The organism is Sphingopyxis sp. (assembly GCF_965279755.1).
Classification (GTDB): Bacteria; Pseudomonadota; Alphaproteobacteria; order Sphingomonadales; family Sphingomonadaceae; genus Sphingopyxis.
Map to the genome: position 1 here is coordinate 394,239 of NZ_OZ257261.1, position 57,025 is coordinate 451,263.

The window sequence follows — 57,025 nt, forward strand, 5'->3', positions numbered from 1 at the left end:
CGACCCCTTCACCCACAGAACCTGCACTGTTTCGCCCGTGAGTGGATCGCGCGCATCGAGCTTGGCCGAGGTGTTGCCCCCGCCGAAATTGGTCACGGTCAGGTCCGAGCCAAGACGATTCGAGCGATAGAGGAGCAGATCTTCGGGAGACTTCCCTCGCGCTTCTTCATCCGACCAGCGATTCGCCGGAATAGCGAAAAGCAGCGCAGCCGCGCGGGATTCGGGTGTGGCATCCAGAAGATCGGGCATGAAGGAAACTCGTTGTTTCAGCTATGCGAGGGTATGTATCGAAATCGCTGGCGCTCTGCAATCAGTTTCGATAAAGTTCAATCAAATTCGGTCGCAAAGAAGCAAAAGGGAGAGGGATGAAGGGCCGCGCAACCATAGTCCTCGATGTCGGAAAAACCTTGGCAAAGCTGAGTCTCTGGTCCGCTGCCGGTGCAATGATCGAACGGCGTGCGCGCGCTAATGCGCGCGTCGCGACCGGCACCTATGCCGCGCTCGATGCAGCGGGGATCGAAGCCTGGGTCGCAGAGGTACTGCGCGATTTTGCCAGGCTTGCCGATGTCGGCGCGATCATCCCCGTCGGGCATGGCGCCGCAGCGGCGGTCATCCGGAACGATCGCCTCGCGTGCCCGCCGCTCGACTATGAAGAGGCGATGCCGGCGGACATGCGCGCAAGCTACGACGCCGAGCGCGATGCTTTTGCGGATACGGGCTCGCCTTGCCTTCCGGACGGGCTGAACCTCGGCGCGCAGATCTTCCGTCTCGAAGCGCTCGATCCCGATCTGGCGCGCGGAACGCAGATCCTGCCCTGGGCACAATATTGGAGCTGGCTGCTCAGCGGCGTTGCAGCGTCGGAGGTGACCAGTCTCGGATGCCACACCGACCTCTGGAACCCGCTGACCGCGAAGGCCTCAGCCCTCGCGGAACGCCGTGGATGGGCCGCCCGGCTCGCACCGCTGCGCGGCGCCGGCGAAATACTCGGCACGCTGACACCCGCATGGATAGCCCGCACCGGCCTGCCCGCCGACACCGAAGTCCATTGCGGCCTTCACGATTCAAACGCTGCCCTGCTCGCGGCGCGCGGCTTTGCCGAAATCGCCGACAGCGAATCGACCGTCCTGTCGACGGGCACCTGGTTCGTTGCGATGCGTTCGCCGAAGGATGCGGCGTCGATGGACACGGACCGGCTGGATGAATCGCGCGACTGCCTGATTAACGTCGATGCATTCGGCAAGCCGATCCCGTCGGCGCGTTTCATGGGCGGACGCGAGATCGAAACGCTGATCGGGCTCGACACGCGGCAGATCGACCTTGCCACCGACCAGCCCGCGCTGCTCGCGGCGTTGCCCGATGTGTTGGCGAATGGCGCGATGGTGCTGCCGACCTTCGCACCGGGTTTCGGCCCCTTCCCGCACGGACACGGGCGATGGATCGCAAGGCCCGACGATCATGCCGCACGCCGCGCCGCGGTGTCGCTTTATGCCGCGCTGGTCACCGATGCATCGCTCGGCCTGATCGGTACGCGCGAACGGCTGCTGATCGAAGGCCGCTTTGCCGAAGGTCAGGTCTTCGTGCGCGCGCTCGCGGCGCTGCGACCCGACCTGCGTATCTATATCGGCAAGGCGCATAACGACGTGTCTTATGGCGCGCTTCGCCTGCTCGACGCAGATCTGCCGCCGTCCGAACCGCTCGAACTCGTCACTTCGCTCGACGTCGATCTCATACCCTATCGCGACCGGTGGCGGCGCGAAGCCGAACGCGTGGAAGAAGCCGCGTGAAGCCTGCATCGATCAGCGATTATCGCGAGACCGCACGCCGACGCCTGCCGCATTTCCTCTTCGAATATTTCGACGGCGGCTCCTATACCGAGCGCACGCTGCGCGCGAATATCGAGGATTTGCAGGACATCGCGCTGCGCCAACGCGTGCTGAACGATGTTTCGGCAATCGACCTGTCGACCAGCCTGTTCGGCCAGCATCTCGCTATGCCGGTCGCGCTGGGTCCGATCGGGCTTGCCGGGATGGCAGCGCGGCGTGGCGAAGTGCAGGCAGCGCGTGCGGCGGCGGCGAAGGGCGTACCGTTCACCCTGTCGACCGTATCGGTCTGTTCGCTCGCGGAGGTCGCGCGCGGCTCTCCGACACCCTTCTGGTTCCAGCTCTATATGGTGCGCGACCGGGGTTTCATGCAGTCGCTGCTCGAAGAGGCGAGCGCCACGCACTGTCCGGTGCTGATATTCACCGTCGACATGCCGGTGCCAGGTGCGCGCTATCGCGACGTCCGCTCGGGGCTTTCGGGCGCGGCAACCTTGCGCGGACGGGCGCGGCGCGTCGGCCAGGCCATGATCCGCCCTGGCTGGGCATGGGACGTCGGCATCCACGGCCGCCCGCACCAGCTTGGCAATGTCGCGCCGCTGCTCGGCCCGAAATCGGGGCTCGAGGATTTTCTCGGCTGGATGAAGGATAATTTCGATCCGCGCACGATTTGGGCCGACCTTGATTTCGTGCGCGCACACTGGAGGGGCCCCATCGTCATAAAGGGCATATTGGACGCCGACGACGCGCGCCACGCCGCCGAAGCGGGAGTCGACGGGATCATCGTGTCGAATCATGGCGGGCGCCAGCTCGACGGGGTGCCGTCGGTCGCGCGCGCGTTGCCCGCGATTGCCGATGCCGTCGGCGACCGGCTGACCGTGCTGGCCGATGGCGGGGTGCGATCGGGGCTCGACGTGGTGCGCATGCTCGCGCTCGGCGCGCAGGGCGTGATGCTCGGCCGTGCATGGGCGTTCGCGCTCGCGGCGGCTGGCGAAGCGGGCGTGCGCCATGTGCTCGACCTGATCGAAGCCGAAATGCGGGTCGCGATGGCGCTTACCGGGGTGACCGGGGTGGACACAATCGGGCCGGAGACACTGGCCGCCTGACGAGGACAAGGGGAGAAAGAGGATGGATGCGAACCCGCTGCTTGGCGTGTTCTTTCACTGGCTGGGCGGGCTGTCGTCGGCGAGCTTCTATGTGCCGTACAAGCGCATCCGCGCATGGTCGTGGGAGATTTTCTGGATCACCGGCGGCATTTTCTCCTGGGCAATCGCCCCATGGCTGTTCGCATCGATCCAGACGCATGACCTGATCGGCGTGCTGGGACGGACGCCCGCCAATATCTGGTTCTGGTGCTGGTTCTGGGGCGCAATGTGGGGACTTGGCGGACTGACCTTCGGGCTCACCATGCGCTATCTCGGCCTGTCGCTCGGCATGGCGGTCGCACTCGGGCTGACGACGGTCATCGGCACGATGGGGCCGCCGATATTTCGCGGAACTCTGGGCGAGCTGCTCGCGACGACGAGCGGGCAGACGGTGTTCCTGGGCATCGCTATCACGCTGGTCGGAATAGTCATCGTCGCGCAGGCAGGCCGCCGCAAGGAACGCGAGATGGACAGCGCGAGCGCAACCGAATTCAATCTCCGAACGGGCCTTGCGATCGCGGTCTTCTCCGGCATCATGTCCGGCTGCTTCGCATGGGGCCTCGACGCCGGGGCGCCGATCCGCGAGCTCACACTTGCAGCCGGAACAGATCCGCTGTGGCAGGGCCTGCCCGTACTATGCGTCGTGCTGCTCGGCGGGCTGACCACCAACCTCATCTGGTGCGGCGTCCTGATCGCGCGCAACCGCAGCATCCGTCAGCTCGTCGGCGAAGCCGCTCCCGGCGCGACCGAAAGGCCGCCCCTCGCACTCAACTACGGCCTCGCCGCGCTCGGCGGCACGCTCTGGTATTTCCAGTTTTTCTTCTACACGATGGGCGAGAGCCAGATGGGGCGCTTCGGCTTCTCGAGCTGGACGCTGCACATGGCAAGCATCATCCTCTTCTCAACCCTGTGGGGCTTTGCGCTGAAAGAATGGGCGCCCGCTGGCCAGCGCACCCGCGCCCTCGTCTGGCTGGGGATCGCGGTGCTGATGCTGTCCACCATCGTCATAGGATATGGAAACAGTCTGGTGTGACACGCGGCGACAAGGGCCGATGCCTTGTAATCCGAGGTCGCAAGGCAACATATTCCCGTCACGCAATCCCAGCATTTTAAGGACGCGAGCGATCTGATCAAAATGAAATGGAGGCGCGCCTCGTCCTGCTCCTTAAAGGCGGCTGAGGGCGTCTCATCACCATTTCGCGGCAGATATCTTCACCGAAGAGCCACCGCGCGGCAATCGCCGGGGCTTTCCGAAGTCCACCGACGAACCGAGTATCGCGCTGAGACGCTCAAGACGTCCGGCGACCAGTTCAACCTCGCTGCCGGTTGCCAGTCGCGGGCTTCCGCGCACGCGCCGGCCTTGATACTCGACCCCGCGCGCGTCGAGCTGGACGGGGATGATTTGTGCCGCCGTGACACGGCCGCCTACGATGTCGAGTTCGGCGATCGCGGACTGCCACGCTTCGGGACCATAGGCATCATCCGCTTTTTCGGACTGGAAGATGAAGGACGAAAGCCCGTGGAACAACGGCGCGCCCCGATAATATTCAATACCCTGCAGCTCGGGAACGCCATGGGCAACGAAGGTCGCGGCCCCCGCGTCGACCGCACGCCGCGCAAGATCGCGCTGCCAGCCCGGCGTATCCGATTTGCGGGGTTCCCAATAATGGCTGTGCAGATAAGCGATGACCGTTGCGCCGCTGCCCGCCGCTATGCGGATCGCCGCAAGATAGCGTTCGACATCGACCGCAACGAGGGCGCCATCGGGCCCGCGTCGCAGCTCGTTGACGCCCGGCCGGTTGCCGGTGGCAGCGGCCCCGTCGCGGATCGCTCCCGCCGCCGCCGAGACCAGCGCCACCCGCTCACGCCCCTGCAGAAATCCGGGCGCACTCGCGGCGGCAAGGTCGCGGCCCGTCCCGGCATAGGCGAGCTTGCGCGTCTCGAGCGCGTCGATCGTCGACAATATGCCGCCGCTGTCGAGGTCCCAGGCATGATTGTTCGAGGTCGCAACGATATTGATGCCGATGGCCTGCAGGCAGTCGATGACCGCCGCATCGCCGAAGTGCAGAACCTCGCTGTCGGCCGGCCGCGTCGATTTTCCGGCGAGCGGACCGGCGATGACCGTTTCAAGATCGGTAAAGACAGCATCGCGACCCTTCAACAGCCGCCGAAACTCGTCGAGACCATGCCACCCGAACGCGCGAAGATCGGTCTTGATCAGCGACTGGCCGAGAAGGCTGACGCGTAGGGGGCGGTTCCCGGCGCCGGTCAGAACGGGCAGAAAGGCGATCGAAATGCCGGCGCCGATCAGGTGTCGACGGGTCGGTGCGGGCAAGCAGGCTGACATCATAATCCCCCTTCCTCTTACCCCTTCCATACAGAGTGTGCGTAAAGGAGGGCAACGTCATGCACTTTCGTTATGACCATATCCGCGACTGTCATAATATTTTTAGCGAGCGCGCTTCGTCCTACCTCAGTGAGCGAATCGCAATTGGGGGGACAATATGACCATCGCATCCGCTCGCTTCATCCGGCGCCGACAGGCCGCCAAATTCGTCGCAGCAGCCGGCATCAGCCTTGCCGCGCTCGCCTGGCCTTCGCTGGCGCAGGCCCAGGACGCGGAAGACGAAGTGGCCTCGGACGCCGGGTCCGGCGGCGACATCATCGTCACGGGCTCGCGCATCGGCCGCAAGGATGCGGACTCGGTCGGGCCGATCCTGACGGTCACCTCCGAGGATATTGCCAAGTCGGGCACCTCCTCGATCGGCGACCTGCTCCAGAAGCTGCCTTCGGCTGGCGTCAGCCTCAATTCGAACGGTACGCAGGGCACTTCCTATGGCGCCAGTTCAATCAACCTGCGTTATCTGGGCGGCGCGGAAGGCAGCGGTAACCGCGTCCTCGTGCTCGTCGATGGTCATCGCTGGGTCGACGGGGTCGGACAGCGCGGCTTCCGCGATTTCGTCGATCTCAACACGCTGCCGCAGGGCATGATCGACGGCATCGAAATCCTGAAGGACGGCGCGTCCGCAATCTACGGTGCCGACGCGATCGCGGGCGTCGTCAACATCAAGACGGTCCAGCCCTTCGACGGGCTGCGCGGGTCGGTCCGCGCTGGGATCACCAGCCACGGCGACGGCGCGGAGCTGGGCGGCAAGCTGACCATCGGCAAGACCTGGGACCGTGCCTCCGTCATCCTGTCAGGCAGCTATTTCAAGTCGCGCCCCATCCGCACCGACGCGCGCGATCTGACGACGCTGACGCTCGTTCCGCAAACCGCAGTGGGGAACAACCCCAACGGGCTGTTCATCCTGCCGGGCCTCGCGAACAACGCCTATTTCGGCACCGGCGCGGGTTTCGCCAGTTCGGCGAACCCGATCGTTCTCAACAATGGCGCGACGATCGGCGCGGGCAATTCCGCCGACAATGCGTTCCATGTCGGCGCGCTGCCGGGCGATTTCTACAACACGCAGGCACAGGGCATCTATTCGGCCGGGCCGTCGGAACGCTACGGCATATACGGCCGGTTCGATTATGAACTGACCGACGATGTCACGATCAAGCTGGAGGGCGTCTATAACCGGCGCAAGTCGAACCAGCTCTTCTCGCCCGTCCTGCTCGATGTCGGCGGCACCGCGGGCACGGTGCGAGGCTTTGCCATCCCGAACAATCAGGCATTCAACCCCTTCGGCACCGCCAACGGCGTTCCGACCGCGAACGCGCTGGCCTTTGGCGCGAACAGCGCGTGGCGCATCCGCAAGGTGATGAGCGACGTCGGCAATCGCAACAATATCCAGGACGTCGAAACGATCCGCTTCTCGGTCGGGGTCGACGGCAGCTTCATGATCGGCGGCGGCGAATGGCGCTGGGACGTCTTCGGTTCCTATTCGAAGAACAGCATCCATACGGTCGCCGAGAACGGCATCAATTACGACAATCTGTTCCTCGGCCTCGGGTCACCCGCGACCTGCGCCGCGACCGCTGGCTGCGTTCCGATCAATCTGTTCGCGCCGATGACCGCGACGCAAGCGGCGTACATCCGCTTCACGACGCGCGAATATAACCGCACCGAACTCTACAATGCGGCGTTCAACGTGACGGGCAATCTGTTCGACTTGCCCGCGGGCCCGGTCGCGCTCGCGATCGGCTATGAATATCGCCAGAATCGCGGTTTCGATGCGCCCGATCCGATCGTCAACGCGGCCCCGACCTATCTGAATCCGGCGCTCTATACCAAGACAACGGGTCAGACGCGTACGCCGACGGTCGGCAGTTACGACCTTCACGAAGCCTATGCCGAGCTTAACGTCCCGATCTTCCGTGACCAGCCATTCGCCAAGAGCCTCGAGCTCAGCCTAGCCGGCCGTTACTCCGACTATTCGACCGTCGGCAACAAGGTGACGCTGAAGGCAGGTCTCGGCTATCGCCCGATCGACGACATCCTCTTCCGCGGCACCTATTCGCAGGGCTTTCGTGCGCCGTCGATCAACGAACTGTACCAGGGGGCACGCCAGACGAGCTTTCAGGGCGTCGATCCCTGCAACGGCGGCGCGTCGGCCAACCCGGGGCTGCCCGGCTGCGTCGGTGTGCCGACCGGCTATAATCAGGCCAATTTCAACCTCAACGGCCTGATCCCAGGCGTTATCAGCGGCAACATCGGCCTGAAGCCCGAGACCGCCGACACCTATAGCGCCGGGATCGCCATCTCGCCGAGCGGGGTTCGCGGACTGTCGCTGACGGTCGATTATTACAAGATCAAGATCAAGAACGCGATCGCCTCGCAGACGCCGACCCAGATCATGCAACTGTGCGCCGTGCGCGGCGGCGTCTTCTGCGACCTCGTCAGCCGCGACGCGGGAACGGGTGCGATCCTCGAACTGTTGCAGGGTGCGCAGAACCTCAATTCGATCACCACCGACGGGGTCGATGCGACGCTGCGCTACGACTTCAACACCGACATCGGCCGCATCTCGGCCGTCGTCGATGCGTCCTATCTCCACTCGTTCAGGACCACCGCGCCCAATCCGGCGGGCGGCGCGCCGATCGTCGATGAGCGGGCGGGCAAAGGCGACACGCCGCGTGCGACCTATCCGCACTGGAAGGGTCAGGCCTCGCTCGGCTGGACCGGCGATGCGGTCGATGTAATGTTGCGCGGCCGCTATATCGGCCCGACCACCGATGTCGTGAATGCCGTCAAGGATGCGCGCACCAAATCGATCATCTACACCGATCTGGAGGTCGGTTTCAGCATCGACGACGATGCCGCACGGTTCAGCCTGGGGGTGAACAACCTGTTCGACAAGGCACCGCCGGCTTCCTACGCCAACGCTCCGATCAACTATGACATCTATACCTATGACGCGCGTGGCCGCTTCCTCTACGCCAGCTTCTCGGTGAAGATGTAGTCGGGCCGGCCGCGCCGGCGACGGCGCGGCCACAGCGATGCGGAACGGTTCGACGATGTCAGGCAAAACGAAAAAATGGCTCGACCGGGTCGAGCGTCTGGGCAACGCCCTGCCCGACCCGGTGTTCATCTTCCTCGGCCTGATCGCGCTGCTGGCGGGGGTGTCGGTCGTGGCTGCGACGGTCAGCTGGAGCGCGGTCAATCCGGTGAGCGGTGAAACGCTGACCGCAAAGAGCCTGCTGTCGGCGGAGAATGTCGGCAAGCTGCTGACCGCCATGCCCGATACGATGGCCAATTTTCCGCCGCTGGGGCTGATTCTGGTGGTGATGCTCGGCGCCGCTGTCGCCGAACGGTCGGGATTGTTCACCGCGCTGATGACGCGCGCGATGCGCGGGGTGTCGAACCGCTTCCTGACTCCCGCGATCTTCCTGATCGGCCTGTTGTCGCATCAGGCGGCCGACGCTGCCTATGTCGTGCTGATCCCGCTGTCGGCGATCATCTTCGCCGCCGCCGGGCGCCACCCGATGGCTGGAATTGCTATTGCCTATGCCGGCATTTCGGGGGCGTTCGCCGCCAATCTGCTGCCCGGCCAGTTCGACGTGCTGATGCTCGGCATCACCAAATCGGCGACACAATTGCTGGTCCCCGACCATATGCTCAATCCGCTCGGCAACTGGTATTTCACCGCCGCGCTCGGGCTGATCCTGATCCCGATCACCTGGTTCGTGAACGACCGCATCGTCGAACCGCGGCTTGGCGCATGGACCGGCACGTCGCCGGAGGGTGAGGTCGACGATCATGCCGACGAGGCCAGCCAGCGCAAGGGGCTGCGCCGCGCCGCTATCACTGCGCTCGCGATAGTTCTCGTCTTTGCCGCGTTTACGCTCTGGCCGGGCTACACGCCGCTTGTCGATGCGAAGGCGGTCGGTCCTGCACGGCTCGAACCCTTCTATGCCTCGCTCGTCGCGGGCTTCATGCTGCTGTTTCTGGTCTGCGGCTGGGCCTATGGCGCCGCGGTCGGTACGGTTTCGTCGCACCGCGATGTCGTCAAAATGATGACCGAAGGGCTCGCCACGATGACGCCCTTTCTCGTCATTTCCTTCTTCGCCGCGCATTTCATCGCGATGTTCGCCTGGTCGAACCTTGGCCCCGTGATGGCGATCAACGGCGCCGACTGGCTGCGTGAGCAGCATCTCGCCACGCCAGTGATGCTGATCCTGCTGCTGCTCATGTCGTCGGTCTTCGACCTCGTCATCGGCTCGGCGTCGGCGAAGTGGAGTGCGATGGCGCCGATCGTCGTGCCGATGCTGATGCTGCTGGGCGTGTCGCCCGAAATGACGACCGCAGCGTACCGGATGGGCGATTCGATCTTCAACATCGTGACGCCGGTTGCGTCGAACTTTGTCTTGGTTCTCGTCCTCGCGCAGCGCTGGCGCCACGATTTCGGCGTGGGCTCGCTGATTGCGCTGATGCTGCCCTTCTCTATTGCGATCGGCCTGACGGGGCTCTGCCTCGTCGGCCTGTGGACCGGATTCGAACTGCCCGTCGGGCCGAGCGCGCCTGCGGCCTACACCATGCCCGCGCGATGACTCCGACGATGGCTGTCACTCTCATCCCGAACGTCATGGTTCCGATGCGCGACGGCGTGCATCTGGCTACCGACATCTATCTTCCTGTAGAAGGGCAGACGTTGCCGGTGCTGCTCGAACGCACGCCCTATGACAAGCGCGGCACCAACCACGCCGACTTCTCCGTTGCCGACGAGATTCCGCGCTCGAAACCCGAGATCGCGCGCATCTTTGCGGCGCATGGCTACGCCTTCGTCCTGCAGGATTGCCGCGGCCGCTACGCCTCCGAAGGCACGTTCCGCAAATATCTGTCGGAGGCCGAGGACGGCGCCGATACGATGGCATGGATCATGGCGCAGCCGTGGTGCAACGGCCGGATCGGCACGCTCGGCCTGTCCTATGGCGCGCATGTGCAGGCCGCGCTCGCGACGCTCGATCCGCCGGGGCTTGCGGCGATGTTCCTCGATTCCGGCGGCTTTTCGAGCGCCTATCACAGCGGCATCCGGCAAGGCGGCGCCTATGAACTGAAGCAGCTGACCTGGGCGCAGAAGCACGCGCTGCTGGCGCCCGAGACGATGGCCGACCCGGCGCGGCGCGCGGCGCTGGAGGAGGCGGATATCCGCGACTGGATCGGGGTCGAAAAATGGCGGCCCGGCCATTCACCGATCAGCGCGGCGCCCGAATATGAGGATTTCATCCTCGAGCAATGGCGCGAAGATCGCTTCGGTGATTTCTGGAAACAGCGGGGCATCTATGCCCGCGGCTGGTACGACGAATTCGCCGACGTACCGATGGTGCACATGTCGAGCTGGTACGACCCCTATGCGCTGACCGCGATCGAAAATTTCGTCGGCCTGTCGGATCGCAAGCACGGCCCCGTAAAGCTGATTCTGGGGCCGTGGACGCATGGCAAGCGATCACTCACCTTTTCGGGGGACGCCGACTTCGGGCCGCAGTCGACCCTCGACCATCTGTTCGGTGACTATATCGCGCTGCGTAAGGCCTGGTTCGACCGTCACCTGAAGGATGATGTCGCCGACCCGCTGCCCGATCCGGTTTATTACTTCACCACGGGCGGCGGCACCGGGCGGCGCTTGGCGAGCGGACGGCTCGACCATGGCGGACGCTGGCGCAGCGCCGCCGCGTGGCCCCTGCCCGCGATGCACATGACGCCCTTCCATCTCCATCCGGACGGAGCTTTGCTCGACGAGCGGCCTGCCGATGCTGCAACGTCGCGCTTCGTGCATGATCCGCATCATCCCGTCCCGACGATCGGCGGCGCGATCGCATCGGGCGCGCCGGTGATGGAGGCAGGCGGGTTCGACCAGCGCGAAGGCCCCGACTTCTTCGGCTCGCGAGAGCCATGGCGGCCGGTTGCCGAGCGGCCCGACGTGCTGGCCTTCGAAACCGCGCCGCTCGATGCCGATGTCGAGCTGACGGGCCAGGTCGTCGCCGAACTTTTCGTCAGCTCGACCGCCGTCGATACCGACGTCATGATCAAAATCGTTGATGTTTATCCGGCGAGCAAAGACTATCCGGAGGGTTATGCGCTCAACATCGCGCACGGCCTTCTGAGGATGCGCTTCCGCAACTCCTTCGAGGCGCCCGAGATCATGGAGCCCGGAAAGGTTTATCGTGTGCAGATTGCCTCCTTCCCGATGAGCAACCGCTTCGCAGCCGGGCACCGCATCCGCATCGAGATTGCGGGGAGCAATTTCCCCCACTTCGATATCAACCCCAATACCGACTGGCGGGTTGAGGGACTGGATCCCTTCGTCGCGGAGAACAGCATTCATCTGGGCGCCGGTCAGGCGTCGCGTATCCTGCTGCCGATCGTGGCGGCCGGGACGGACTGACGATGCGCAAACCGCTCGCACCGGCCGGCGTCGAGCCCGACAAGGATGTCAGTTTTCGCGCGCTGCGGGTCTTTGCCGAAATCATGCGGACCGGGTCGGCCACCGCCGCGGGCAAGCAATTGTCGCTGTCGCAGCCTGCCGTCAGTCGCCTGATCGCGCAACTGGAGGCGCAGGTCGGCTTCGACCTCTTCTATCGCGATCGCGGGAAGCTGGTGCCCACGGCCGACGGCACCAAGCTGATCCAGGAGGTCGAACTGAGCCTTGCCAGCCTCGACCGGTTCAACAGCCTAGTGCGCGACATCGCGGGTTATTCAGCGGGCACGGTACGGATCGTCGCGCCGCCGAGCTTTGCCGAGGGTATCCTGCCCGATATCGTCTCGCGCTTTCGCGAACGCTTCCCGGGGGTCGAGTTCAGCATCGATTCGCGCAGTGTCGAAACCGCCCGGTCGATGATCGCGATGCGCTATGTCGATTGCGGCTTCGTGAAGCTGCCCGCCGACGAGAGCGACCTCTCGATCGAACAGATCGTGTCGAGCGGCTCGGTCTGCGTCATGCACCGCGATCACCCGCTGGTCGCGCGCGACACGATCACCCCCGCCGACATCGGCCAGCATCCGCTGATCCTGCTGGGTGCCGGACGCCACTGGCGCACCCAGGTCGACAACGCCTTTGCGGCCTTCGGCCTGCGCCCTGTGGTCGCGATCGAAACGCACACCCATGGCTCGGCCTGCGCACTCGCCGCGCGCGGAAACGGGATGGCCATATTGAACGAGCTTCTCGTCAAACCCTATCTGCACGCCCCTCTCGTGACGCGGCCGTTCGCCCCGCCAATCGCACATGAATATGCATTCGCCGTGTCAAACGTCTCGCGCCCCTCGCGTCTGACGCTGGAGTTCCGAAACGAGGTACTCGACTATTTCGGAGCCTGACGGAAGTATAACTACTGCGCCTCGAACAGGTCCGGATACTGGCGCGGTTGGCATCGCAGATATTGCGGCGGCGCCTTTACGCGCGCACCCAGATGCGCGGCGGCGTGCCACGGCCAGCGCGGGTCGAACAGGATCGCGCGTGCCAGCGCCACCAGATCGGCGTCGCCGGATGAGACGATAGCCTCGGCCTGATCATAATCAGTGATCAGACCGACCGCGACGACGGGCATCGTCACCGCCTGTTTTACCGCCCGGGCGAGCGGCACCTGATAGCCGGGTCCCACGGGAATATCCTGCCGCGGATCGAGCCCGCCGCTCGAAACATGGATCGCACCGCAACCGCGCGCATCGAGCTCCTGAGAGAAAGCGACCGTTTCCTCGATCGTCCAGCCGCCCTCGACCCAGTCAGTTCCCGACACGCGGACAGTGACCGTCCGGTCGGCCGGAAAGGCGCGCCGCACCGCCTCGAATACCTCGAGCGGGAAGCGCATGCGATTTTCGAGACTGCCGCCATAGTCGTCGGTGCGCCGGTTCGACAGCGGCGAGAGAAACTGGTGCAGCAGATAGCCGTGCGCCGCATGAATCTGGACCGCGTCGATACCGAGGCGCGCGGCGCGCACCGCGGCAGCCGCGAAGGCTTCGCGGATATGCGCAAGGCCCTCGGCATCCAGCTCCTCCGGCGCGACCTGTCCGTCGGCGAAAGCGACAGGCGACGGGCCGGATGTCTGCCAGCCGTTCGGATCTCCGGGCGACAATTGCGCCCCGCCCTTCCAAGGCACTTCGGTCGAGGCCTTGCGCCCCGCGTGGCCAAGCTGGATCGCGATCGGCATGTCCGACCAGCGGCGGACGCTTGCCAGCGTTCGCGCCATTGCCGCTTCGGTTGCGTCGTCCCACAGACCGACGTCGGCATGGCTGATCCGTCCTTCGGGCAGCACCGCTGTCGCCTCGATCGTCAGCAGTGCCGCACCCGACAGCGCCAGATTGCCGAGGTGAATAAGGTGCCAGTCGGTCATGCAGCCATCGACCGCAGAATATTGGCACATCGGCGCGATGATGATGCGGTTGTCGAGCGACAAGCCGCCGACGGACATCGGCTGGAACAAGGCAGATTCGGTCACATTGGCTCCAAATGACGGTCTGTGGTCAGACGCCCATCATACCGGCGGTGGTCGCGCCGTCGATGACATAGTCGGCGCCCGAGATAAAACCCGCCTCGTCGGATGCAAGGAAGGCGACGAGCGCGCTGACTTCATCGAGCTGCGCCATGCGCCGCATCGGCGCCATACCCTCGAACGCCGCGCGCGCCGCCACCGGGTCGGGCGACCGGTCGATGACGCCGCGGATCATGTCGGTCTCGACAACGCCGGGCAGGATCGCATTGACGCGGATCTGATAGCCCTTGCCCGCGCAATGGATCGCCGCCGATTTGACAAGCGCGACGACCGCGGCCTTGGTCACCGAGTAGGCGGCGTAATTGCCCATCGCACGATGCGCGTTCATCGACGAATTGACGATGATAGAGCCTTTCGGTCCTTGCGGATTCTTCGCCATCGCGCGGATGGCATGCTGAACGGTCAGCATAACGCCGGTCTGGTTCACGCCGACGATATGGTTCCACGCGTCGATGCCGATATCCTCGACGCTGGCATCGCGCGCTTCGGTGCCCGCATTGGCAAAAGCGATATCGAGCCGCCCATATTCGGCATCGATCTCGGCCATCAGCGCATCCCACGCCGAGGCATCCTCGACACGGTGCGCGCGAAAGACGGCGCTGGTGTCTCTTTCGACAATCGCCGCGGCTTCGGCATTGGAGCCGGTGAAGACCACTTTCGCGCCCTCGCGCGTCAGCCGCGCCACCGCCGCGGCGCCGATCCCGCTCGTGCCGCCGGTGACCAAAGCGACCTTGCCGGCCAACCTCTGCTCCATCGCGCCTCTCCTCTCATCTGCCCTCTTGCCAGTTTCGCGAACCTCGGGAACCTATCAATACAGCAAGGTGACGACGGCGCACCGCGTCCGCATGATGGCGCTACATCAGGAGGAGAGGACCGGCGATGAGCGACAGCGAACATCCGCCCCGCATCAATTGCGTGCTGATCTGCGGCGGCGTCTGGCATGACATGGATTTCGCGCGGCTCGAATTGCTGAAACTCCTCGCCGAGGACCAGCGCGTCCGTACGCGCGTGTTCGAGAATTACGACAATATCGACGCAATCACGGCGGCCGACATCCTGATCACCTACACCTGCGACGTCACGCCGTCGCTTCCAGCTCAGGAGGCGCTCCGCGACTGGCTGAAGCGCGGCGGACGCTGGTACGCGCTCCACGGGACCAACTCGATCCTGCGCCTGCTCGATAGCGGCGTGTGGGACGCCCCCCGCTGGGCTCCTCTGATGATGGACCTGCTCGGGTCGCAATTCATCAGCCACCCGGCGATCGAGCCCTACACGGTGCGCGTCGTCGATCCTGACCATCAGCTCACCAAGGGCGTCGAGCCGTTCGAGACGACCGACGAGCTGTATCATGTGGAGACGTACGGCGACCTGCACGTCCTGCTCGACACCGAATGCACCGGTCCGGGCACCGGCTTCGTCGAGGCCGACGATGCCCCGGGGACATATCCGGTCTTCTACATCAAACAGCATGGCGCGGGCGCGGTGCTTTATCTGACGCTCGGCCATTGCCGCGGGCATTACGACCTCCAGCCGATGATGGACTGGTGGCCGACGGTCGACCGCTGCGCGTGGGACCTGCCGGTGTTCTATGACCTGCTGCGCCGCGGCATTGGGTGGCTGAAGGAGCGCGAAGGCGCTTAGGCCACGGCGCGAAGCTTTCTCCGGTCCTCAAGGATCAGCCCCGCCGCCCGGAGTGCGAGCGCCATCGCGGGCGCATTGGTGTTGCCCGTCACCGGCGACGGCATCACCGAACAGTCGACGACGCGCAGGCCGCCGATACCATTTACCCGCAACCGGGCATCGGTGACCGCACGATTGTCGCTGCCCATCCGGCAGGTGCCGACGCCGTGGAGCCCGCAGGTCGCGAGCCGGCGGAAGGCGGCGAGGATTTCGGCGTCGCTCTGCACCGCCGCGCCGGGCAGCAGTTCGCGCTCGACCAACCCGACGAGCGCCGGCTGCGCCATATAGCGGCGCATCGCGTGGACTGCGGCGATCGCGGTGCACTCGTCCTCGCGAGTCGATAGCCAGTTGGGTTTGATGTCGGTGGGGGCATCGCTGCCCGGTCCTGTGATCAGGATACTCCCTTCGCTCGTCAGGCGGAGGAGCTGCCCATAAATGGTCATTCCGGGCTTGCGATCGATGCTGTTCAGCGGGACCGGATGCTTCTCGTCGCCGAGCGCGAAGGTATAGCCGCCGAGATAAAGCTGCAGATCGGGGCGCAGGTCGCGGCTCGTGAGGTTCAGGAAGGCGCCGACCTCGAACGGTCCGGTCGCCATAATCCCGCCGCGCGTCAGCATATATTGCGCCATCGCGCGCATCAGGCCGACCCCGAAAAAGCTCCGGTTGCTGCCGACATCGCGCGACAGGCGATGCGGCATCGAGAAACCGAGATGCTCGCGTAGCCGCCCACCGACATCGGGCGCATCGACGACCGGCTCAACCCCGGCAGCGCGAAGCACATCGGCAGGACCGATCCCCGACCGCTGAAGAAGCAAAGGACTCTCGAGCGTCCCGCCAGACACGATGACCTCGCCGGCGCAATCGAACCGCTGCGGCTGGCCCGCAACCCTGGCTTCGACGCCGGTAACGCGGCCCTTCTCGACGATCAGCCGCTCGGCCATCGCGTGCGTCAAAATGTGCAGGTTCGATCGCTTCTTCGCGCGCGTCAGGAACGTCGTCGCAGCGCTCTCGCGCTGTCCGCGGCGGACATTATGCGAATAGAAACCGACACGGTCCAACGTCGCGGCGTTGAGGTCGTCAACGGGCCTAAGCCCCATCTCCACGCCCGCCTGCACCATCGTTTCGGCGAGCGGATAGCTGTGGATCTTCGGGGCCACCCCGACCGGCCCGCCCACGCCGCGCATAGCGCTGGCGCCGAGACCATGATCTTCGAGCGCGCGGAAGGCGTCGGTCATCGCCTCGCCGTTCCAACCGGTGCAACCGAGCTTTTCCCACTCGTCATAATCGGCGGGCTCGCCGCGACTCCAGATCATGCCGTTGACCGCCGAAGATCCGCCAAGGCCCTTGCCGCGAATCCACACTTCGGCCGGTGCCGCGCCATCGCCGCGCGGCTGCGATACGCCATAGGCCCAGATATGATCGGGGTTGGTGACCAGCTTCGCGACACCTTTGGGGATCGCGACCCAGCGACTGTCGTTGCGGCCTCCCGCTTCGAGCAATAGGACGCGGATGCTGGGATCGAGACTCAATTGCTCGGCGAGCACGCAGCCCGCCGATCCCGCGCCGACGATGATATAGTCCCAGGCTTCGCTCATGCCGCCTCTCCTGTCCCGGCACGATTTGGAACCGCGGACGCGTTTCCCGCACCTAGCGCAATAAATAGTCCCATAGCCTCAGTCGCGGCATGATAGTGCCGCAACAAAAGAGGGAGGACAGGATGGCAGGGCAAGGCCGCATTGCGGGCAAGATCGCGTTCGTCACCGGCGGCGCATCGGGGCTGGGGCTCGACATCGTCCGCCGCTTCGTTTCTGAGGGTGCGAGCGTCGTCATCGCCGACATCGACCTTGCGACAGGTGAGGCTCTTGCCGCCGAACTCGGCCAGCGCTTCGTGAAGCTCGACGTATCGAATGAAGCCGAATGGCTCGTCGCGCTCGATACCTGCGACCGGATAGACATCCTCGTGAACAACGCCGGCATCACCACCATGGGTTCGATCGAGGATCTGACACTCGCGGCATTCCGGCACGAGTTTGCTGTCGATGTCGATGGAGTATTCCTCGGCTGCAAGCATGTTATCCCAAAGATGAAGGATCATGGCGGGTCGGTGATCAACATGTCGTCAATGTGCGGCGTACGAGCACAGGCCGACCTCGCAGGCTATAATGCGGCCAAGGCGGCTGTTACCCACCTCACCAAGTCGGTCGCGCTCCATTATGCCGCCAAAGGCTATGATATGCGCTGCAACTCGGTGCATCCTGGTGCGATCCACACCGCGATGATCGATAAGGTGATGGCGCAGGTTGAAGATCCCGAAGCGCTGTACGCCGGCTTCGTCGCCACGCACCCCGTTGGCAGGCTCGGCAAGCCCGAGGAGGTTTCGTCGATCGTGCTCTATCTCGCGTCCGACGAATCATCCTTCGCAACCGGCGCGGAATTCCGCGTCGATGGCGGCAGCTCGCTGTGACCGCCGCGCGCATCGAGGGCCGCGTCGCGCTTGTCACCGGTGCGGGATCGGGGATCGGCCTTGCAACTGCCCGGCGCCTCGCAGCCGACGGCGCGCGGGTGCTCACGACCGACCGCGCGGGCGAGGTCGACATCGTTGCAGACGTTACCGAATCCGGGATCAACGCGAAGCTGGTTGCCGAAGCCCAGGCGCGGTTCGGCCAGCTCGATATCGTCGTCGCCTGCGCGGGCGTCACGGGCATGCAGATGCTCGACGGAGCCGATGATGCGTTTTTCGATCAGATGATGGCCGTCAACGTTACAGCGGTGTTCCGCCTGATGCGCGACGCGCTGCCATTGCTCAAATGCTCGCCGCACGGCCGCATCATCCTGATCGGATCGGTGATGTCGAGCTTTGGCGAGGCCGGGATGACCGCCTATAGCGCGTCGAAACATGCGGTGCTCGGCATGACGAAATCGGTCGCGGCCGAGGTCGGTGCGTCCGGAATTACGGTCAATTGCATCCAGCCCGGCGCGATCGACACGCCGATGACCGCGCCCGCTTTCTCCGCAATGCCCGAGTTCAGGCAGAAGTGGATCGACAAGGCCGCGTTGGGGCGCCTCGGCCAGCCCGAAGACATCGCCTACGTCGCCGCCTTTTTGGCGTCCGACGACGCGCGTTTCATGTCAGGACACGGCCTTTTCGTCGACGGCGGAGCGACACAACGCCAGTAAAACCAAGGCATTTGATACCGCTACGGCACGCCTGATATTTTTGATGATTGTTGAATCGGGGCATTCAGCGGACCTTGCCCTCAACGTGACCGGCGAGCCTATGCGCCGGCATGAGAGGGAGGAATGACGATGACCACGCATGCCCGAATGCTGCCTGCCGTCTATGCCACTGTGTCGCTCGCAGCACTTGCCATCGCTACCCCGGCCTTCGCGCAGGAGGCGCCAGCCGAGGAAAGCAGCGGCAGCGCGATCCGCGAAATCGTCGTTACGGCGCAGAAGCGCGAAGAAAGCGCACAGTCCGTCCCGGTTGCGATTACCGCGTTGGATGAAAAGGCGCTGGATACCGGCATGGTGCAGGATATTCGCGATGTCGCGGGACGCGTTCCCAGCCTGGTGATCGACAGCGTGTCGGCCGGTCCGAGCGCAGCTGCGATTTCCATTCGCGGCATTTCATTCGAGGACATCGAGAAAAGTTTCGACCCGACCGTCGGCGTCGTCGTCGATGGAGTGTTTATCGGCACGAACACCGGTCAGCTGCTCGACAGTTTCGACCTCGAAAGCCTTCAGGTTCTGCGCGGTCCGCAGGGGACATTGTTCGGCCGTAACACGATCGGCGGCGTGATCGAGGTGAAGCGCACCAAGCCCACCGACGACTTCGGGGCCAAAGGGCGGTTTTCCTACGCGCGGTTCGATACGAAAAGCGCGCGTCTTGTCGTAAACAGCGGCAAGCTGGGCGATTTCATCGCGCTGAAGGCGTTCGGCTATTATGACAAGACCGACGGTTTTGTCCCGAACCTCAGCACGGGCGGACGCGACGGCAAATATGAAACGCTGAGCGGCGGCATCACGGCGCTGATCGAGCCCAGCAGCGATTTTTCGGCCGAAATCACATATGAGCACAGCCGCGAGCGCGGCGAGACGGTTTCGATCCCCGAATCGTCGAGCCTGGACCTGATCTGCCTGGCCGCAGGCGTTCCCGGATTTTCGCCGGTTGCCGAATGCAATCGCTTCTCGCTTCCCGATCGCGGCATGGGGGGAACCTATCAATTGGCGCCGCATGACGTCAGCAACGATACCGACGCGATCACCGGCAATGTCACCTGGTCGCTGGGCGATAATCTGACGCTCTATTCGGTCACCGGCTATCGCACCAACGACGAGAATGTGGCGCAGGACTTCGACGGTAGCTCGGCCGACTTCTTCGCCACCCGGCGCATCCAGCAGTTCGAACAGTTCAGCCAGGAACTGCGTGTCCTCGCGGAACTCGGCAGTGCGGTCAACCTGCTGGTCGGCGGATATTATTACACCAGCAATTACCAGCTGGACCAATATACCCGGCTGGGACCCGTGCCCTCGCAATCCGCGACGGGAGCGACGCTTCGCGCCTACACCGACAACAAGGCGACGTCCTATGCCGGTTTCGCCGACGCGCAATTCACGCTGAGCGACAGGTTCAAGCTATCGGTCGGCGGCCGGTACACGCGCGACAAGAAGGAAGCCTTCAACAATTACGGGCAGGTCGTCGGGCTCGTCGAACTGAGCCTGCCGACCTTCGACGGGAAGTCGTGCGTCGCCGCGAGAGGGGTATTCGGGCCGGGACCGCTTGCCGGACTTCCCATATTCAGCGCGGCGAATAATTGTACGGGGGAAAAGTCGTTCGGAAAGTTCACCTGGCGCGCCAACGCGACCTATGAAATCGGCGACAACAAAATGATCTATGGATCCTATTCGACCGGCTTCCGCTCGGGCGGTTTCAACGGACGCGCGGCATCGCCGACGTCGCTTGGCCCCTATTTCCCCGAGACCGTCGATGCCTTCGAGGTCGGGCTGAAGGCCGACTGGCTCAACCGGACGTTGCGGACCAATATTGCCCTGTTCCACACCAAATATAACAACAAGCAGGAAGAGGTCGTCCAACCCTCGCCGCCGGGATCGGCCCAGCCGCAAGAAACCGTCGTTGGAAACGCCGCTTCGGCAAAGATCTCCGGCGCCGAACTCGAGCTGATCATGCAGCCGTCCGACTCGCTGAACTTCACGGCGTCGGCAAGCTATATCGATGCCAGATATGGCACGTTCCTGAAGGATCTGAACGGCGACAATGTCGGCGACGACGTGTCGACGTTGACCCTGCGCCGCGCGCCGAAGTTCCAGATTTCGACAGGCGTCAACTATTCGAAGGAAATCGGCTCGGGGCGCCTCGACGCCAATCTGTTGCTCCGCTTCCAGAGCAAGACCGCAACCTGCATCGTGGCCAACCGGCCGATCGTGCTCGGCGCGGTGACCAATGATTTCCGCTGCTTCACCAAGGACCGCGAAAATCTGTCGGGGCAAGTCTCCTACACCTTCATGACGGGCAGCGGAGAAATCAGTGTCGCCGTCTTCGGCCGGAATTTGACCAACGTCCGCGACATCGGCAGCACCTTGCCGGTTGCAGGTCTTTTCACCTTCTCGGGCGCCATCGAGCCGCGCACTTACGGCGTCGAAGTCGGCTTCAAGTTCTAACGACGAAACGGACCCGCCCCGGGCACGGCGGGGTCGTAAAAGGGGGGCCACGAACAAGGGGCGGCGCGTTGCACCGCCCCTTGTTTGATGGACAGACCAGAGGAACCAGAATGACGCAGGCCTTTTTCGACCATCCCTATCTGTCGGGCCACCATCAGCCGGTGCGGTTCGAGGCGACCGCGCCCGACCTGATCGTCGAGGGCGAGATTCCTTCCGATCTTGTCGGCGTCTTCTATCGCAACGGGCCCGAGCCGCTCTATCCGACGCGCGAGGGCGAGTATCACTGGTTCGACGGCGACGGCATGGTCTATGCCTTTCACATCGCCGACGGTCGCGCCTCGATGCTCAACCGCTGGGTGCGGACCGAGAAGTTCGAGATGGAGAAAGCCGCAGGCCGGCGGCTTTTCGGCATGTTCGGCAATCCGATGACCGCCGACCCGTCGGTGCAGGGCAAGCGGTACAATACCGCGAATACCAACATTATCGTCCATGGCGGCAAGTTGCTCGCACTGATGGAGGGCGCGCCGGCGGTCGAACTCGACCCGCGCACGCTCGAAACGCTGGGCGAGGAACATTATGGCGGGACGATCACCACGACCTTTTCCGCCCATCCCAAGATCGACCATTATACCGGCGAGCTGATCAACATCGGCATGGCGATCAACGGCCCGATGGGGGCCCCGCAGATGCGGTATGACGTGATCGCCGCCGACGGCAGCGTGCGCAAGGCGGAGGTCATCGACATGCCGCACAACGCCCTGATGCACACATTCTTCCTGACCGAAAACTGGGTCGTCTTCCCGGTGATTCCGATCGACGCCGATCTCGGCCGGTTCATGAAGGGTGGACCGATGACCGCCTGGGTCAACGGCCGTCCCACCAAATTCGGCGTGATGCCGCGCGAAGGATCCGCGAGCGACCTTCGCTGGTTCGATTACGAACCGCGCCACATGTTCCACGAGCTCAATGTCTGGGAGCAGGACGGCAAGATCGTCGCCGACGTCGCCGCAGCGAACGGCACCGCGCTTTTCCCCGACGAGACCGGGGTCAAAAAGACGCATGGCGACACGCAGCAAAGCCTGCGCCGCTGGACGATCGATCCGGGCACCAACGGCAACGGTACGTGGATCAAGGAAGAGACGCTGAACGACCGCGACATCCAGTTTCCGCGCCCCGACGACCGCTTCATGACGCGCGCCTCGCGCCACAGTTTCGCGAACATCAACCTCAACAGCCGCGACGGGCGCGCGGAAGGCATGGACGGCGTGCTGCGTTTCGACACGGTCAACGGCAAGGAAGATTATTATCACTTCGGCAACGGCGCCTCGTGCGGCGAGCTGATCTTCGCGCCAAGGATGGGTGCGACAGGCGAAGGCGACGGCTATGCGATGACGCTGGTCCATCGCGCCGGGGCCGCGACGAGCGAACTCGCGATCTTCGACGCGCTCGACATCGCCGCGGGGCCGGTCGCGCTGATCCATGTCCCCTTCCGCGTTCCGTCGGGATTCCATTGCAATTTCTATGCGGCGGACTCCATGCTCTATCGGCATGCGCTGGGCGAAGCATAGGGAGAGGATAACCCGTGAAGGTCGCAGCATTTGAACGCGTCGCCGATGTCGCGCGGCGGAACGGGCGCGAACGGCCCGACAAGATCCTCTTCCATTTCGAGGGCCGGGCGACGACTTACGCCGCCTTCGATACGAGCAGCAATCGCGCCGCCAACGCGCTGATTTCTATCGGTCTGAAGCCCGACGATCGCGTCGCCTATCTCGGAAAGAACAGCGACCTCTATTTCGAGCTGGTGATGGCGACTGCCAAGGCAGGCGGCGTAATGACCCCGGTGAACTGGCGCCTCGCGGTGCCCGAGATAGCCTGGATCATCGACAATTGCGGCGCGCGCATCCTGTGCGTCGGTCCTGAATTTACCGATCTTGTGGCGGCGAACCGCGCCGCCTTTCCGGGTGTCGAGCATGTCATCGCCGTCGAGGGCGATTACTCGGCCTGGCGCGATAGCTTTCCAGCCACCGATCCCGACGTCCCGCGCGGAGAGCGCGACGCGGTGATCCAGATGTACACCTCGGGCACCACCGGCAAGCCCAAGGGCGCGGTGCTGACCAACGGATCGGTGCTGCGCTCGAAGCTCGACCGCGATCCGGCGCTGCAGGCCGACTGGGAGCGCTGGGAAGAAAATGACGTCGGCCTCGTCGCGATGCCCTGCTTCCACATCGGCGGCACCGGTTACGGCATCACCGTGATGACCAACGGCGCGACCGGCGTGATCACGCGCGAGTTCGATCCTGGCGGGGTGCTCGACCTGATCCAGGCCTATGGCATCTCCAAAATCTTCATGGTGCCTGCGGCGATGCAGATCATCGTCAACCAACCCCGCGCGCGCGAAGTCGATTTCTCGCGGCTCCGTCATATCGCCTATGGCGCCTCACCGATCCCGCTCGACCTGCTGCGCCAGTGTATCGACGTCTTTCAGTGCGGCTTCGTCCAGATGTACGGCATGACCGAGACCTCGGGCACGATCGCCGCGCTGCCGCCCGAGGATCATGATCCGACGGGCAACGAGCGCATGCGCTCAGTCGGCAAGCCTTTGCGCGGGGTCGAGATGCGGGTGATCGATGAGGGCGGCAACCCCCTTCCTCCGCGCGAAATCGGTGAGATCGCGATCCGCACGCAGGCGAATATGCGCGAATATTGGGGGCGGCCCGAAGCGACGGCGGAGACGATCGACGCTGACGGCTGGCTGCGCACCGGCGACGCTGGCTACACCGACGAGGACGGCTATTTCTATCTCCACGACCGGGTGAAGGACATGATCATCTCGGGCGGCGAGAATGTCTATCCGGCCGAGGTCGAGAATGCGATCTATGGCCACCCCGCCGTTGCGGACGTCGCGGTGGTCGGTATTCCCGACGACAAATGGGGCGAGGCGGTGAAGGCCTGCGTCGTGCTGCGCGAGGGCCAGAGCGCCGATGCCGCCGAGATCATCGGATGGGCGCGCGAGCGGATCGCGGGGTATAAATGCCCCAAGTCGGTCGACTTCATCCCCGCGCTGCCGCGCAATCCGTCGGGCAAGATTTTACGTCGAGAATTGCGCGCGCCTTATTGGGAAGGCCGCGAGCGGCAGATCAGCTAGCCTGCAGCTTGGCCATTGCCGCGCCGACGGCGGCGGCGATGTCATGCTCCTGCGGATTGCCGCGCAGCGCGAGCCCTCCATTGGGCTGCAAATTCTCGCCGGTGACGAAGGCCTCATCGCTCGCCAGCCACAGGCACGCGTTCGCGACATCCTGCGAGGTGTTGAGCCGTCCCAGCGGATAGCGCGGCAGGAAGGCGTCGACGAGCCCCGGCGTTGCGAACGCGCCTTCGGTCATCGGCGATTCCGTGAAGGCCGGCGACACGATGTTCGCCCTGATACCCGCCGCACCGAAATCATTGGCGACGCAGCGGATCAGCGCCTCCGACCCGGTCTTGGTGCCGATGTACGCGGCATGATTGCTAATCGGCGAGCGCGTAGTCGCCGACGAGATCTGGATGATCGACCCACCGCTCGGCTCATTCGTCAGCATCGCGCCGACGAACGCCTGCAGGAAATGATGCACGCCGGTGAATTGCAGCGCGACAATGCTCGCAAGCTCCTCCTCGGTCACATCGAGCAGGGGCTTGAGCAATCCCCAGCCGCTCGCGTTCAGCGCGACATCGACTCCGCCCATTTTTGCCTTCGCCGCGTCGGCGAGCGCGAAGACCGACGCCTTGTCGGTGATGTCGCAGAGCGCAGCATGGCCACTGATTTCGGCCGCGAGCGCATCGAGCGGTTCCTGTTTGCGCCCCGCGACCATAACTGTCGCGCCCTCTCGCGCGAACAGCCGCGCGGTCACCTGCGCCATATTTCCCGTCGATGCCGCGCCGATGATGACGGCGCGCTTGCCGGCCAGCCTGCCCATGATCCTCTCCTTACAGCTTCAACAGTTGCTTGCCGCGGTTCTGCCCGCTGAACAGGCGCTTCAGCGTTTCGGGCGCATTTTCGAACCCGTGCTGCACATCCTCACGATAATTGAGCCGGCCATCGAGCACGAAGCTCTCGAGCCGCTTGCGGATTTCGGGAAACTCGCTCGCCCAGTCGAGGACGATGAAGCCCGCCATCGAGCCGCGGCGGAAGATAAGGTTGAAATAATTCTGCGGCCCGGCGGGCAGCGTCCCCATCTCATACCTACTGATCCCGCCGCACACCGCCACGCGCGCGCCGGTCGCGATCTCGCCGAGCATGTCGTTGAGGATCTTGCCGCCGACATTGTCGAAGATGACGTTGACGCCGCCGGGGCAATGTTCCTTGATCTGTCCGCGGATATTGTCCGCCTTGTAATCGATCGCGGCGTCGTAACCGGCTTCCTCGACGAGCCAGCGGCACTTGTCCTCGCCCCCTGCGATGCCGATGGCGCGGCATCCGGCGATCTTCGCAAGCTGGCCGACGACCGATCCGGTCGCCCCTGCCGCGCCCGACACCAGCACGGTATCGCCCGCAACCGGCCGCCCGACCTTGAACAGCCCGCAATAGGCCGTCACACCGGTTGTCCCGAGCACAGACAGCATCGCCGTCGGCGGCAATTTTGTGTCGATCTTCACCAACCCTTCGCCGTTCGACACATGCCATTCGGTCCAGCCGGTCGATCCCATCACCAGATCGCCCGCCGCAAAGCCGGGGTGATTGCTCTCGACCACTTCGCTGATCCCGCTGCCGCGCATCACGTCGCCGATCGCCATCGGCGCGACATAGTCGGCGATATTCTCCATCCAGCCCTTCTGCGCCGGATCGAAGCCGAGATAGAGCGTCTTCAGCAGCAGCTCGCCGTCGCCCGGCGCGCCGACCTCGGTCTCGACGAGCCGGAAATCGCCATCCTCGATCCCGCGCCCGCGCGGATGTCCGTTCAGCAGCCATTGACGCGATGTCGGCATCGATACTCTCCCCTGTTTATGCCGCGAAACTGCGCCTGCACCCCGTCGCCAGCCACCGCCAAAAGTGCCAGTCGATTGGCAGCCCCACCAGCCTAGGGTGTCGTCAGGGAGAGAGATGATGCCCGACGTCCGCCGCAGTTTCTGCCGCTTCTGCCATGCCAATTGCGCGATGCTCGTCACCGTCGACGAAGGCCGCGTCACCAAGGTCCAGGGCGACCCCGACGACCCGGTGTTCGGCGGTTATACCTGCATCAAGGGCCGCCAGCTCGCCGAGGCGCACAACGGCCCGCAAAGGCTCACAGTGTCGCAGAAACGCGGCGCCGAGGGTTTCGCCGACATCGCCACCGAAACCGCGCTCGACGAGATCGCCGACAAGCTCGCTCTAATCATCGCCGAACATGGCCCGCACGCCGTCGCCGTCTATGGCGGCACTTACGCTTTCCAGAACAGCGCCGGGGTCGGCAGCGCGATGTCGTTCGCGCAGGGGCTAGGCACGCGCAACATCTACACCTCGGTGACGCTCGATCAGCCCGCGAAAGTCTATACGACCATGCGCTACGGCAACTGGATGGGCGGGATGCACACCTTCGCCGAGGCCGATGTCGCCTTCTTCATCGGTAATAATCCGATCGTCTCGCACTATGGCCCCCCGGGCGGGCTGCCGCCCTTCTCACCCTCACGCCGCCTGCGCGACGCGCTCGAAGCCGGGCTCAAGCTGATCGTCGCCGACCCGCGCGAAAGCGATGTCGCGAAGCAGGCGCATATCCACCTGCCCGTGCGGCCCGGCGAAGATCCCGCGCTGCTCGCGGGCATCATCAACGTCATCCTGTCCGAAGGCCTCTACGACAAGGCGTTCGTCCAGCGTTATGTCGACGGCGTCGACGAGCTGCAGCGCGCGGTCGCGGGCTTCACCCCCGACGTCGCAGCGGCGCGCGCGGGCGTCGAGGAAAGCCAGCTCGTCGCCGCGGCGCGCATGTTCGCGAACGGCACCAAGGGCGTCGTCTCGACCGGCACCGGGCCCGAGATGGCGGGCAATGGCACGCTCACCCAATATCTCGTCTCGTCGCTCAACATCATCTGCGGGCGTTTCTGCCGCGAGGGCGAGCTGAGCTCGATCCCGCGCGTCTTCACCCCCGTCACCCCGCGCCGCGCGCAGGTCGCGCCGCCGATGGCGCTCTATGGCGAAGGCTTCCCTGCCTCGCGCATTCGCGGCCTGACGCATCTCGGCATGGAAATGCCGTGCAACGTCCTGGCCGACGAGATGCTGACGCCCGGTGAAGGCCAGGTGCGCGCGCTGATCGTGATCGGCGGCAATCCGGTGGTCGCCTTCCCCGATCAGGACAAGATGACGCGCGCGATCGACGGCCTCGATCTGCTCGTCTGCGTCGACGTCAACGCCGAGTCTGCAACCGCGAAGCGCGCCGACTATATCCTGGCGCCCAAGATGTGCCTCGAGCGCGAGGACATCAGCAATCTTAGCGAATGGTGGTACGAAACCCCCTACGCCCGCTACACCGAGGCGATGGTCGAAGCGCCCGAAGGGCTGCTCGAGGAGTGGGAGATGCTCTGGGAAATCGCGCACCGTCTCGGCACCGGCCTGCCGCTCGCGGGCGGCGCCTGTCCGATGGACAAGCGGCCCACCAAGGAGGCCTTCCTCGACCTGATGGTCGCGGGCTGCTCGGTCGCACCGAGTGTCGTGCGCGCTGATACCGTCGATGGCAAGGCGGTGATCTATTCCGACCTTCACCCGGTCGTCGAAGCGGGCGATCCCGATGCGGCCGGGCGTTTCGATCTGACCGCAGGCTCCATGCCCGACCAACTGATCGCCTATGGCGCCGCCGACCAGCCCACGCCCGACTTTCCCTGGCGCATGGTGTCGCGGCGGAGCCGGCACCGCTTCAATTCGACCGGGCAAAATCTGCCCGCGCTGCGCGCCAAGCGCACAACCAACCCCGCCTTCCTGCACCCCGACGATCTTGCGCTTATTCCCTGCGCCGACGGCGATACCGTCCGCATTCGTTCGGCGGTCGGTGAAGTGGTGGCGGTCGCGCGCGCCGCAGAGAATATGCGCCCCGGAGTTGTGTCGATGGCGCATGCTTTCGGCGGCCCCGACATCGGCCCTGACGGCGTTCACGAACATGGCGCCTCGACCAACCGCCTCGTCAGCGAGAGCGTCGCCTATGACCCCATCACCGGTCAGTCGCTTCAAAGTGCGATTCCGGTCTCCATCGTCCCCGCATAAGGAACCCATATGCCTGACAACCGCCGCTTCCTACTGACCCGCCGCCCCAATGGCGCGCCCGTGCAGGAGGACTTCTCCCTCGTCACCGAACCGACGCCCGAGCTCGCCGACGGGCAATTCCTGATCCGCAACCATTATGCCTCGCTCGACCCCGCGATCCGCGGCTGGATGGACGATGCGCCGAGCTATATGCCGCCGATTCCGCTTGGGCATCCGGTGCGCGCCTCCACCGTCGGCGTCGTCGAAGCGAGCAAGGCCGACGGCTTCGCGCCCGGCCAATGGGTGATGGGCCTCAACGGCATTGAGGATTATTCGATCGGCACCGTTGGGGGCTTCACCCAGCCGATCGACGCCACGCTTGTCCCGTCGGTGACCAACTATCTCTCGGTTCTCGGCGCGGTCGGGATGACCGCCTATTTCGGCTATATCGATGTGTGCGAGCCCAAGCCCGGCGACGTCGTTCTCGTCACCGGCGCCGCGGGCGCGGTCGGTTCGCTCGTCGGCCAGATCGCCAAGATCAAGGGCGCGAGCAGGGTTATCGGCATCGCCGGCGGGGCGGAGAAATGCGCGAAGCTGACGGGCCGCTACGGCTTCGACGCCGCGATCGACTATCGCGGCAAGGACCTCGCGGCGCTGACCGATACGATCCGCGCCGAAGCGCCCGACGGCGTCGACATCATCTTCGAAAATGTCGGCGGCGACATCCTCGACGCGGGCCTCAACAATCTGCGCCACGGCGCGCGCATCGGCCTTTGCGGGCTGATCAGCGAGTATAACAGCGTCGAGAAGATCGGCGCGCGCAACATCTGGCAGCTGATCGTCCACCGCGCCTCGATCCGCGGGTTACTCGTCGCCGATTATATCCCGCGCTTCGCCGAGGGCGGGCTGGCGATGGCGGCATGGCTGCAGCAGGGCAAGCTGATCGCCGACGAGCATGTCGACGAAGGCATCGAAAACAGCTTCGACGCCTTCATGCGCCTCTTCGCCGGGAGCAATCAGGGCAAGATGATCCTCAAGATCGCATGACGGGGACGCGCCGCCTTCTCGTCCTGTCGGGCGGCCATCCCTATGAAGCCACCCCCTTCGCCGACCTGCTCGCGAGCTTCGACGGCTGGGCGGTGTCGCACCTGATCCATCCCGAGGCCGAAGCGGCGGTCGCGGAGGGGGCAGCGAACGACGCCGACGCGATCCTCTTCTACGATATGCCCGGCTACAGCTTCGGCGATGGCAAGGCAGCGACGCGGCCGCCCTCCTTCACCTACCGCCGCGCGATCACCGATTATTTCGCGCGCGGTGGCGGCGCGGTCGCGATGCATCATGCGATCGCGGGCTGGGCCGAATGGCCCGAATGGGCGGACATGCTGGGCGGCCGCTTCCTCTACGATCCCGGCATAGCGAGCGGCGAGTATCATCTCGACTCGGGCTATCGTCACGATGTGCGCTACGACGCGGTCGTCCTCGACCCCGACCACCCGGTCACTGCGGACCTCCCCGCGCGCTTTCCGCTCCGCGACGAACTCTATCTCGCGCCGGTCTGGGGCGCCGCCAAACCGCTGCTCCGCGCCGACCACGCCTTTGTGCGGGAGAATTTCTATTCGGCATCGCAAGCCGTCGCGGGACGAATGTTCAGCAATGACGGCTGGAACCACCGCCCCGAAAGCGACCTGATCGCCTGGGAGAAGCCGGTCGGCGCCGGCCGCCTAATCTACCTACAACCCGGCGATGGTCCTGCGGCCTATACCGACCCGAACCTTCGCCGCTTCCTCATAAACGCCCTCGCGCATGTCGCGGCTGCCTAACGAAAATGTGCATCGCGCGGTGGGAGCGGCTGCATATAGTCGGGCGTATAAAGAGAAGAACGAGGGAAGAGGCGCGTGAACACTATCGCCGCAAGCAGTTTTTTCGATCCGCAGGTGATCGCGGACCCGTTCGACTATTATCGCGCCTGGATGCCCAAGAGCCCCGTCGTGCAATTGTCGGAAGGCATGTTCCTCGTCCTCTCCTATGATCTTTGTTCGCAAGCCACCGGCGACGTCGAAACCTTCTCGAACAATTTCCAGGGCACGCTTTCGGGTGCGATGGCCGAGGATGGCGATGTGTCGGCGATCCTTGCCGAGGGCTGGCCGCAGGTCGATACCCTGCTGACCGCCGACCCGCCGACGCACACCCGCTTCCGCAAGCTCGTCAACCTCGCCTTCTCGATGAAGCGCGTCGCCGCGATCGAGGAAGATATGCGCGGGGTCGTCGCTGGCCTGATCGACCGGATGGCCGACAAGGGTGAAGCCGATTTCGTGCGCGATTTCGGCATTCCCCTCCCCGTCGCGATGATCGCGAGCCAGATCGGTATGACGGAGGGCGATCTCGGCAAGGTCAAGCGCTGGTCCGACGCCTTCGTCGACCGGCTCGGGCGGATGATCCCCAAGGAACGCGAGCTGGAATGCGCGCGCGAGGTCGTCGAATTTCAGCATTTCGTGAAAGCGAAGATTGACGAACGCCGCGCCAACCGCACCGAGGATCTGCTCTCGGACCTTGTCTATGCCGAGGTGGATGGCGAGCGCCCGCTCGAGGATGCCGAAATCCTGTCGATCATGCAGCAACTCATGGTCGCCGGGAACGAGACGACGACCTCGGCGCTCGCAGGCGGGCTGCTCCAGCTGATCGAGAATCCCGACCAGATGGCGAAGGCCGTTGCCGCCGCCGATGAAGGCAACGAGCGCGCGATCATCAACCTGGTCGAAGAAGTGCTGCGCACCGAAAGCCCGACCGCGGGCATGTGGCGCATGGTGCTGAAGGACGCCGAGCTTGGCGGGGTCAAAATCCCCAAGGGCGCGATGGTGCAGCTGCGCTATGCTGCGGCGAACCGCGACCCGGCAAAATATCCCGATCCCGACCGCTTCGACATGGAGCGCGCAAACGCGCGCAGCCACCTCGCCTTCGGCAAGGGCATCCATATGTGCGTCGGCAACATGCTGAGCCGCAAGGAAATGGCGGTCGCCTATTCCGAACTGCTGAAGCGCCTCACCAATTTCCGCGTCGCCGAGGGGCATGTGCCAAGTTGGCCGCCGAACATGCTGCTGCGCGGGCTTACCAGCCTGCCGATCACGTTCGAGCGCCGCGCATGAATTTCGACCTCGACGAAGATCAGCAGCTTACCCGCGACATGATCGGCCGCTTCCTCGGGCCGGTCGATATCGCGGCGCGCCATGCGATGCGCAAAAGCGACGGGGGCTATTCGCGCGCGCGGTGGCAGGAGGTCGCCGACCTCGGCCTGCTCGCGCTAGCCGCACCCGAAGCGATGGGCGGCATCGGCGGAACGATGGTCGACCTTGCGCTCGTTGCCGAAGCGCTCGGAAAGGGCGTCGCAATCGATCCATGGCTCGAAAACGGCGTGCTGCCGATCCGGCTGGCCGCCGCGACGGGCGATGCCGCTCTGGTTGGTGATCTCGCGGCAGGCACAGAGTTCGCCGCTGTCGCTTTCGCCGAACCCGGACGTCGCTACGAAGCCGAAGCTATCGGCACGAGGGCAGAAGACAATCAGGTCGCAGGCGCCAAGACCTTCGTCCTCGGCGCCCCGCTCGCCGACACGCTGTTAGTCACCGCAGCAGACAACAAACTTGCCAAAGTCGCGAAGGACGCCGCCGGCGTCGTACGGCAGGACTACCCCGTCATCAACGGCTCGAACGCATCGACGATCGATCTGCACCGCGCCCCCGCCGACATCTTCGACCTTTCCGCCGCCAAGTTCCAGCGCGTCATCGGCGATATCCGCATGCTCGCTGCCGCCGAAATGGTCGGGCTCGCGCAGGCCATGTTCGACGACACGCTCGCCTATGTCGGCGAGCGGCAACAGTTCGGCGCCGCGATAGGCAGCTTTCAGGCCCTCCAGCACCGGCTGGTCGAATGCTATGCCGCGCTGGAACAAGCGCGTTCGATGATGCTGCGTACCGCGATGCTCGACCCGACGACGGACGATGCCAACTGGCCGCGGATCGCTGCGGGCGCCAAGGCCTTCGTTGGCGAAGCAGCAACTCGCATCGGGCTGGAAGCCGTCCAGATGCACGGCGGCATGGGGCAGACCGACGAGCTGGCGATCGGCCATGCGCTGAAGCGCGTGATGCTGCTCGACAAGCTCTTCGGCGATCAGGATCATTGCCTGCGTACTTATACGAGGGCGGCATGAGCGCGCTCGTCCCCGTCGCGCCGGGCCTGTGGACCGAAGAAGCCGAACCGCGGCTGATCGGCGGGCGCCGTCAGGACGGCGAGATCATCTTCCCCGTCCCCGATGGCGACGCCGCGTCGCTGGTCGAGCCCGTGGCGCTGTCGCGCAAGGGCACGCTTTGGTCGTGGACCACGCAAGGGTTCGAACCAAAGGAGCCGTATAGCGGCCCGCAACCCTTCCAGCCCTTTCTCATCGGCTATGTCGAATTGCCCGGCGAAGTCATCGTCGAGACGCGGATCGTCGATGCTCTAGCAGCCGATCTCGTCATCGGTATGCCGATGGAATTCGCCGTCGTCCCCTTCGATGACGCGCGATCGACCTATGCCTTTCGCCCGGAGCGCCAGCCATGAGTGACGACGTCTATATCATCGGCGCGGGCATCCACCCCTTCGGCCGCACCGACAGCCGTTCGGGCCGCGATCAGGGCGTCTTTGCGGTGCGCGAAGCCCTAAGCGATGCCGGCATCGAATGGGGCGATGTCGAATTTGCTTACGGCGGTTCGGCTGCGGCAGGTTCGGCCGACATCATGGTCAACGAGCTGGGCCTGACCAGCGTGCCCTTCATCAATGTCGCCAATGGCTGCGCGACCGGTGGCAGCGCAATCACCGCGGCCCAAAACGCCATTGCGGCGGGGGCGTGCGACATCGCGCTTGCGGTCGGCTTTGACAAGCATCCGCGCGGCGCTTTCAACGCCAAGCCGTCCGATTATGGCCTGCCTGAATGGTACGGCGAAACCGGCATGATGCTGACGACGCAATTCTTCGCGCTCAAGATCCAGCGCTATATGGCGCTCCACGGCATCAGCCGCCGCACGCTCGGGCTCGTCGCAGAAAAGGCCTTTCGGAACGGCACGCTTTGCGACCACGCCTGGCGGCGCTCGCCGGTCGATCTCGACACGATCCTGAACGCCCCAATGGTCAATGATCCGCTGACCAAATATATGTTCTGCTCGCCCGCCGAGGGTGCGGTCGCGCTGATCCTTGCCAGCGGGAAGAAGGTCCGCGAACTGGGCGCCGATGCCGTCCGCATCGCGAGCGTCGCCTTCCGCACCCGCCCTGAAGGATCGTTCGAGGTGTTCGCGCCGTCGATCAGCGTCAATGGCGGCGGCAAGCCGACGCAAATCGCCAGCAAGGCCGCCTTCGAAATGGCGGGTATCGGCCCCGAAGACGTCTCGGTCGCGCAATTGCAGGATACCGAAAGCGGCGCCGAAATCATGCATATGGCCGAAAACGGCTTCTGCGCCGACGGCGAGCAGGAACAGTGGCTCGCCGAAGGGTGGAGCGAGATCGGCGGCAAAATGCCGGTCAACACCGACGGCGGCTGCCTTGCCTGCGGCGAGCCGATCGGCGCGTCGGGCTTGCGGCAGGTTTACGAAAACACGGTACAACTGCGCGGTCGCGGCGGCGAGCGGCAGGTGCCGAACGGCCCCAAGGTGGGCTATTCCCATGTCTATGGAGCGCCCGGCCTGTCGGCGGTGGCGATCCTCGAGCGCTAGAAATATTATGGATCTGGATCTTACCAAGGACGAACTGGAATTTCGCGAGGAAGTCCGCGACTTCCTCCGCACGTCGCTTCCGGACCATGTTCGCGAAGGGGCCAAACGCACGCCTGGCGTCTTCGTCGAGCCCGACATCGGTCTCGTCTGGCACCGCATCCTCAACGACAAGGGCTGGGTTGCCTATCATTGGCCCGAAGATTGCGGCGGCACCGGCTGGACGCCGATGCAGCGCTATATCTTCGAGAAGGAATGCGCGATCGCCGGTGCCCCGGCACTGTCGGTACTCGGCCTTCGCCTCGTCGGTCCGGTCATCTGCGCCTTCGGGACGCAGGCGCAGAAGGACCGCTTCCTACCCGCGATCCGCGCCGGCACCGACTATTGGTGCCAGGGCTATTCCGAACCGCAAAGCGGCTCCGACCTGGCCTCGCTACGCACCCGCGCGCGCCGCGACGGCAACGACTACGTCGTCGACGGGTCGAAAATCTGGACCACGCACGCGCATCACGCGAACTGGATTTTCTGCCTTGTTCGCACCGATGGCGAAGTGAAGAAGCAGGCGGGGATCAGCTTCATTCTCGTGCCCATGGACCAGCCCGGTGTCACCGTCACCCCGATCATCACCATGGCGGGCGACCATGAGGTCAACCAGGTCTTTCTCGACGCCGCGCGCACTTCGGTCGACAACCGCATCGGCGAAGAGGGTCAGGGCTGGACAATCGCCAAATTCCTGCTCGAGAATGAGCGCGGCGGATCGTTCCACGCGCCGCGCCTGATCCGCGCGATCGACCATCTCGAACAGCTCGCAGGCGTCGCGCCCAGCGGCCATAACGGTTCGCTCGGCGGCAACATCCAGATCGCGACGCGGATCGCGAAGCTACGGCTCGAGGCGGAGGCGCTCGAGACGACCGAGCTGCGCATCCTCGCCGATATCGCAAAGGGCCGCCCCGCCGGGCCGCAGACCTCGCTCGTCAAACTGCTTTCGTCCGAAATCCACCAAAGGATCGACGGGGTCGCGATGGACCTGCACGGCTATGACGGCCTGCAGCTGCCGACCCTGCGTCCGCTTTATGGCAACGAAGCGCCGCCGGCGATCGGCGACGAGGACGCGCAGGTTGCCGCCGCGCGCTATCTCAACAGTCGTGCCTGGACCGTGTTCGGCGGTTCGAGCGAGGTTCAGAAGAACATCATAGCAAAGACGGTGCTACGCTTATGACACATGCATTGCGGCTTGCCGGCCAGTATGAAATAGTCCCGCCTATGGGAGAGAGAGCAGCCAAGCTGCCGGATGACGGGCTCGCGCCACCAATGAACGCCAGAGCGCTCGTCAATGCGGTCACGGTCCGCTGCGTGGAGGATATCCACGGCGCGGCGGTTGCGTTGCGCGATTTTGCCGCAGCAAACGGGCTGCGCGCGGCGCTCTGCGACGATATCGCATCCAAGGAAACGATGGTCGATGCCGATGGCGCCGTCCTAGCCGCCGATCTGTTCGGCTGGCTCGGCGACGGCGAGCGCTGGTGGGAAGACCACAGGCTTGCGCTCCATTCTCCGCTGCCGCGTTCGTGCCGGTACGAGAGCGAGCCCTTCTGGTGCAACGGCGAAGGGTTCCGCACCGCGAATCCCAACCCCTATCTCGACGACATCAATCTCGCGCGCTATTTCGCCGCGAACGAGCGCTACAAGGCCGCCATCGTCGTGCCGGTGCACCTGCCGTTCGGGCAGATTTCGGCGAACAGCTATCACCCGATGGATCACACGATCACCGACCTCAGCGATCAGTTCGCCGAGATCGGGCATATATTGGGCGCCGGCACGCGGCGCTTCATCTCGGGCTATGCCTCGGCGATGCGAACCAAGCGGCGGATTCCGTCGGATTGCGAGCTGTCGAAGCGCGAAGTCGAATGCCTGCGCTGGGCCGCGATCGGCAAGACCGACCGCGAGATCGGCATGATCATCTCACTGAGCCATGCAACGGTGCGCTATCACGTCCACCGCGCGGGCGAAAAACTCAACTCGGTCAACCGCGCGCAGACGATCTTCAAGGCCGGACAGCTGGGGTATCTGGGCGCGAACAGCTAAGCGGCGCTCCCAATCTTGTCATTGCGAGGAGCCGAAGGCGACGCGGCAATCCCCAGCGATATGCCTTGCGCGAGGCCGATAGCTGGAGATTGCTTCGCTCCGCTCGCAATGACGGAGCTAGCCCAGCGACCGCAGCGGCTCGCTGCCATCCCAGTTCCTCGCCGCATCGCGCATCATCGCGAACAGTTCGCGCGTGCCTGCCTGCGGTTCGAGCAACTCGACCAGAGTTCCCGGCCCGGTGCCAGGGTCGGCATAGATCACGCCCCCTGTATCGCCGACCGGCGCCTCGAAGATGATCTCGGCCCCGACCTCGGCACAACGCACCCGCGCCTCGGCGATCGAGTCGACGAGCACGCACACATGGTGGAGCCCCTCGCCCACCGCATATTCGCCACGATAGAGCGACTTGGCCTCATTCTCGGGCCGGATCAGCTCGATCTGCATGTCGCCCCAATAGCCGAGCGCCATCGTGAACACCGGATCGCTCGCCTCGCCGCGATAGCGCCCGCCGGGGAGCGATACGTTCGGCAGCAGGAAGAACGGCCCCGCCCCCATCACTTCGGTCCAGTGCTTCACCGCGGTGTCGAAATCCGACGGGACAAAGGCGAGCTGCATGATGTCGCCGAGCGATGCGAGCGTTCCCGGTCCGGCCATCTTCCTCTCCCCTCAAAAGCGATAGCGCACAAGCGCCTGCCTTTGTGCGATAAGCTTTTCAAGACCCGGAGTCATACTGGGCAAAATGTGAGGGATAGCCATGGCCGAGTCCGATCCGAAGATCGCGCCACAGGACTGGTTCGCCGTCCGCAAGCGCAACGCGCGCACGGGATTGCGCAAGCTGGTGGAAATCGTCGCCGAAAACCGCACCGATCGTGCGGAAGGCCCGCTGCCGCTACACAAATCCGTCTATATGGGTGAAGCGCGCCATGCCGCCGAGATGGAGCATATCTTCCGGAACGAACCGATCGTCGCGGGCCTGTCGGGCGACATCCCGAAGACCGGCGACACGCTCGTCTTCGACTCGGTCGGTCCGTCGATCCTCGTCACGCGCGGCAAGGACGGCGTCGCGCGGGCTTTCCTCAACATGTGCACCCACCGCGGTGCCAAGCTGGTCGAGGAAAAGGAACCATGGAGCGGTCCGCGACCGCGCCTCGTCTGCCCTTTCCACGCTTGGACCTTCGACCCCGCCGGCACCCTTGTGGGCCAGCCGGGTAAGGAAGGTTTTGCAAACTGCGAGATCGGAGCCCGCAATCTTATCGAGCTGCCCTGCGCCGAGCATCTCGGCCTGATCTTCGTCCGCGCGAATCCCGATGGCGAACCGATCGACGCCGCGTCGCATCTCGGCGACTTCGGCCCCGTCCTCGCGCAACTCGAACTCCACCGCGCAGAGCCGGTCAAGAAGGGCATCCTCACCGCCGATTCTAACTGGAAATTCGCGCTCGACACCTATGGCGAGAGCTATCATTTCAAGATGCTCCACGCCTCGACCATCGGCGGCACGCACTATAGCGACCGCAACGTCTATGAACCGATCGGCCGCCACCACCGCGTCAGCTTCCCCGACCTGTCGATCGGCGATCTCGTCGGCAAGGACGAGAGCGAATGGCCCGAGACCGACTATGGCGGGGTGCATTTCCTCTTCCCCAACACCGTCGTCTTCTTCGGCGCGGTGACCCCCGGCGTCTATTTCACGCAGCTCTTCCGCCTGTTCCCCGACGGCGCGGGCAAGATGTTCTGCCAGTTCGCCGTCTATGCCCCCTTCGGGGTCGAGAGCGAAGAACATCGCAAGATGTGCGAGATGGCCTACGACATGACCGCCACCGTCGTGCAGACCGAGGATTATCGCGTCGCCAGTAACGGTTATGCCAATCTGGCGACAGCTCCAGCCGATTTCCACGTCGTACTCGGCGCGAACGAGCCGGCGCTGCACGGCGTCCACCGCTCGATTGCCGCCGCGTGCAAGATGCCGCTCGACCAGATCGCCTGACCGGAGTTACCGATGAACGACCTCTCCCCTCTCCAGGACCAGAACCGCGACGACCGCTGCCCGGGTACCAGCTACACCGACATGCTGAACGCCGACACGCGGCGCGTTCCCGATTATCTTTTTTCCGAATCCAATCAGGAGCTTGGCGACGAACCGATCGCGATCGAGCGCTATGTCAGTGAGGATTGGGCGAAGCTAGAACGCGAAAAGATGTGGCCGAACATCTGGCAATTCGCCGCGCGCGAAGAGGATATGCCGAACGCCGGCGACACTGTCGTCTATGACATCAACGAAAAGAGCATCCTGCTCGTCCGCCAGAAGGATCTGTCGGTCAAGGCCTTCTATAACGTGTGCCTCCACCGCGGTCGCAAGCTGCGCACCGAGAGCGGCCCCGCGGTGAACCTGCGCTGCCCCTTCCACGGCTTTTCCTGGCACCACGATGGCCGCTTCAAGGAAGCGCCCTGCGCGTGGGACTTCACCCACCTCGAGGCCAAGGACATGAGCCTGCCCCAGCTGAAGGTCGAAAGCTGGCAGGGCTTCCTGCTCGTCACCGAGAATCATGATCTGCCAAGCTTCCGCGATTGGGTCGGCCCCGGGGTCGAGCATTATGACAATTGGCGGCTCGACGAATGCCACACCGCCGCGTGGGTTGGCCGCGTCATTCCGGCGAACTGGAAGGCGGTCGCCGAAGCCTTCATGGAAGCGTGGCACAGCATCGTCACCCACCCGCAGATTTTGGGCTTCACCGCCGACGCGAACACGCGATATGACCTCTATGGCGACTTCCTCAATCGCGCGATCACGCCGGCGGGCGCGATGTCGCCGCACATCAAGGGCAAGGATCAATTCTATGTCCTGAAGTCGCTTGAGGAATTCATCGGCGGCGGCGACAGCCGCGCGCGGCGCGCAACGGGCGATCCGACCGACCTGAAAGGCTTCGAGGCCGACGATCCGATGCTCGCGCGCAAGGTGCTGGCGCAGGCGAACCGCGACGCCTTTTCGGCAATGAACGGGCATGATTATTCGGCCGCAACCGACAGCGAGATGCTCGACAATTTCACCTATAATGTCTTTCCCAACTGGGCGCCGTGGGGCGGGCTGGTTCCGAACATCGTCTATCGCTGGCGCCCGTGGGGCGACACCGACCACAGCCTGATGGAAGTCCGCATCCTGATGCGGACGCCGAAGGGCGAGAAGGCGCCGAAGTCAGCGCCGATGCACCTGATCCCCGACGACCAGCCCTTCGCCAGCGCCAGCCACCTGATCGGCGCCGCGCTCGCCGGGGTGTTCGACCAGGATATGGAAAACCTGCCCTATGTGCAGGAGGGCATGAAATCGTCGCCCAACGGCGTGATCGAGCTCGGCCACTATCAGGAAAGCCGCATCCGGCATTTCCAGAACACGCTCGGCAAATATATCGACGGTGAGTTGCCCGGCTGATGGCGCGCACGGCTCCCCTGCTGTCGCTGGCGGCGGGGGTGCTGCCCGAATTTTCGCCCGAGCAGACCGTCGCCGCGGCGGTTGAGGCCGGATGGCCCGCGACGGGCATCTGGTACGCCCCCGACACATGGACGCGCGCGACGACAATGGCGGTACGCGACCGCGCCGCCGACGCGGGGATTGCAATCCTCGACATCGAGGTGATCTGGCTGAAGCCCGGCCCCGATGATCCCGCGCATTTCGCGGCGATCGATGCGGGCGCCGCAATCGGCGCGCGCAATGTGCTGATCGTCAGTTCGGACGACGATCCGGCAAGCACTGCCGCCAAGCTGAACCGGATCGGCCATCATGCCGCGGCGGCGGGTCTGCGGGCCTGTCTGGAGTTCGCCGCCTTCACCACGGTCGGCAGCATGGAGCGCGCTGTCGATCTCATCGATGCCGCCGACTGCGACAATCTCGGCCTGCTGATCGACCCGCTGCATCTGGCACGGACGGGTGGATCGCCTGCCGATCTGGCGCGAGTTGATCCGCAGCGCTTCCCCTATGCGCAATTCTGCGACGCCCCGGCGCATGGCCCACCGCCGAACGACGGCCCCGAGATCATCCGCGAAGCACTCGATCTGCGCCTGATGCCGGGTGATGGTGGCCTGCCACTGGACGAGCTGGTTACTGTGTTGCCGTCGGATACCCCACTCAGCGTCGAGTTACGGAGCGCGGCGCTCCGCGACGACTACCCCGACCCCGCCGACCGCGCACGCGCCCTGCTCGCCGCGACCCGGCGCTGGTTCGCCGCCTAGCTCCAGTCCTGCCGCGCCGCCCAGTCGGCGAAGGAGGTCGGCGTTACCCCGAGCAGCCGCGCTGCGGGCACCGCGTCGAGCGCGACGGGCGAGACCGGCTGGTCGTTGTACCAGCGATAGAATTTCGCCATCCCGTCATAGATGCTTGCCGGCTGGACGTCGCGCGAGCCAGTTACCAGCTCGCTCATCCGCGCGGCGAATTCGTCGGGCGACAGGCTCTGGAAGCGCACCGGCTTGCCGGTCGCCAAGCTCAATCGCTCTGCGACCTCGGCGCCCATCAGCGCCTCGGGGCCGCCTACCGCAATCCGGTCGGCGACCAAATCCTCATGGAGCAGTGCCGAGACCATATAGGCGGCGACATCTTCCAGGCAGACCCAGCTGATCTTCAGCGTCTCGGCGGCCGGATAAGCGAACACGCCGCTGCCCACGATCGCCGGGCGCGACCAGATGCGGGTGATATTGTCCATGAACACCATCGGCTCGATGATCACATAGGGCACACCGCTGTCATGGACCGCGTGCTCGATGTCGCGCCGCCCGTCGTGCGCCGACAGGTCGAGGTCGTGATCCGCGACGAAGCAGCTTGTGTTGAAGACGACCTTCTGCAGCCCCGCCGCGCTGGCGGCGGCGGCGATGTTGCGCCCCATGGTCGCGGCGCGCGCGCGGTCGAATTCGAACGGCAGATGCATCGCAAGCGCATCCTGTCCCTCGAAGGCTGCGGTCAAGCTCTCGACATCGTAAAGGTCGGCCGCGACCTCGGGCACATCGGGATGCGGCGTCGTCGCCATCGCGCCCGGCCGTCGGACGCCGGCGGTCGGTTCGAGACCGCGCGCCTTCAAAGCAGTGAGCAGCGGAATCCCCTGATCGGCGGGTGCACCAAGAACAATGATTTTCTTCATGCCGCGCCCTCCAGTTGTTTCGTAGAGGGCGTCGCGGCGTGCCGCCCGGCGAGGAAACCGAACACCATCCCCGGCGCGATCGTCCCGCCGGGGCCGCCGTAGGTCATGCCCATCGCCGAGGCCATGACATTGCCCGCCGCGTAAAGCCCCGAAATCGCCCCGCCGTCGACGCTGAGCACCTGCGCATTCACGTCGGTCTGCGGGCCGCCCTTCGTGCCGAGCGCGCCGCTCTTGATCTCGATCGCGAAGAACGGCCCCTGCCCGATGGGGCCCAATGTCGCCGCGGTCGATCCGCGCCCGGCGGGGTCGCCCCACCACTGGTCGTGCGCCGCATCGCCACGTCCGAAATCGGGGTCGTGCCCGGTCGCGCAATGGCCGTTGAAGCGCTCGACCGTCGCATCCAGCGCGTCGGGATCGATCCCGAGCCTTCCGGCAAGTTCGGGCAGGCTCTCGGCGCGCATCGCCCATTGCGGCGGCGCGACGCCGCGCTCGCCGCTGATCATGCCGAAGCCGAAGCGGTCGATATATTGCTGGTCGAAGATCAGCCAGCACGGCAGGTTCGCATAGTCGAACGCGCTGACGTCCTGATCGTGGAACGCGGCGCCGATCGCGTTGTAATTCGCCGCCTCGTTCGTGAAGCGCTTGCCCGCGCGGTTGACCATGATCGAATGCGGCAGGCTGCGCTGCCCCGCGACGAGCGTCTTGCCCATCGAGCAATCGCTCTCCGGCACTTCGGCGACCGGCATCCACCAGGCCTCGCGCATATTACCGAGCATCGCGCCCACCCGCATCGCCATCTTGAGCCCGTCGCCGGTATTCGTCTTCGGGCTGAGCGGATGCGTCAGCGGCCCGCGAATGAAGGCGCGGAGCAGATCGGCATCCCACTCGAACCCACCGGTCGCGAGGATAACCGCGTCGGCCGCGACCTCGACTTCGCCATCGGCCGTCTCGAACACCACGCCCGCAACGCGATCACCATCCGTCAACAACCGCACCGCGCGATGCCCCGTCTGCGGCTCGATCCTGCGATCGAGGCAAGCGCGCAGCAACCGCCCGACCAGCGCCTGCCCGCTGCCGCGCAGATCGCCGTCGATGCGGCGTTGCAACTCTTCGGGCGCCAGCGGTTGCGGCTTCGCCTGCCCCAGCGGCGTGTCATAGATCGAGAAATGCGGCGATGGATAATAGGGTGATTTTGTCACCTTGTCGGCCCACTCGCCCAGTTCGTGAAACGAATAGAGCCGGCAGTCGAGCGAGCGCCCGCCGTTGGGCATCCCGCCCGGAAACTCGGCATGATAGTCCGGAAATTCGGGGATCGGCCGGAACTGCACCGGCGTATTCGCTTCGAGGAACGCCACCATCTTCGGCCCATGGTCTAGGAAGGCCTCGACCAGATGCTGTTGCATCAGCCCATGCGACATCGACATCAGATAGGTCAGCGCCTTGGCGCGGCTGTCCTCGACGCCGAGCGTCGCTTCGTGATGATTGTTCGGGATCCAGATCATCCCGCCCGACCAGGCGGTCGTCCCGCCGACCTGATCGCCCTTTTCGAACAGCGACACGCGAGCGCCGGCTTCATGCGCCGAAATGGCGGCGGTGAGTCCTGCGCCGCCAGTACCGAGGACGATGACGTGCGGCGCTTCGCTCATCTGTTATGCCTTCAACTGCTCGACCATGTGCGCGGTGTCGAAATAATGGATGCGCATCGACGCCATCTTGCCGGCGTCGTCGAACTCGGTGACTTCGGCGATATGCGTCTCAAAACGCTTGCCGCTCGATTTGGCGGTGACGGTAAAGTGGAGCAAAGCCACGGCATATTTCTCCCCGCCTACCAGTTCCATCCACTTGACCACCGGCTCATCCCAATAGCCCATCACATGCGCGTAAAGTTTCTGCAGCGCATCGCGACCGCGCCATTCGCCCCCGTAAGGAAGCGAGGTGGGTTCATGGATGACGAGATCGTCCGACATAAAGTTGGCGACCGCATCCCACTCGCCGCGCGCGACTGCGGCGTACATCGCCTTGCTGGCTTCGAGCGGCGTCATTCGATCGTGCCGACGAGCGCGCCGACCGGATAGACCTCGCCCTCCACCCCGGTCGGGCGGATCGTTCCTGCGACCTGCGCCTCGATCTCAACCGTCGTCTTGTCGGTCTCGACGGTGTAGATGATGTCGCCGACCTCGACGCGCTCGCCATCGCCAAACATCCATTCGTTGAGCGTCATTTCGGTCGCCGACATGCCGATCTTCGGGATGCGCAATTCCTCCGCCATCGCCTCAGCCCTTCCAGTTCATGGCGTCACGCACCGCGTCCGCGATCGCATCCTTGTTCGGAATCCACGCCTGTTCGAGCGCGTTCGCCATCGGCACCGCCGAGAAGGCGCCGCCGATGCGCGTCACCGGCGCCTTGAGCTTGCCGAACAGCTTCTCGTTGAGGCGCGACGCGATCTCGGCGCCGGTGCCATATTGCTTCACCGCTTCGTGGAGCACGATGGCGCGGCCGGTCTTTTCAACCGATGCGGTGACGGTCGCCTCGTCATAAGGGGCTATGGTCCTGAGATCGATGACCTCGACCGAAATCCCTTCCTCGGTGAGCTTGCCCGCGACCTCAAGCGCGTCGAGCACGGTGCGGCCATAGGTGACGATCGTGCAGTCGCTGCCTTCGCGCGCGACCGCTGCATTGCCCAGCGGCACGAAATGACCCGGTCCCGGATCGTCGGATTTCAGGCCGTAGCAGAGGATATTCTCGATGAAGATCACCGGGTCGTTGCACGCGATCGCCGCACGCATCAGCCCCTGCGCGTCGGCAGCGTTCGAAGGCGTGACGATCTTCAGCCCCGCGACATGTGCGAACCACGCCTCGAGCATGTCTGAATGCTGACCGCCGAAGCCGACGCCGACGCCCGTCGTGGTGCGGATCACCATTGGTACATTGGTCTGCCCGCCCGACATGAAACGCAGCTTCGCGGCATGGTTGACGATCTGGTCCATCGCCACCGTCACGAAGTTCATCAACATGATCTCGGCGATCGGGCGAAAACCCGCGAGCGCGGCGCCGACGCAGGCGCCCACGATCGCCGTTTCCGAAATCGGCGTCGCGCGGATGCGGTGCTCGCCATATTTTTCGGTCAGCCCCGACGAGATTTTGAACACGCCCCCGCCCTGCTTTGCGGCGACATCCTCGCCGAGCAGGATCACGCCCTCATCCTCGGCCATCGCCTCGTCGATCGCGCGGTTGATCGCCTGCGTCATCGTGATCTGGGTCATGCCGCGATCTCCTCTTCGAAGACATCCTTTCGGATTTCCTCGGGTCCCGGCAGCGGGCTGTTCGCGGCGAATTCGGCGGCGGCGTCCATCTGCGCGTCGAGATCCGCGACGATCGCGTCGAGCTCTGCCTCCGTAAACTGGTGATCGAGCATCAGCTGGCGAAGCCGCGGCAAGGGATCTTCCGCCGCCATTTCGGCGAGATGCTCGGGCGGCATGTAGGAAAAGTCGGCGCCGAAGAAATGGCCCATCATCCGGTAACACATCGCCTCGATCAGCGTCGGCCCTTCCCCCGCCCGCGCGCGGTCGACCGCGGCTTTGGTCGTGTTGTACATCGCGATCGCGTCGTTGCCGTCGACCTTCACGCCGTTCATCCCATAAGCTTGGGCGCGGGTGACGATCGAATCGACCTTGGTATGGTCGGCAAAGGCGGTGTGCTCGCCATAACGGTTGTTCTGGCACAGAAAAATCACCGGCAGCTTCCACAGCTGCGCCATATTCATCGCCTCGTGGAAAGCGCCGATGTTGGTCGCGCCGTCGCCGAAGCACACCACCGTCACCTTGCCGTCGCCGCGGTTCTGCGAAGCGAGCGCAAGGCCGTTGGCGATCGGCAAGCCCGATCCGACGACGCCGGTCGTGACCATCACTCCGGTTTCGGGATGGGTTATATGCATCGACCCGCCCTTGCCGCGGCAAGTGCCGCCGACCTTGCCCGCGATCTCCGCGAACAGCGGGTTCAGCGGCACGCCCTTGGCGATCTGGTCGTGCTGGCCGCGATAGGTGGTGACGAGATAGTCGTCCTGTTCGAGCGCCGCCATCGCCGCCGCCGAGACCAGTTCCTGCCCGCGCACGGTGTAATAGATCACCGCGAGCTTGCCGGTCATCAACAGCGAGCGGAATTTCTCGTCGGCGCGCGCGACACGCATCGTGCGGGTATAGATGTCGCGCAGTTTCTCGCGATCGATCGTTGTGTCGGTCATGCAGGCTCTCCGATGCCCAGTTTAGGGTTGGCGCTGGCAGCAGCGCTTGGTCGTGCCGCGACGCGGTCGCGCCAGGCAGCGAGGTTGGCGAGCGCGGGGTCGAGCGGTTGCCCGACCATCGCGCCGAACTCCACGAAGGAATAGAGCAGGATATCGGCAAGGCTGAAGCGATCGGCTGCGACCCAAGGCCCCGCGCCGATCATCTTGTCGACCTTCGCCAGCCCGTCGGCAGCGAGCCGCTTCAGGTCGGCGGCCGCATCGGGCAGGCACAGCAAGCGGCTCTGGAACATCGGCAGCCCCTCGGCACCGCGAAAGCCAGCGGTCATCGGCACGACGACGAGCTGATCGACGATCCGCACCAGCATCCGCGTCCGTCCGCGCTCCTCGGCGGTCGCGCCGAGCAGCGCGTGCCCGCCCAGCGTTTCGCCCAGATATTCGCAGATCGCGATGCTCTCGGCGATGCAGCCGCCGTCATCGAGTTCGAGCAAAGGCGTATGCCCGAGCGGGCTTTTGGCGCAGAAATCGGACTGGCGATTCTCGGCCGCCATGATGTCGACGAACTGGCGATCGACCTGCACCCCGGTTTCGGCGAGGTACATCAGCACCACGCGCGGATTGGGGCCGAGCGACTGGTAAAGCTTCATCGCACGCGGCCCTAGAACTGGACGCGCTTGGTGAAACCGCCATCGATGACGAGATGCGCGCCGGTCATATAGGGACAGGCGGGTGAGGCCATGAAGACGATCCCCTTCGCCACTTCCTCGGGCTCCCCGAAACGGCCGAGCGGCATCTGCGCCAGCGTGCCTTCGTAGAGCGGCGGCACCGCCGACTTGATGACCTCCCAATTGCCGCCGGGATAATAGATGGCGCCGGGCGAAACGATGTTGACCCGGATATTCTGCGCAGCGAGCGACTGGCTCAATTGCGAGCCATAGGTGATGAGCGCCGCCTTCAGCGCGTTGAACGCCTGCGGCACGATGAAGGTCTCGACCGCGGCGGTCGACGACATGAAGATGATCGACCCCGTTCCCGACGCCGCGAGCGCCTCGGTCAGCACCTCGACGCCGTGCACCGCACCCATGATGTCCATGTCGAGCCCGCGCTGCCAGTCGCCGGTAGCACCCTGCCCCGACGAGCTCGCCGTATGGATAAAGATGTCGCAGCCGCCGAGCCTATCGCGCGCCTTTTCCAGCCAAGCGCGGTAGCCGTCGGGATTGCCCGTCATATCGAACTGCTCGCCGAATACTTTGCCCGGTCCAGCCGCGTCGATCGCCGCCACCGCTGCTGCGACTTTTTCGGCGTCGCGCGAAAAAAAGGCAACATCGGCGCCCTCGGCGGCGAAAATCTTCAGCGACGCGAGGCCCAGCCCGTGGGCGCCGCCGTTGATGATGACCTTCTTGCCTTTGAGACCCAGATCCATCGCATCCTCCTCTTGTCATTTTGAGAGGAGAGTATCGGGCCGGTCCGCACAGGGACATCAGCAAAAATGGGAGCCCCGGTCATTGCGGTGACGCTGTAAGGGCTTTCGACGCCTGACGGCCGTATCTCAGGCCCGCCCCAGGTCCGCAGCGTCGCCTCGGCCTTTGCAGCGATGCCGAAGCGGCTGCTCGACGCGGCGGAAGAGCAGACCGAGGCGCTGGTCGCGACGGTGCGTCCGCAGTCGCTCAAGCGCGCGGTGAGCAATCTCGTCGATAATGCCATGCGCCACGTCGGCCGCGTGGACGTGGCTCTGTCCCCGTCAGGAACCGACCATTTCGTCATCGCGGTCGATGACGACGGACCGGGCATCAACGCCGCAGATCCGGCCAAGGCGCTGATGCCGTTCCGTCGCCTTGAAGGCGCGCGATCAAAAAGCGGCGACGGCGCGGGACTGGGATTGCCCGCCACGCTGAAATCGGTCGAGCGTGCGGGCGGAAATCTGACCCTTGGCGACAGCAAACTCGGCGGTCTCAGGGCCAAGATAAGGCTACCTCGCCGTTAGTCGAAGCTGGCCTAACCTTCAGTCGTTTAAACGTTGGCCATAGCGGCCGAATGCCTTGAGAATGCGCGCCATTTCATCGTCGCCGAGCAGCTTGGGACCACCAATCGCCAGCGTGCCGCAATAGACCGCGGCCTGTTCCTCGATCTCCTCGGCGATCGCCATCGCCATCGGCATGTTGGGGCCAAGTGCGATCAGGCCGTGGTTGGCCATCAGGCACGCCAGACGGCCATCGAGCGTCCGCACCACGCCCTCGGCCAGCTCTTCACTGCCAAAGGTCGCATAGGGGGCGACGGGCACACTCGCCCCGCCGCTCACCGCGACCATATAGTGAAGCGGCGGAATCTCGCGGTGCGCACATGCCAGGATCGTCGAATGCCGCGCATGGCAATGGACGACCGCGTTCACGTCGGCACGGCGCTGGTAGATGCCCATATGCATCTGCCATTCGCTCGAGGGCCGCGCCGCGCCCGGCGCCACGCTTCCGTCACTATCGACGAAGACCATAAGGTCAGAGGTCAGGCGATCGGGGGTGACGCCTGACGGCGTCACAAACATGCCGGAGGCGAAACGCACCGACAGATTGCCCGACGTCCCGCGATTGAGGCCGCGAGCATCGAGTGCCCGCATCCCGTCCACCAATTGCTGCCGTGCTTCGTCTTCGGTCATCAGGCCCCTTCCCGTACCGGCGTTTCCCGCATGAAGGCCAGCGTCCTGTCATAGCTTTCCAGCTTGCCGAGCGTACCCACGTCAAGCGCCACCTGCGCCGCCGTCGCGACGCCGAACCGCAGCGCTTCGGCAGGATCGAGGCCGCGCGTTCGGCCGGCGATATAGCCGGCGCACAGGCTGTCGCCGCAACTGGTGGTATCGACCGGGTCGATCCGGTGAGCGGGCACGTGGATCTGACGGTCGGACAGAATAAGCAGTGCGCCGTCGCCGCCCATCTTGATCAGACAGCCACCGGCCCCGCGCGCCATGAAACGGTGTGCGCCCTCGACCGGATCATCGGTGGCGGCCAGCGCGCGCACTTCCGCGAGGCTGGGCATGAACAGGTCGACGTGCGGCAACAAGACGTCAAGGTCGGCCTGCGCCGCGTCTGACGGCGCGATCAGGTCGCACGATGTGAAAATGCCCCTCCCGCACGCATCCTGCAACAGCTCGGCGCCCTTCGCTGCCGCGCCCGGAAAGCCCACACCGCCCCAGTGGACGGCAGCGGTGCGGGCTAGCGCGGCAAAGACCGCGTCGGTGACCGGCGCGAAGATGCTCGCGCCCATCATGTGCCAGTTGGGACGATCGCCATTGGGCCGGATCGGCAGCACCGTGGTCGAGGTCGGCCACGCGCGATCGACCGCGAGCAGGCTGGTGTCGACGCCGGCGGCATCGAACAGCGACCGGATCAGCTGCCCCTGCGGGTCGTCGCCGACCGCCGAGGCGATCGCCGTTTGCAGGCCAAGTTTCTGTGCGACGAGCGCGGTGCCGCCTGCGGTTCCCGCCGGCGACAGAATGATCTTTTCGACGATCTGTCCCGTTTCGCCTTCAGGCAGCGATGCCACCGGGTGAACCGTGATGTCGATCGTCGTCAGGCCGATCGCGAGCAAGTCGAGCGGCTGGACCACGATCAGGCGTGCTCCGCCTGTGCCGCCGCGAGCATGACAAGGATCGAATGCGGTTCGAGCGCCGCGCGGCGCGCGGCAACCCCCGCAAAGGCCTCGTCGGCGACCGCGAGCGTGGTGTCGATGTCGGCTTCGGTCATCGCCGCGCACAGGAACATATTGTGCCAGGGATGCATATAGATGCCGCGCGCCAGCATCTCCTCCGCCCAGCCGTACCCGACGCGGAAATCCGGATCGTCGGCGAACATGATCTGCGGCATCTGGACGGGGCCGGTCTGGCGCAGGGTGAAGCCATGCTTTGCTGCGGCCGCGTCGAGCCCGGCACGCAGCCGTTCGCCGAGCGCGACGGTGTGCTCGATATAATCGGTCTCGCGGATGATCCGCAGCGTCTCGATCGCCGCCGCCATCGGTACCGCCGACAGCCAGAAGGAGCCGGTGGCATAGATGGAACCGGCTCCTTCGCGGCAGCTGTCCGAACCAAGCAGCGCCGAGATCGGATGGCCGTTGGCGAAGCATTTGCCCCATGCGGAAAGATCGGCCTGGACGCCGAGTTCGCTCCAGCTGCTGCCCCGTGCGAGGCGGAAACCTGCGCGAACCTCGTCGACGATCAGCATCGCGCCGGTTTCGTCGCACAGATCGCGGGCGCGGCGCGCATAAGCGGGATCGGGCGCTTCCTGATCGATGAAGGCATCGTGGCGGAAGGGCGACGCGAAGATCGCGGCGAGATCGTCGCCGGCGGCCGTGACGGCTGCCTCGAGGCTGGCGACGTCGTTATAGACATAGGTCCGCACATGCGCGCGATCCTCGGCCACCGTGCCTGCGGGGATCGGCGTGCACCAGGGCGCGGCGCCGTGATAGGCGCCCTGCGCGACGAGAACGACGCGCTTGCCGGTCTGCGCGCGCGCGCTGCTCATCGCCATCGTCGTCGCGTCGGTGCCGTTCTTGCAGAACATCGCCCAGTCGGCATGCTCGACCATCGAAACCAGCGTCTCGGCCAGCTCGACCATCAGCGGCGACGGCCCGGTCAGCGTGTCGCCGAGCGCCGCCTGCGCGCGCGCCGCTGCCTCGACGCGTTCGTCGCGATAGCCGAGCAGGCTGGGACCATAGGCGCACATATAGTCGAGATAGCGATTGCCGTCGGCGTCCCAGATATAGGCGCCCTCGGCCTTGCTGAAGAATTGCGGAAAGCTGTCCGGCAGCATCCGCACCGATTCATGGCCGTACATGCCGTTCGGAATGACCTTCAGCGCGCGCGCGCGCAGCGCCGCATCCTGCACTCTGTTCATGTCGATCTCGCTTGCTGGGTCCGGCGCGGCGCCTATGCGCCTGCACCGGAACGGGTTCCTAGAATTTGACGATGGCCTGAATGCCGTAGGTCGCGGGGTCGTTGTAGTTGAGCTGGTCCATCGTCACGACCGGCGACACATAGGTCACAAAGCGCGTGCCGGTGAGATTCTTGGCCCAGAGCGCAACCTCGAAATTCTCGTCGGGCGACAGCCACGACAGGCGCGCGTTTGCGATGCCATAGGGCTTCACGCGATTGGCCTGCACATTGTCGGGGGTCAGGAACACCTCCGACTGCAGGCTGCCGTCGACGCGCAGCCGCAGCGAGCTGTCGCCGGGCAGCGGCTGGGTCAGCGAGAAGCCGGCCGAGATCGCGACGTCGGGTGCGTTGACCAGCTTGTTGCCCGAATAATCGTCGGCGGCGAGCGCGGTGAAATCCTTGTAGCGCGCGTGGAGAAAGCTGGCGTTGACGAAGGCGTCGAAATAGCGCGACGGGCGTGCCTGCAACTCGACCTCGACGCCATAGAGTTCGGCGTTACCCGCGTTGAGCTTGCGCTGCACCGGCAGCACGCCCGAGGTGTCGAAGACGAAGACCTGCAGGTCGCGGTAATCGTAATAGAAGGCCGCAGCGTTGAAGCGCAGCTTGCGATCGAGGAGGTCGCTCTTGAACCCCGCTTCATAGGCGTAGAGCTTTTCCGAGCGGAAGGGCTGGAGCTGCGCCGGGTCGCTCGACGAGCCACCGGCGAAACCGCCGCTGTTATAGCCTTTCGACGACGAAGCGTAGAAGAGCAAATTGTCGGTCGCCTGGAACGACAGCGCGGCGCGCCACGATAGATCCTTGAACGTCTTCGAACCGGTATAGTCGAGCACCGGCACGACGATCACGTCATCGAAGAAGCTGTGGAAATCGAAGTCGATGCTGTCGACCGAATAGCGCAGACCGCCGGTCAGCGTCAGCCGGTCGGTAAGCTTGACGTCAGCCTGCGCGAAGGCGGCCCAGCTTTCGGTCTTCTGCGTATAAGGATAGGCGAAATTGCCGATCGAGTTGACCGGATCGAGCGTGCCGAGCAGGTCATCGGGGTCGCGAAACACGCGCAGAATGTCGAACGCGCTCTTGGTGACCAGCTTGTCGTGGAAATAATAGCCGCCGACGATCCAGTTGACCGCATTGTCGCCCTTCGACTGGAGCCGCACCTCCTGGCTATATTGCTGCGGCCGGTCGATATAAGTCGCGGTCAGCACATTGTTCGGGCTGGCGTCGGTGTCCTCGACCGTGCTGCGGCGGACCTGTTCATAGGCGCTGATCGAGGTGAGCGTGACTCCGCCCATGTCGATGCTCGCGGTCAGCGAGCCGCCGAACACATTGACGCGCTCCTGCCCCTCGATGTCGTAGTCACCTGCGTTGAGGTCGCCATCGGTGTCGGCGTAGCCGAGGCCGTCGAGCGGGACGCCATCTAGGAAATTCGGGTTGCCCGCAAAATCGACGCCCGACCCGCGATGCTGGAACTGGCGCGCGCCGCCACGGTTCTGGCCGCCATGGACGATCGCCCGGATCAGGATGTCGGAACTGGGCATGAAATCGACGATCGCACGGCCCGCCCACATATCGAGGTCGTTGAGCTTGTTGCCGGTCACGCGGTTGAGCAGCCAGCCGTCGCGGCGCAGATAGGTGCCCGCAACGCGCGCCTTCAGCACATCGCCCGCGATCGGCCCGCCGACCCCGCCCTCGACCTGCACTTCATTATAGCGGCCATAAGACAGCGCGGCGTTGGCGCTGAACTCGTCGGTCGGCTTGCGCGAGGAAAAGCGGATCGCCCCAGCGGTGGTGTTGCGGCCGTAAAGCGTACCCTGCGGCCCCTTCAGCACTTCGATGCCTTCGCTGTCGAAGACGTTGAAGAGCTTGCCGGCATTGGCGCCGAGGAAGACATCGTCGACGTACACACCGACAGCGCCGGTGGTATTCGAGTTGAAGTCGCCAATGCCGACGCCGCGCAGGAACAGCGAGGTGGTGGTCGCCGACGTGCCCGCCTGCGACGACAGGCCGGGAACGAGGATCGAAAGATCGCGCGGATCGCGGATGCCGACTTCGGTCAGCGCCTCGCCGCTGATCGCGGTGATGCTGATCGGGACGTCCTGGATATTCTGTTCGCGTCGCTGCGCGGTAACGACGATTTCGCCGATCCCGTCGTCGGCGGCGGTCGCGCCGTCAGCGCTCTGCGCGAAGGCGGTGGCCGGCGCGAGCGCCAGCAGCGAGACCGAAAGCATTGCAAATCCGCGTTTCATCGACGTCCCCTTCTCAATATCAGAATATTTTCCGGTTTTGTGATCGAGAATCCGCCGATCTGTCAAGAAATTTTAAAATTCGGCCCTTAATTTCAGAAATTATGTTGATTTGTGCATGATTTTCTCGATGATGCGCCGATGACAGGAGCGCGCATGATCAGGAACGAGGTGGCCCGGGCGGAGATTCGGCGTCCCGCCCAGAAACGGAGCAAGGCCCGCTTCGAAGCGATACTCGACGGCGCCGAACGCCTGCTCGACAGCCTGCCGCCCGCCGCGATCAGCATTCCGGCGATCGCAACCGAAGTCGGCATTTCCCCGCCATCGATATATCACTTCTTCCCCGAGCCCCATCTGGTGTTCAGCGCGCTCGCGGAACGGTATCTCAAGCGATTTGAGGAAGGCGTCCTGACCGACGTGCCGGCGAATATCGAAAGCTGGCAGGACCTGCAGACGCTGCAATATCGCGCCGGCCAGAAATGGTTCAACGATCATCCCGCCGCGCGGCAGGTCCTGCTCGAAGGCCCTGCCTGGTCTTCGGACATCCGCCTGCAGGATCTCGACAGCAATTTCGTGACCGCGGGCCGTAGCATCCAATTGATGACCCAGATGTTCGTGATGCCCGACATCCCCGACCTGCACGACCGGCTGGTCGAGGTCATCGTCATCAACGACGCGATCTGGTCGCTGTCGATCCACCGTCACGGCCTTATCACTGACGAAATGGAGGAGCAGGCGCGCCGCGCGCGCATCGCCTATTCGCGGACCTTCCTGCCCGAATATCTGCCGCTGCGCGCAAAGGATCAGCCTGCATGACCGCCGCCGTGTCGCCGGTCAGTGGCCGCACCCTCGCGCTTTCGATCCTGATCGGCTCGTGCGCGCTGCTCGTCCTGGGCGTGCATCCCGTCCTGCTTGGTGCGCTTGTGCAGGAAAGCCGACTTGCCGACGCGCAGGTCGGCAATCTGGTGACGATCGAGATGCTGGCCATCGTGCCCGGTTCGCTCGCAGGCATCGGCCTGCTCCGGCGCGTGGGCGCACGGTTCGTCGCGGTCGGGGCCGGACTGGCCCTGGCCGCGATCAACCTCTTCCTGATGGGGCAGGCTGGCATGGCTACGCTGGCCGTGACGCGGGCCATGGCCGGGTTCAGCGAAGGTGTGCTCGTCGCGATCGCGCTCGTCGCGATTTCGCGTGTGGTCCGGGTCGAACGCGCCAGCGCGATCTTCCTTGCGGTCCAAACATTGATGCAGGCCATCGTGGCGGCCGCTCTACCGGCGATAACGGTTGCCGGATCGCGCGTCGACGCAGCGCTCGCCGCCCTCGCGGTTGCGGGGGTGATCGCCGCGCTCGCAGCGCTTGCGCTTCCGGCCGAGCTTCGGCCGACGGAACCCGATAGCGAGCGCGGCGCTCTGACGCCCGCCAGCCTCGCCGCGCTCAGCTGCGCCGGCCTGTTCCTCGGCGCGATCGTATCGGTTTGGGGCTATTTCGGACTATGGCTGATACATTATGGCTATCCGCCGGCCTTCGAGGGGACGGCAGTCTCGCTCTGCCTTGTCGCGCAGGTCGTCGGCGCGCTCGCCGCCGCGCGTTTCGGCGAACCCCTGCCCAGCCGCCAGACTATCATCGGTTGCGCCATCATCGGCGCCGGACTGGTCGGCGCCTTTTATCTGGCAAGCGGCAGCGCGGGCGCGATTATCGCCGTGAGCCTCGCCTTCGGCTTCGTGTGGCTTTTCACGCTGCCCTTTTTTGCAGGCTGGCTGATCGAGATCGATCCGGGCCGGCGGGCAGTCCTTTACCTGACCGCCTTTCAGCTAGGCGGCGCGGCGCTGCTCCCTTCGCTCGCTGGCATCGCGGTGGGCGCCTGGTCGATCAATGCGGCGCTGGCCTTTGCCGGCTGTGCCTTCATCCTGCTCGCCATCACGGCGGCGAGTGCAGGAAAACTCAAGCCCGCAGCATGATCCTCTAGCCGCACACGGACGAACGCGCCCAAGGGCAATCCGGGAACCTCAGGGAAGCTTTCGGTCGCAAATTTCCCTGAAACCGGCGGCCATGAAAGCGGCCATCCGCGCCTTGACCGACTCGAAATCTTCGGACCGGCAAACGCCGTTCGACAATTTGTCGATGCGCCCGGTTCGGGCCAGCGTGACCATCAACGCGCCGGTGACGAAATGATAGCCCCAGAAGATATCCTCCTCTGCGCAATCGGGCATCGCCTTTTTGAGTAGCTCGATCAGGCGGAGGACAACCGGATCGAAATGGCTGTCCATCAGCTCTGCGCCCCATTCGGGCGTGTTCGCGACCTGGGCGCCGAGCGCACCGTAATTCTTCCAGCCCTCGCCGCCGTGGATGTAAAGGTCGAGGTCGGTGTCGAGGAAAGCATGCAGTGCGCCTTCGATCGTCGGCTTGTCCCCGCAATCGCGCTCATAGGTGTCGAGCGCCTCCATTCGCTTCGTGCTCGTGACCACAGCACGCCGCGCGAACACCGCGTCGAACAGCTTCTTCTTGTCCTCGAAATAATAGTTGAGCAGCGTGTGATGGACGCCGACACGCTTTGCGACATCCTTCAGCGTGACGCCGTGCAGCCCGTGCTTGGAAAAGAGATACTCGGCTTCGTCGAGTATCTGTTCCATCATTTCGGCGCGCTGTTCGGCCTTGGTCGACCGTCGACGCGTTTTCGCCTGCTCTGCCACTCGTCCGGTGTCCGATCCCTGTTCGCGGGCAACCGCGGTATCTCCGCCCACCTCAAGCCCCGCCATAATCGTTGCGCAAGCGAATCTTATCGATTTTTCCGGTGGGCGCCAGCGGCATGGCCGGCAGCCGCACGACGGCATCGGGGATCCACCAAGGCGCAACGCGCCCCGCAAGCGGCGCGAGCAGCGCCGCATCGTCAAGCGCCTCGCCATCGGCCATTTCGACCAGCAGCACGGGGCGCTCACCCCATTTGACGTCCTGCCGCCCGATCACGGCCGCCAGCGACACCTGCGGCAGCGCCCCGACCACTGACTCGATCTCGGCGGGGTTGATCCATTCGCCGCCCGATTTGATCAGATCCTTCGCGCGGCCGGTGATCGCAAGATTGCCCCGCGCATCGATCCGCGCGAGGTCGCCGGTCGGGAACCACCCATCGACATCGGTCGCGGACTCGTCCTGCCCGAAATAGCGATCAACCACCGCGCTGCCGCGTACATGCAGATGCCCTTCGATCCCGCGCTGTTCGGGAAGCGCGGTTCCGGCTGCATCGGTGAGCAACAGATCGACCCCGATGGCGGGCCGCCCGGACACCGTCGGCGAACGATGCGGGTCATCGGGCGGCGCGATGACGCCAAGCGGCGACAGCTCGGTCATCCCCCAGCTCGTCTGGACCGTGGCACCCAGCCTTTTCTCGATCCGCTCCATCAAAGCCGGCGCCATCGGCGCGCCGCCTACGATGATGCGCTTCAGCGACGGCAGCGCGCCGCCGGTCGCCTCGAGATGCTCGACGACGCCAAGCCAGACGGTGGGCACGCCGACGCCGATCGTCGCGCCCTCCGCGGCAATCAGCCGCGCAAGGCTGGCGCCATCGGTTTGCCGGCCGGGCAATATCAGTTTGCCGCCGACGGCGGGCAGCGCGAAGGGAAGCCCCCACGCATTCGCATGAAACATCGGTACGACCGCGAGCACGGCATCGCGGCTGGTGAAGGCCATCACGTCGGCCTGCAACGAGCGCAGCGTGTGAAGGAAGCTGGCGCGGTGCGTATAAGTCACGCCCTTCGGCGCGCCGGTGGTGCCCGAGGTGAAGCAAAGACCCGCAGGCGCGCACTCGTCGAAGTCGCCCCAGGTCGCAGCACCGCGCGCGACAGCCAGCAAATCCTCGAGCCGGTCGAGCGGCGGCGCGCTTGCGGGCCAGTCGTCGGCCGCACCGTCGATCAGCAGCACGCGCTCGATCGCTGGCGCCCGCTCGACAATCGAGCGCGCGAGCGGGAGCAGATCGGCGCTGACGATCAACAGCTTCGCCCCTGATTGCACCGCCATCGCGGAAAGCTGCGGCGCGGTGAGGCGCGGGTTGAGCGTGTGACAGACCGCCCCGATCCCCATCACCGCATACCAGGCCTCGACATGCGACTGGCTGTTCCACGCAAGTGTCGCCACCCGGTCGCCCTCGGCGACGCCGAAGCTCTGCAACAGCGACGACACGGCAAGGCTCCGTTCGCGAAGCGCCGCATAGCCGATCCGCCCGATGCTGCCGTCCTCTTGCGCCGTCACCACTTCCGCTTCACCATGCCAGCGCGCCGC

General features: G+C 64.7%; 50 protein-coding genes (2 of these 50 only partly in view). 28 read left to right on the forward strand and 22 right to left on the reverse strand.

Annotated features, from left to right (window positions below; all coding sequences use genetic code 11):
- Positions 1-249: the start of a bifunctional rhamnulose-1-phosphate aldolase/short-chain dehydrogenase gene (locus ACQY80_RS01935; protein ID WP_428683099.1), read on the reverse strand. The gene continues 1,866 nt to the left of window position 1, outside the view; only the first 249 of its 2,115 coding nucleotides appear in the window; it begins with the start codon at positions 247-249; its stop codon lies beyond the left edge, outside the window.
- Between the two features lie 116 nt (positions 250-365).
- On the opposite strand from ACQY80_RS01935, the gene ACQY80_RS01940 reads away from it, so the two are divergent.
- From ACQY80_RS01940 to rhaT, 3 genes are read left to right on the forward strand one after another with little or no spacing between them, the layout of a single operon-like run.
- Entirely contained in the window at positions 366-1,784 is a 1,419-nt protein-coding gene (locus tag ACQY80_RS01940; protein ID WP_428683101.1) for an FGGY-family carbohydrate kinase, read from the forward strand.
- Positions 1,781-2,923, forward strand: coding sequence for an FMN-dependent L-lactate dehydrogenase LldD (lldD, locus tag ACQY80_RS01945; protein WP_428683103.1), 1,143 nt, complete (start codon positions 1,781-1,783; stop codon positions 2,921-2,923). The genes ACQY80_RS01940 and lldD overlap by 4 nt, the downstream gene beginning before the upstream one ends.
- Before the next feature lie 22 nt (positions 2,924-2,945).
- A complete protein-coding gene (gene rhaT, locus ACQY80_RS01950) occupies positions 2,946-3,995 on the forward strand; it encodes an L-rhamnose/proton symporter RhaT (RefSeq protein ID WP_428683105.1) in 1,050 nt (349 codons plus the stop codon).
- A gap of 156 nt (positions 3,996-4,151) precedes the next feature.
- On the opposite strand, the gene ACQY80_RS01955 is transcribed toward rhaT, so the two are convergent.
- Positions 4,152-5,312 (reverse strand): CapA family protein, encoded by a 1,161-nt coding sequence (locus tag ACQY80_RS01955; protein WP_428683107.1) that lies wholly within the window; start codon positions 5,310-5,312, stop codon positions 4,152-4,154.
- A gap of 154 nt (positions 5,313-5,466) precedes the next feature.
- Between ACQY80_RS01955 and ACQY80_RS01960 the strand changes: the two genes are divergently transcribed.
- Genes ACQY80_RS01960 through ACQY80_RS01975 form a run of 4 tightly spaced genes read left to right on the forward strand, consistent with a single transcriptional unit; the run spans position 5,467 to position 12,716 of the window.
- Positions 5,467-8,364 (forward strand): TonB-dependent receptor, encoded by a 2,898-nt coding sequence (locus ACQY80_RS01960; protein WP_428683109.1) that lies wholly within the window; start codon positions 5,467-5,469, stop codon positions 8,362-8,364.
- 55 nt (positions 8,365-8,419) lie between these two features.
- A complete protein-coding gene (locus ACQY80_RS01965; protein ID WP_428683111.1) occupies positions 8,420-9,952 on the forward strand; it encodes an AbgT family transporter in 1,533 nt (510 codons plus the stop codon).
- A gap of 8 nt (positions 9,953-9,960) precedes the next feature.
- Positions 9,961-11,787: a CocE/NonD family hydrolase gene (locus ACQY80_RS01970; protein WP_428683113.1), complete on the forward strand. Its 1,827-nt coding sequence runs from the start codon at positions 9,961-9,963 to the stop codon at positions 11,785-11,787.
- 2 nt (positions 11,788-11,789) lie between these two features.
- Positions 11,790-12,716, forward strand: coding sequence for a LysR family transcriptional regulator (locus ACQY80_RS01975; protein WP_428683115.1), 927 nt, complete (start codon positions 11,790-11,792; stop codon positions 12,714-12,716).
- Between the two features lie 11 nt (positions 12,717-12,727).
- On the opposite strand, the gene ACQY80_RS01980 is transcribed toward ACQY80_RS01975, so the two are convergent.
- Entirely contained in the window at positions 12,728-13,834 is a 1,107-nt protein-coding gene (locus ACQY80_RS01980; protein ID WP_428683117.1) for an NADH:flavin oxidoreductase/NADH oxidase, read from the reverse strand.
- Between the two features lie 25 nt (positions 13,835-13,859).
- Entirely contained in the window at positions 13,860-14,642 is a 783-nt protein-coding gene (locus ACQY80_RS01985) for an SDR family NAD(P)-dependent oxidoreductase (RefSeq protein WP_428683119.1), read from the reverse strand.
- 125 nt (positions 14,643-14,767) lie between these two features.
- On the opposite strand from ACQY80_RS01985, the gene ACQY80_RS01990 reads away from it, so the two are divergent.
- Complete coding sequence (locus ACQY80_RS01990; protein WP_428683121.1) at positions 14,768-15,529, forward strand: ThuA domain-containing protein; 762 nt, start codon at positions 14,768-14,770, stop codon at positions 15,527-15,529.
- On the opposite strand, the gene ACQY80_RS01995 is transcribed toward ACQY80_RS01990, so the two are convergent.
- Positions 15,526-17,163, reverse strand: coding sequence for a GMC family oxidoreductase (locus ACQY80_RS01995; protein ID WP_428683123.1), 1,638 nt, complete (start codon positions 17,161-17,163; stop codon positions 15,526-15,528). The genes ACQY80_RS01990 and ACQY80_RS01995 overlap by 4 nt on opposite strands.
- Before the next feature lie 122 nt (positions 17,164-17,285).
- Between ACQY80_RS01995 and ACQY80_RS02000 the strand changes: the two genes are divergently transcribed.
- The 5 genes from ACQY80_RS02000 (at position 17,286) to ACQY80_RS02020 (ending at position 24,392) form a co-directional block, all read left to right on the forward strand.
- Positions 17,286-18,032 carry a glucose 1-dehydrogenase gene (locus ACQY80_RS02000; RefSeq protein ID WP_428683125.1) on the forward strand — a complete coding sequence of 249 codons (747 nt, stop codon included), beginning with the start codon at positions 17,286-17,288 and terminating at the stop codon, positions 18,030-18,032.
- Positions 18,029-18,745 carry an SDR family NAD(P)-dependent oxidoreductase gene (locus tag ACQY80_RS02005; RefSeq protein WP_428683127.1) on the forward strand — a complete coding sequence of 239 codons (717 nt, stop codon included), beginning with the start codon at positions 18,029-18,031 and terminating at the stop codon, positions 18,743-18,745. Before ACQY80_RS02000 ends, ACQY80_RS02005 begins: the two co-directional genes overlap by 4 nt.
- 129 nt (positions 18,746-18,874) lie before the next feature.
- A complete protein-coding gene (locus ACQY80_RS02010) occupies positions 18,875-21,247 on the forward strand; it encodes a TonB-dependent receptor (protein WP_428683129.1) in 2,373 nt (790 codons plus the stop codon).
- A 110-nt stretch (positions 21,248-21,357) separates the two neighbouring features.
- Entirely contained in the window at positions 21,358-22,815 is a 1,458-nt protein-coding gene (locus tag ACQY80_RS02015; RefSeq protein ID WP_428683131.1) for a carotenoid oxygenase family protein, read from the forward strand.
- Between the two features lie 14 nt (positions 22,816-22,829).
- Entirely contained in the window at positions 22,830-24,392 is a 1,563-nt protein-coding gene (locus ACQY80_RS02020) for a fatty acid--CoA ligase (RefSeq protein ID WP_428683133.1), read from the forward strand.
- Here ACQY80_RS02020 and ACQY80_RS02025 read toward each other — a convergent pair.
- Both ACQY80_RS02025 and ACQY80_RS02030 read right to left on the reverse strand, forming a co-directional pair.
- Entirely contained in the window at positions 24,385-25,197 is an 813-nt protein-coding gene (locus tag ACQY80_RS02025; protein WP_428683135.1) for an SDR family NAD(P)-dependent oxidoreductase, read from the reverse strand. The two genes, ACQY80_RS02020 and ACQY80_RS02025, sit on opposite strands and share 8 nt — an antisense overlap.
- A gap of 10 nt (positions 25,198-25,207) precedes the next feature.
- Positions 25,208-26,206: an NADP-dependent oxidoreductase gene (locus ACQY80_RS02030; RefSeq protein WP_428683137.1), complete on the reverse strand. Its 999-nt coding sequence runs from the start codon at positions 26,204-26,206 to the stop codon at positions 25,208-25,210.
- A 118-nt stretch (positions 26,207-26,324) separates the two neighbouring features.
- On the opposite strand from ACQY80_RS02030, the gene ACQY80_RS02035 reads away from it, so the two are divergent.
- From ACQY80_RS02035 to ACQY80_RS02075, 9 genes are all read left to right on the forward strand, one after another.
- A complete protein-coding gene (locus ACQY80_RS02035; protein WP_428683139.1) occupies positions 26,325-28,448 on the forward strand; it encodes a molybdopterin-containing oxidoreductase family protein in 2,124 nt (707 codons plus the stop codon).
- A 9-nt stretch (positions 28,449-28,457) separates the two neighbouring features.
- Positions 28,458-29,474 (forward strand): NADP-dependent oxidoreductase, encoded by a 1,017-nt coding sequence (locus tag ACQY80_RS02040; protein WP_428683141.1) that lies wholly within the window; start codon positions 28,458-28,460, stop codon positions 29,472-29,474.
- Positions 29,471-30,247: a ThuA domain-containing protein gene (locus tag ACQY80_RS02045; RefSeq protein WP_428683143.1), complete on the forward strand. Its 777-nt coding sequence runs from the start codon at positions 29,471-29,473 to the stop codon at positions 30,245-30,247. The genes ACQY80_RS02040 and ACQY80_RS02045 overlap by 4 nt, the downstream gene beginning before the upstream one ends.
- Before the next feature lie 75 nt (positions 30,248-30,322).
- A complete protein-coding gene (locus tag ACQY80_RS02050; protein ID WP_428683145.1) occupies positions 30,323-31,570 on the forward strand; it encodes a cytochrome P450 in 1,248 nt (415 codons plus the stop codon).
- Entirely contained in the window at positions 31,567-32,628 is a 1,062-nt protein-coding gene (locus tag ACQY80_RS02055; RefSeq protein ID WP_428683147.1) for an acyl-CoA dehydrogenase family protein, read from the forward strand. The genes ACQY80_RS02050 and ACQY80_RS02055 overlap by 4 nt, the downstream gene beginning before the upstream one ends.
- Entirely contained in the window at positions 32,625-33,017 is a 393-nt protein-coding gene (locus tag ACQY80_RS02060; RefSeq protein ID WP_428683149.1) for a Zn-ribbon domain-containing OB-fold protein, read from the forward strand. The genes ACQY80_RS02055 and ACQY80_RS02060 overlap by 4 nt, the downstream gene beginning before the upstream one ends.
- Complete coding sequence (locus ACQY80_RS02065) at positions 33,014-34,162, forward strand: thiolase family protein (protein WP_428683151.1); 1,149 nt, start codon at positions 33,014-33,016, stop codon at positions 34,160-34,162. The genes ACQY80_RS02060 and ACQY80_RS02065 overlap by 4 nt, the downstream gene beginning before the upstream one ends.
- A gap of 7 nt (positions 34,163-34,169) precedes the next feature.
- The gene (locus tag ACQY80_RS02070; RefSeq protein WP_428683153.1) at positions 34,170-35,378 is read left to right on the forward strand and encodes an acyl-CoA dehydrogenase family protein; all 1,209 of its coding nucleotides are present in this window, start codon (positions 34,170-34,172) and stop codon (positions 35,376-35,378) included.
- A 92-nt stretch (positions 35,379-35,470) separates the two neighbouring features.
- On the forward strand, positions 35,471-36,241 hold the full coding sequence (locus ACQY80_RS02075) for a helix-turn-helix transcriptional regulator (protein ID WP_428683155.1): 771 nt from the start codon (positions 35,471-35,473) through the stop codon (positions 36,239-36,241).
- Positions 36,242-36,358: 117 nt separating this feature from the next.
- On the opposite strand, the gene ACQY80_RS02080 is transcribed toward ACQY80_RS02075, so the two are convergent.
- Complete coding sequence (locus ACQY80_RS02080; RefSeq protein ID WP_428683157.1) at positions 36,359-36,895, reverse strand: VOC family protein; 537 nt, start codon at positions 36,893-36,895, stop codon at positions 36,359-36,361.
- A 100-nt stretch (positions 36,896-36,995) separates the two neighbouring features.
- Here ACQY80_RS02080 and ACQY80_RS02085 point away from each other — a divergent pair, with 100 nt between their 5' ends.
- The 3 genes from ACQY80_RS02085 to ACQY80_RS02095 are packed head-to-tail and all read left to right on the forward strand — an operon-like array spanning position 36,996 to position 40,462.
- On the forward strand, positions 36,996-38,225 hold the full coding sequence (locus ACQY80_RS02085) for an aromatic ring-hydroxylating oxygenase subunit alpha (protein WP_428683159.1): 1,230 nt from the start codon (positions 36,996-36,998) through the stop codon (positions 38,223-38,225).
- A gap of 12 nt (positions 38,226-38,237) precedes the next feature.
- A complete protein-coding gene (locus tag ACQY80_RS02090; protein WP_428683161.1) occupies positions 38,238-39,665 on the forward strand; it encodes an aromatic ring-hydroxylating oxygenase subunit alpha in 1,428 nt (475 codons plus the stop codon).
- Positions 39,665-40,462 (forward strand): sugar phosphate isomerase/epimerase family protein, encoded by a 798-nt coding sequence (locus ACQY80_RS02095; protein WP_428683163.1) that lies wholly within the window; start codon positions 39,665-39,667, stop codon positions 40,460-40,462. The genes ACQY80_RS02090 and ACQY80_RS02095 overlap by 1 nt, the downstream gene beginning before the upstream one ends.
- Here the strand turns inward: ACQY80_RS02095 and ACQY80_RS02100 are convergent.
- From ACQY80_RS02100 to ACQY80_RS02135, 8 genes are read right to left on the reverse strand one after another with little or no spacing between them, the layout of a single operon-like run.
- On the reverse strand, positions 40,459-41,361 hold the full coding sequence (locus ACQY80_RS02100) for an SDR family oxidoreductase (RefSeq protein ID WP_428683165.1): 903 nt from the start codon (positions 41,359-41,361) through the stop codon (positions 40,459-40,461). The genes ACQY80_RS02095 and ACQY80_RS02100 overlap by 4 nt on opposite strands.
- On the reverse strand, positions 41,358-43,007 hold the full coding sequence (locus ACQY80_RS02105; RefSeq protein WP_428683167.1) for an FAD-dependent oxidoreductase: 1,650 nt from the start codon (positions 43,005-43,007) through the stop codon (positions 41,358-41,360). The genes ACQY80_RS02100 and ACQY80_RS02105 overlap by 4 nt, the downstream gene beginning before the upstream one ends.
- Positions 43,008-43,010: 3 nt before the next feature.
- Entirely contained in the window at positions 43,011-43,403 is a 393-nt protein-coding gene (locus ACQY80_RS02110; protein ID WP_428683169.1) for a nuclear transport factor 2 family protein, read from the reverse strand.
- Positions 43,400-43,630, reverse strand: coding sequence for a biotin/lipoyl-containing protein (locus tag ACQY80_RS02115; protein ID WP_056372846.1), 231 nt, complete (start codon positions 43,628-43,630; stop codon positions 43,400-43,402). Before ACQY80_RS02115 ends, ACQY80_RS02110 begins: the two co-directional genes overlap by 4 nt.
- A gap of 4 nt (positions 43,631-43,634) precedes the next feature.
- Entirely contained in the window at positions 43,635-44,624 is a 990-nt protein-coding gene (locus tag ACQY80_RS02120; RefSeq protein WP_428683171.1) for an alpha-ketoacid dehydrogenase subunit beta, read from the reverse strand.
- The gene (locus ACQY80_RS02125) at positions 44,621-45,601 is read right to left on the reverse strand and encodes a thiamine pyrophosphate-dependent dehydrogenase E1 component subunit alpha (RefSeq protein ID WP_428683173.1); all 981 of its coding nucleotides are present in this window, start codon (positions 45,599-45,601) and stop codon (positions 44,621-44,623) included. Before ACQY80_RS02125 ends, ACQY80_RS02120 begins: the two co-directional genes overlap by 4 nt.
- Positions 45,598-46,245, reverse strand: a complete 648-nt coding sequence (locus ACQY80_RS02130; protein WP_428683175.1) for a glutathione S-transferase family protein — start codon at positions 46,243-46,245, stop codon at positions 45,598-45,600. Before ACQY80_RS02130 ends, ACQY80_RS02125 begins: the two co-directional genes overlap by 4 nt.
- 11 nt (positions 46,246-46,256) lie before the next feature.
- Positions 46,257-47,021: an SDR family NAD(P)-dependent oxidoreductase gene (locus ACQY80_RS02135; RefSeq protein ID WP_428683177.1), complete on the reverse strand. Its 765-nt coding sequence runs from the start codon at positions 47,019-47,021 to the stop codon at positions 46,257-46,259.
- A gap of 171 nt (positions 47,022-47,192) precedes the next feature.
- Here ACQY80_RS02135 and ACQY80_RS02140 point away from each other — a divergent pair, with 171 nt between their 5' ends.
- Positions 47,193-47,582: an ATP-binding protein gene (locus ACQY80_RS02140; RefSeq protein WP_428683179.1), complete on the forward strand. Its 390-nt coding sequence runs from the start codon at positions 47,193-47,195 to the stop codon at positions 47,580-47,582.
- An 18-nt stretch (positions 47,583-47,600) separates the two neighbouring features.
- On the opposite strand, the gene ACQY80_RS02145 is transcribed toward ACQY80_RS02140, so the two are convergent.
- From ACQY80_RS02145 to ACQY80_RS02160, 4 genes are read right to left on the reverse strand one after another with little or no spacing between them, the layout of a single operon-like run.
- Entirely contained in the window at positions 47,601-48,248 is a 648-nt protein-coding gene (locus tag ACQY80_RS02145) for a class II aldolase/adducin family protein (RefSeq protein ID WP_428683181.1), read from the reverse strand.
- Positions 48,248-49,195, reverse strand: coding sequence for a carbohydrate kinase family protein (locus tag ACQY80_RS02150; RefSeq protein ID WP_428683183.1), 948 nt, complete (start codon positions 49,193-49,195; stop codon positions 48,248-48,250). The genes ACQY80_RS02145 and ACQY80_RS02150 overlap by 1 nt, the downstream gene beginning before the upstream one ends.
- Before the next feature lie 2 nt (positions 49,196-49,197).
- Positions 49,198-50,478 carry an aminotransferase class III-fold pyridoxal phosphate-dependent enzyme gene (locus ACQY80_RS02155; protein WP_428683185.1) on the reverse strand — a complete coding sequence of 427 codons (1,281 nt, stop codon included), beginning with the start codon at positions 50,476-50,478 and terminating at the stop codon, positions 49,198-49,200.
- 58 nt (positions 50,479-50,536) lie between these two features.
- Positions 50,537-52,759 (reverse strand): TonB-dependent receptor, encoded by a 2,223-nt coding sequence (locus tag ACQY80_RS02160; RefSeq protein WP_428683187.1) that lies wholly within the window; start codon positions 52,757-52,759, stop codon positions 50,537-50,539.
- A 153-nt stretch (positions 52,760-52,912) separates the two neighbouring features.
- Here ACQY80_RS02160 and ACQY80_RS02165 point away from each other — a divergent pair, with 153 nt between their 5' ends.
- Together ACQY80_RS02165 and ACQY80_RS02170 are read left to right on the forward strand one after the other, a co-directional pair.
- Complete coding sequence (locus ACQY80_RS02165) at positions 52,913-53,572, forward strand: TetR/AcrR family transcriptional regulator (protein WP_428683189.1); 660 nt, start codon at positions 52,913-52,915, stop codon at positions 53,570-53,572.
- Positions 53,569-54,711 carry an MFS transporter gene (locus ACQY80_RS02170; protein WP_428683191.1) on the forward strand — a complete coding sequence of 381 codons (1,143 nt, stop codon included), beginning with the start codon at positions 53,569-53,571 and terminating at the stop codon, positions 54,709-54,711. Before ACQY80_RS02165 ends, ACQY80_RS02170 begins: the two co-directional genes overlap by 4 nt.
- A 48-nt stretch (positions 54,712-54,759) precedes the next feature.
- On the opposite strand, the gene ACQY80_RS02175 is transcribed toward ACQY80_RS02170, so the two are convergent.
- Together ACQY80_RS02175 and ACQY80_RS02180 are read right to left on the reverse strand one after the other, a co-directional pair.
- Positions 54,760-55,494: a TetR/AcrR family transcriptional regulator gene (locus ACQY80_RS02175; protein ID WP_428683193.1), complete on the reverse strand. Its 735-nt coding sequence runs from the start codon at positions 55,492-55,494 to the stop codon at positions 54,760-54,762.
- A gap of 1 nt (position 55,495) precedes the next feature.
- Positions 55,496-57,025, reverse strand: partial view of an AMP-binding protein gene (locus ACQY80_RS02180; RefSeq protein WP_428683195.1) — the 3' portion only. Its footprint extends 57 nt past the window's final position; 1,530 of the gene's 1,587 nt are visible here — the last part of the coding sequence; its start codon lies beyond the right edge, outside the window; its stop codon occupies positions 55,496-55,498.

What these genes read in the sequence shown, in the direction of transcription:
- ACQY80_RS01965 (WP_428683111.1), top strand. Translation starts at nt 8,420, where the DNA reads ATGTCAGGCAAAACGAAAAAATGGCTCGACCGGGTCGAGCGTCTGGGC.
- ACQY80_RS02000 (WP_428683125.1), top strand. Translation starts at nt 17,286, where the DNA reads ATGGCAGGGCAAGGCCGCATTGCGGGCAAGATCGCGTTCGTCACCGGC.
- ACQY80_RS01990 (WP_428683121.1), top strand. Translation starts at nt 14,768, where the DNA reads ATGAGCGACAGCGAACATCCGCCCCGCATCAATTGCGTGCTGATCTGC.
- ACQY80_RS02095 (WP_428683163.1), top strand. Translation starts at nt 39,665, where the DNA reads ATGGCGCGCACGGCTCCCCTGCTGTCGCTGGCGGCGGGGGTGCTGCCC.
- ACQY80_RS02070 (WP_428683153.1), top strand. Translation starts at nt 34,170, where the DNA reads ATGGATCTGGATCTTACCAAGGACGAACTGGAATTTCGCGAGGAAGTC.
- ACQY80_RS01960 (WP_428683109.1), top strand. Translation starts at nt 5,467, where the DNA reads ATGACCATCGCATCCGCTCGCTTCATCCGGCGCCGACAGGCCGCCAAA.
- ACQY80_RS02110 (WP_428683169.1), bottom strand. Translation starts at nt 43,403, where the DNA reads ATGACGCCGCTCGAAGCCAGCAAGGCGATGTACGCCGCAGTCGCGCGC.
- ACQY80_RS02125 (WP_428683173.1), bottom strand. Translation starts at nt 45,601, where the DNA reads ATGACCGACACAACGATCGATCGCGAGAAACTGCGCGACATCTATACC.
- ACQY80_RS02120 (WP_428683171.1), bottom strand. Translation starts at nt 44,624, where the DNA reads ATGACCCAGATCACGATGACGCAGGCGATCAACCGCGCGATCGACGAG.
- ACQY80_RS02140 (WP_428683179.1), top strand. Translation starts at nt 47,193, where the DNA reads ATGCCGAAGCGGCTGCTCGACGCGGCGGAAGAGCAGACCGAGGCGCTG.
- rhaT (WP_428683105.1), top strand. Translation starts at nt 2,946, where the DNA reads ATGGATGCGAACCCGCTGCTTGGCGTGTTCTTTCACTGGCTGGGCGGG.
- ACQY80_RS02045 (WP_428683143.1), top strand. Translation starts at nt 29,471, where the DNA reads ATGACGGGGACGCGCCGCCTTCTCGTCCTGTCGGGCGGCCATCCCTAT.
- ACQY80_RS02130 (WP_428683175.1), bottom strand. Translation starts at nt 46,245, where the DNA reads ATGAAGCTTTACCAGTCGCTCGGCCCCAATCCGCGCGTGGTGCTGATG.
- ACQY80_RS02035 (WP_428683139.1), top strand. Translation starts at nt 26,325, where the DNA reads ATGCCCGACGTCCGCCGCAGTTTCTGCCGCTTCTGCCATGCCAATTGC.
- ACQY80_RS02115 (WP_056372846.1), bottom strand. Translation starts at nt 43,630, where the DNA reads ATGGCGGAGGAATTGCGCATCCCGAAGATCGGCATGTCGGCGACCGAA.
- ACQY80_RS02015 (WP_428683131.1), top strand. Translation starts at nt 21,358, where the DNA reads ATGACGCAGGCCTTTTTCGACCATCCCTATCTGTCGGGCCACCATCAG.
- ACQY80_RS02055 (WP_428683147.1), top strand. Translation starts at nt 31,567, where the DNA reads ATGAATTTCGACCTCGACGAAGATCAGCAGCTTACCCGCGACATGATC.
- ACQY80_RS02170 (WP_428683191.1), top strand. Translation starts at nt 53,569, where the DNA reads ATGACCGCCGCCGTGTCGCCGGTCAGTGGCCGCACCCTCGCGCTTTCG.
- ACQY80_RS02080 (WP_428683157.1), bottom strand. Translation starts at nt 36,895, where the DNA reads ATGGCCGGACCGGGAACGCTCGCATCGCTCGGCGACATCATGCAGCTC.
- ACQY80_RS02010 (WP_428683129.1), top strand. Translation starts at nt 18,875, where the DNA reads ATGACCACGCATGCCCGAATGCTGCCTGCCGTCTATGCCACTGTGTCG.
- ACQY80_RS02085 (WP_428683159.1), top strand. Translation starts at nt 36,996, where the DNA reads ATGGCCGAGTCCGATCCGAAGATCGCGCCACAGGACTGGTTCGCCGTC.
- ACQY80_RS01975 (WP_428683115.1), top strand. Translation starts at nt 11,790, where the DNA reads ATGCGCAAACCGCTCGCACCGGCCGGCGTCGAGCCCGACAAGGATGTC.
- ACQY80_RS02030 (WP_428683137.1), bottom strand. Translation starts at nt 26,206, where the DNA reads ATGCCGACATCGCGTCAATGGCTGCTGAACGGACATCCGCGCGGGCGC.
- ACQY80_RS02060 (WP_428683149.1), top strand. Translation starts at nt 32,625, where the DNA reads ATGAGCGCGCTCGTCCCCGTCGCGCCGGGCCTGTGGACCGAAGAAGCC.
- ACQY80_RS01985 (WP_428683119.1), bottom strand. Translation starts at nt 14,642, where the DNA reads ATGGAGCAGAGGTTGGCCGGCAAGGTCGCTTTGGTCACCGGCGGCACG.
- ACQY80_RS01995 (WP_428683123.1), bottom strand. Translation starts at nt 17,163, where the DNA reads ATGAGCGAAGCCTGGGACTATATCATCGTCGGCGCGGGATCGGCGGGC.
- ACQY80_RS02100 (WP_428683165.1), bottom strand. Translation starts at nt 41,361, where the DNA reads ATGAAGAAAATCATTGTTCTTGGTGCACCCGCCGATCAGGGGATTCCG.
- ACQY80_RS02165 (WP_428683189.1), top strand. Translation starts at nt 52,913, where the DNA reads ATGATCAGGAACGAGGTGGCCCGGGCGGAGATTCGGCGTCCCGCCCAG.
- ACQY80_RS02160 (WP_428683187.1), bottom strand. Translation starts at nt 52,759, where the DNA reads ATGAAACGCGGATTTGCAATGCTTTCGGTCTCGCTGCTGGCGCTCGCG.
- ACQY80_RS02040 (WP_428683141.1), top strand. Translation starts at nt 28,458, where the DNA reads ATGCCTGACAACCGCCGCTTCCTACTGACCCGCCGCCCCAATGGCGCG.
- ACQY80_RS02155 (WP_428683185.1), bottom strand. Translation starts at nt 50,478, where the DNA reads ATGAACAGAGTGCAGGATGCGGCGCTGCGCGCGCGCGCGCTGAAGGTC.
- ACQY80_RS02135 (WP_428683177.1), bottom strand. Translation starts at nt 47,021, where the DNA reads ATGGATCTGGGTCTCAAAGGCAAGAAGGTCATCATCAACGGCGGCGCC.
- ACQY80_RS02105 (WP_428683167.1), bottom strand. Translation starts at nt 43,007, where the DNA reads ATGAGCGAAGCGCCGCACGTCATCGTCCTCGGTACTGGCGGCGCAGGA.
- ACQY80_RS02025 (WP_428683135.1), bottom strand. Translation starts at nt 25,197, where the DNA reads ATGGGCAGGCTGGCCGGCAAGCGCGCCGTCATCATCGGCGCGGCATCG.
- ACQY80_RS02075 (WP_428683155.1), top strand. Translation starts at nt 35,471, where the DNA reads ATGAACGCCAGAGCGCTCGTCAATGCGGTCACGGTCCGCTGCGTGGAG.
- ACQY80_RS02145 (WP_428683181.1), bottom strand. Translation starts at nt 48,248, where the DNA reads ATGACCGAAGACGAAGCACGGCAGCAATTGGTGGACGGGATGCGGGCA.
- ACQY80_RS02090 (WP_428683161.1), top strand. Translation starts at nt 38,238, where the DNA reads ATGAACGACCTCTCCCCTCTCCAGGACCAGAACCGCGACGACCGCTGC.
- ACQY80_RS01970 (WP_428683113.1), top strand. Translation starts at nt 9,961, where the DNA reads ATGGCTGTCACTCTCATCCCGAACGTCATGGTTCCGATGCGCGACGGC.
- ACQY80_RS01955 (WP_428683107.1), bottom strand. Translation starts at nt 5,312, where the DNA reads ATGATGTCAGCCTGCTTGCCCGCACCGACCCGTCGACACCTGATCGGC.
- ACQY80_RS02065 (WP_428683151.1), top strand. Translation starts at nt 33,014, where the DNA reads ATGAGTGACGACGTCTATATCATCGGCGCGGGCATCCACCCCTTCGGC.
- ACQY80_RS01940 (WP_428683101.1), top strand. Translation starts at nt 366, where the DNA reads ATGAAGGGCCGCGCAACCATAGTCCTCGATGTCGGAAAAACCTTGGCA.